The organism is Streptomyces sp. NPDC037013 (genome assembly GCF_055607265.1).
The window spans coordinates 168,870-214,524 of record NZ_JBVJRV010000011.1 but is presented as its reverse complement, the minus strand read 5'-3'; the positions used below and the strand labels follow the sequence as shown (position 1 = coordinate 214,524).

General features: G+C 68.7%; 43 protein-coding genes and 5 pseudogenes (1 of these 48 running past the window's edge). 26 read left to right on the top strand and 22 right to left on the bottom strand.

The window, feature by feature from the left end; all coding sequences use genetic code 11:
• A pseudogene (locus ACZ7DY_RS35255) lies at positions 1–271 on the top strand (hypothetical protein); the annotation flags it as partial.
• A gap of 42 nt (positions 272–313) precedes the next feature.
• Here ACZ7DY_RS35255 and ACZ7DY_RS35250 read toward each other — a convergent pair.
• Positions 314–1,183, bottom strand: coding sequence for an IS5 family transposase (locus ACZ7DY_RS35250; protein WP_471142983.1), 870 nt, complete (start codon positions 1,181–1,183; stop codon positions 314–316).
• A gap of 414 nt (positions 1,184–1,597) precedes the next feature.
• Here ACZ7DY_RS35250 and ACZ7DY_RS35245 point away from each other — a divergent pair.
• The 7 genes and pseudogenes from ACZ7DY_RS35245 (at position 1,598) to ACZ7DY_RS35215 (ending at position 11,472) form a co-directional block, all read left to right on the top strand.
• A pseudogene (locus ACZ7DY_RS35245) lies at positions 1,598–2,592 on the top strand (DUF6192 family protein).
• Between the two features lie 3 nt (positions 2,593–2,595).
• Positions 2,596–3,018 carry a RacP protein gene (locus tag ACZ7DY_RS35240; RefSeq protein WP_471142981.1) on the top strand — a complete coding sequence of 141 codons (423 nt, stop codon included), beginning with the start codon at positions 2,596–2,598 and terminating at the stop codon, positions 3,016–3,018.
• A 46-nt stretch (positions 3,019–3,064) separates the two neighbouring features.
• Entirely contained in the window at positions 3,065–3,922 is an 858-nt protein-coding gene (locus ACZ7DY_RS35235; protein ID WP_471142979.1) for an IS5 family transposase, read from the top strand.
• Between the two features lie 841 nt (positions 3,923–4,763).
• Complete coding sequence (locus tag ACZ7DY_RS35230; RefSeq protein ID WP_471142977.1) at positions 4,764–6,521, top strand: pyranose oxidase; 1,758 nt, start codon at positions 4,764–4,766, stop codon at positions 6,519–6,521.
• A gap of 49 nt (positions 6,522–6,570) precedes the next feature.
• A complete protein-coding gene (gene iolE / locus ACZ7DY_RS35225) occupies positions 6,571–7,512 on the top strand; it encodes a myo-inosose-2 dehydratase (RefSeq protein ID WP_471142976.1) in 942 nt (313 codons plus the stop codon).
• Positions 7,513–7,545: 33 nt separating this feature from the next.
• A complete protein-coding gene (locus tag ACZ7DY_RS35220) occupies positions 7,546–8,787 on the top strand; it encodes an FG-GAP repeat domain-containing protein (RefSeq protein ID WP_471142973.1) in 1,242 nt (413 codons plus the stop codon).
• 30 nt (positions 8,788–8,817) lie between these two features.
• Positions 8,818–11,472, top strand: coding sequence for an NACHT domain-containing protein (locus ACZ7DY_RS35215; RefSeq protein ID WP_471142971.1), 2,655 nt, complete (start codon positions 8,818–8,820; stop codon positions 11,470–11,472).
• A 4-nt stretch (positions 11,473–11,476) separates the two neighbouring features.
• Here ACZ7DY_RS35215 and ACZ7DY_RS35210 read toward each other — a convergent pair whose 3' ends face one another.
• Both ACZ7DY_RS35210 and ACZ7DY_RS35205 read right to left on the bottom strand, forming a co-directional pair.
• The gene (locus ACZ7DY_RS35210) at positions 11,477–11,779 is read right to left on the bottom strand and encodes a hypothetical protein (protein WP_471142968.1); all 303 of its coding nucleotides are present in this window, start codon (positions 11,777–11,779) and stop codon (positions 11,477–11,479) included.
• Positions 11,780–11,881: 102 nt separating this feature from the next.
• A complete protein-coding gene (locus tag ACZ7DY_RS35205; RefSeq protein WP_471142965.1) occupies positions 11,882–13,795 on the bottom strand; it encodes an SIR2 family protein in 1,914 nt (637 codons plus the stop codon).
• Between the two features lie 76 nt (positions 13,796–13,871).
• Between ACZ7DY_RS35205 and ACZ7DY_RS35200 the strand changes: the two genes are divergently transcribed.
• A complete protein-coding gene (locus tag ACZ7DY_RS35200; RefSeq protein ID WP_471142963.1) occupies positions 13,872–14,435 on the top strand; it encodes an SRPBCC family protein in 564 nt (187 codons plus the stop codon).
• A gap of 100 nt (positions 14,436–14,535) precedes the next feature.
• Positions 14,536–15,735, top strand: coding sequence for an MFS transporter (locus ACZ7DY_RS35195; protein WP_471142961.1), 1,200 nt, complete (start codon positions 14,536–14,538; stop codon positions 15,733–15,735).
• Between the two features lie 301 nt (positions 15,736–16,036).
• Here the strand turns inward: ACZ7DY_RS35195 and ACZ7DY_RS35190 are convergent, their stop codons facing one another.
• The 3 genes from ACZ7DY_RS35190 to ACZ7DY_RS35180 form a co-directional block, all read right to left on the bottom strand.
• A complete protein-coding gene (locus tag ACZ7DY_RS35190) occupies positions 16,037–16,537 on the bottom strand; it encodes a peptidylprolyl isomerase (RefSeq protein WP_471142960.1) in 501 nt (166 codons plus the stop codon).
• A 202-nt stretch (positions 16,538–16,739) separates the two neighbouring features.
• Positions 16,740–16,928 (bottom strand): hypothetical protein, encoded by a 189-nt coding sequence (locus tag ACZ7DY_RS35185; RefSeq protein ID WP_471142958.1) that lies wholly within the window; start codon positions 16,926–16,928, stop codon positions 16,740–16,742.
• 621 nt (positions 16,929–17,549) lie between these two features.
• Positions 17,550–18,032 carry a cupin domain-containing protein gene (locus ACZ7DY_RS35180; protein WP_471142956.1) on the bottom strand — a complete coding sequence of 161 codons (483 nt, stop codon included), beginning with the start codon at positions 18,030–18,032 and terminating at the stop codon, positions 17,550–17,552.
• 133 nt (positions 18,033–18,165) lie between these two features.
• On the opposite strand from ACZ7DY_RS35180, the gene ACZ7DY_RS35175 reads away from it, so the two are divergent.
• Positions 18,166–18,537, top strand: a complete 372-nt coding sequence (locus ACZ7DY_RS35175) for a VOC family protein (RefSeq protein ID WP_471142953.1) — start codon at positions 18,166–18,168, stop codon at positions 18,535–18,537.
• A 70-nt stretch (positions 18,538–18,607) separates the two neighbouring features.
• On the opposite strand, the gene ACZ7DY_RS35170 is transcribed toward ACZ7DY_RS35175, so the two are convergent.
• Positions 18,608–20,068 carry an AMP-binding protein gene (locus ACZ7DY_RS35170; protein ID WP_471143009.1) on the bottom strand — a complete coding sequence of 487 codons (1,461 nt, stop codon included), beginning with the start codon at positions 20,066–20,068 and terminating at the stop codon, positions 18,608–18,610.
• Between the two features lie 371 nt (positions 20,069–20,439).
• Here ACZ7DY_RS35170 and ACZ7DY_RS35165 point away from each other — a divergent pair, with 371 nt between their 5' ends.
• The gene (locus tag ACZ7DY_RS35165) at positions 20,440–20,910 is read left to right on the top strand and encodes a DIP1984 family protein (RefSeq protein WP_471142950.1); all 471 of its coding nucleotides are present in this window, start codon (positions 20,440–20,442) and stop codon (positions 20,908–20,910) included.
• 368 nt (positions 20,911–21,278) lie between these two features.
• On the opposite strand, the pseudogene ACZ7DY_RS35160 reads toward ACZ7DY_RS35165, so the two are convergent.
• Together ACZ7DY_RS35160 and ACZ7DY_RS35155 are read right to left on the bottom strand one after the other, a co-directional pair.
• Positions 21,279–21,758 (bottom strand): annotated as a pseudogene (locus ACZ7DY_RS35160) (dihydrofolate reductase family protein).
• A gap of 140 nt (positions 21,759–21,898) precedes the next feature.
• Positions 21,899–22,456 carry a MarR family winged helix-turn-helix transcriptional regulator gene (locus ACZ7DY_RS35155; protein WP_471142948.1) on the bottom strand — a complete coding sequence of 186 codons (558 nt, stop codon included), beginning with the start codon at positions 22,454–22,456 and terminating at the stop codon, positions 21,899–21,901.
• A gap of 123 nt (positions 22,457–22,579) precedes the next feature.
• On the opposite strand from ACZ7DY_RS35155, the gene ACZ7DY_RS35150 reads away from it, so the two are divergent.
• From ACZ7DY_RS35150 to ACZ7DY_RS35140, 3 genes are all read left to right on the top strand, one after another.
• Positions 22,580–23,332, top strand: a complete 753-nt coding sequence (locus tag ACZ7DY_RS35150) for an SDR family NAD(P)-dependent oxidoreductase (protein WP_471142945.1) — start codon at positions 22,580–22,582, stop codon at positions 23,330–23,332.
• 388 nt (positions 23,333–23,720) lie between these two features.
• The gene (locus tag ACZ7DY_RS35145) at positions 23,721–24,236 is read left to right on the top strand and encodes a lytic polysaccharide monooxygenase auxiliary activity family 9 protein (protein ID WP_471142944.1); all 516 of its coding nucleotides are present in this window, start codon (positions 23,721–23,723) and stop codon (positions 24,234–24,236) included.
• A gap of 252 nt (positions 24,237–24,488) precedes the next feature.
• Positions 24,489–25,334: an SAM-dependent methyltransferase gene (locus tag ACZ7DY_RS35140; RefSeq protein WP_471142941.1), complete on the top strand. Its 846-nt coding sequence runs from the start codon at positions 24,489–24,491 to the stop codon at positions 25,332–25,334.
• 171 nt (positions 25,335–25,505) lie between these two features.
• Here the strand turns inward: ACZ7DY_RS35140 and ACZ7DY_RS35135 are convergent, their stop codons facing one another.
• Together ACZ7DY_RS35135 and ACZ7DY_RS35130 are read right to left on the bottom strand one after the other, a co-directional pair.
• Positions 25,506–25,931: a pyridoxamine 5'-phosphate oxidase family protein gene (locus tag ACZ7DY_RS35135; protein ID WP_471142938.1), complete on the bottom strand. Its 426-nt coding sequence runs from the start codon at positions 25,929–25,931 to the stop codon at positions 25,506–25,508.
• Positions 25,932–26,028: 97 nt separating this feature from the next.
• A complete protein-coding gene (locus ACZ7DY_RS35130) occupies positions 26,029–27,264 on the bottom strand; it encodes an MFS transporter (RefSeq protein ID WP_471142935.1) in 1,236 nt (411 codons plus the stop codon).
• 129 nt (positions 27,265–27,393) lie between these two features.
• Between ACZ7DY_RS35130 and ACZ7DY_RS35125 the strand changes: the two genes are divergently transcribed.
• The 4 genes from ACZ7DY_RS35125 to ACZ7DY_RS35110 all read left to right on the top strand — a co-directional run bounded on the left by ACZ7DY_RS35125 (position 27,394) and on the right by ACZ7DY_RS35110 (position 30,128).
• Positions 27,394–27,720, top strand: a complete 327-nt coding sequence (locus ACZ7DY_RS35125) for an ArsR/SmtB family transcription factor (RefSeq protein ID WP_471142932.1) — start codon at positions 27,394–27,396, stop codon at positions 27,718–27,720.
• A gap of 111 nt (positions 27,721–27,831) precedes the next feature.
• The gene (locus ACZ7DY_RS35120) at positions 27,832–28,272 is read left to right on the top strand and encodes a VOC family protein (protein WP_471142928.1); all 441 of its coding nucleotides are present in this window, start codon (positions 27,832–27,834) and stop codon (positions 28,270–28,272) included.
• A 163-nt stretch (positions 28,273–28,435) separates the two neighbouring features.
• The gene (locus ACZ7DY_RS35115; RefSeq protein WP_471142923.1) at positions 28,436–29,608 is read left to right on the top strand and encodes a helix-turn-helix transcriptional regulator; all 1,173 of its coding nucleotides are present in this window, start codon (positions 28,436–28,438) and stop codon (positions 29,606–29,608) included.
• Between the two features lie 178 nt (positions 29,609–29,786).
• Complete coding sequence (locus ACZ7DY_RS35110; protein ID WP_471142920.1) at positions 29,787–30,128, top strand: hypothetical protein; 342 nt, start codon at positions 29,787–29,789, stop codon at positions 30,126–30,128.
• Positions 30,129–30,326: 198 nt separating this feature from the next.
• Here the strand turns inward: ACZ7DY_RS35110 and ACZ7DY_RS35105 are convergent, their stop codons facing one another.
• The 4 genes from ACZ7DY_RS35105 to ACZ7DY_RS35090 form a co-directional block, all read right to left on the bottom strand.
• On the bottom strand, positions 30,327–30,752 hold the full coding sequence (locus tag ACZ7DY_RS35105) for a hypothetical protein (RefSeq protein WP_471142916.1): 426 nt from the start codon (positions 30,750–30,752) through the stop codon (positions 30,327–30,329).
• A gap of 110 nt (positions 30,753–30,862) precedes the next feature.
• The gene (locus tag ACZ7DY_RS35100) at positions 30,863–31,903 is read right to left on the bottom strand and encodes an NAD(P)/FAD-dependent oxidoreductase (protein ID WP_471142912.1); all 1,041 of its coding nucleotides are present in this window, start codon (positions 31,901–31,903) and stop codon (positions 30,863–30,865) included.
• Positions 31,904–32,084: 181 nt separating this feature from the next.
• Complete coding sequence (locus tag ACZ7DY_RS35095) at positions 32,085–32,432, bottom strand: hypothetical protein (RefSeq protein WP_471143008.1); 348 nt, start codon at positions 32,430–32,432, stop codon at positions 32,085–32,087.
• A gap of 70 nt (positions 32,433–32,502) precedes the next feature.
• A complete protein-coding gene (locus ACZ7DY_RS35090; protein WP_471142910.1) occupies positions 32,503–33,036 on the bottom strand; it encodes a hypothetical protein in 534 nt (177 codons plus the stop codon).
• 784 nt (positions 33,037–33,820) lie between these two features.
• On the opposite strand from ACZ7DY_RS35090, the gene ACZ7DY_RS35085 reads away from it, so the two are divergent.
• Positions 33,821–35,743, top strand: a complete 1,923-nt coding sequence (locus ACZ7DY_RS35085) for an ATP-binding cassette domain-containing protein (protein ID WP_471142907.1) — start codon at positions 33,821–33,823, stop codon at positions 35,741–35,743.
• A gap of 251 nt (positions 35,744–35,994) precedes the next feature.
• Here ACZ7DY_RS35085 and ACZ7DY_RS35080 read toward each other — a convergent pair.
• The 3 genes and pseudogenes from ACZ7DY_RS35080 to ACZ7DY_RS35070 form a co-directional block, all read right to left on the bottom strand.
• Positions 35,995–36,294, bottom strand: a pseudogene (locus ACZ7DY_RS35080) (cation transporter); the annotation flags it as partial.
• A gap of 34 nt (positions 36,295–36,328) precedes the next feature.
• Positions 36,329–36,603: pseudogene (locus ACZ7DY_RS35075) on the bottom strand (ArsR family transcriptional regulator).
• Positions 36,604–36,706: 103 nt separating this feature from the next.
• Positions 36,707–37,600 carry a YwqG family protein gene (locus tag ACZ7DY_RS35070; RefSeq protein WP_471142903.1) on the bottom strand — a complete coding sequence of 298 codons (894 nt, stop codon included), beginning with the start codon at positions 37,598–37,600 and terminating at the stop codon, positions 36,707–36,709.
• Between the two features lie 288 nt (positions 37,601–37,888).
• Here ACZ7DY_RS35070 and ACZ7DY_RS35065 point away from each other — a divergent pair, with 288 nt between their 5' ends.
• Positions 37,889–38,518, top strand: a complete 630-nt coding sequence (locus ACZ7DY_RS35065; RefSeq protein ID WP_471142901.1) for a hypothetical protein — start codon at positions 37,889–37,891, stop codon at positions 38,516–38,518.
• Positions 38,515–38,886, top strand: coding sequence for a peptidase inhibitor family I36 protein (locus ACZ7DY_RS35060; RefSeq protein ID WP_471142900.1), 372 nt, complete (start codon positions 38,515–38,517; stop codon positions 38,884–38,886). The genes ACZ7DY_RS35065 and ACZ7DY_RS35060 overlap by 4 nt, the downstream gene beginning before the upstream one ends.
• Positions 38,887–39,040: 154 nt before the next feature.
• Here ACZ7DY_RS35060 and ACZ7DY_RS35055 read toward each other — a convergent pair whose 3' ends face one another.
• Positions 39,041–40,294: an FAD-dependent monooxygenase gene (locus ACZ7DY_RS35055; RefSeq protein ID WP_471142899.1), complete on the bottom strand. Its 1,254-nt coding sequence runs from the start codon at positions 40,292–40,294 to the stop codon at positions 39,041–39,043.
• 93 nt (positions 40,295–40,387) lie between these two features.
• On the opposite strand from ACZ7DY_RS35055, the gene ACZ7DY_RS35050 reads away from it, so the two are divergent.
• The 3 genes from ACZ7DY_RS35050 to ACZ7DY_RS35040 all read left to right on the top strand — a co-directional run bounded on the left by ACZ7DY_RS35050 (position 40,388) and on the right by ACZ7DY_RS35040 (position 43,115).
• Positions 40,388–40,963, top strand: coding sequence for a TetR/AcrR family transcriptional regulator C-terminal domain-containing protein (locus ACZ7DY_RS35050; protein ID WP_471143005.1), 576 nt, complete (start codon positions 40,388–40,390; stop codon positions 40,961–40,963).
• Between the two features lie 81 nt (positions 40,964–41,044).
• Positions 41,045–41,908 (top strand): maleylpyruvate isomerase family mycothiol-dependent enzyme, encoded by an 864-nt coding sequence (locus ACZ7DY_RS35045; RefSeq protein ID WP_471142896.1) that lies wholly within the window; start codon positions 41,045–41,047, stop codon positions 41,906–41,908.
• A gap of 100 nt (positions 41,909–42,008) precedes the next feature.
• Positions 42,009–43,115, top strand: coding sequence for a hypothetical protein (locus ACZ7DY_RS35040; RefSeq protein WP_471142894.1), 1,107 nt, complete (start codon positions 42,009–42,011; stop codon positions 43,113–43,115).
• A gap of 180 nt (positions 43,116–43,295) precedes the next feature.
• Here ACZ7DY_RS35040 and ACZ7DY_RS35035 read toward each other — a convergent pair whose 3' ends face one another.
• Positions 43,296–44,054 carry an SDR family NAD(P)-dependent oxidoreductase gene (locus tag ACZ7DY_RS35035; RefSeq protein ID WP_471142892.1) on the bottom strand — a complete coding sequence of 253 codons (759 nt, stop codon included), beginning with the start codon at positions 44,052–44,054 and terminating at the stop codon, positions 43,296–43,298.
• 117 nt (positions 44,055–44,171) lie between these two features.
• On the bottom strand, positions 44,172–44,438 hold the full coding sequence (locus ACZ7DY_RS35030; protein ID WP_471142890.1) for an Atu4866 domain-containing protein: 267 nt from the start codon (positions 44,436–44,438) through the stop codon (positions 44,172–44,174).
• A 139-nt stretch (positions 44,439–44,577) separates the two neighbouring features.
• On the opposite strand from ACZ7DY_RS35030, the gene ACZ7DY_RS35025 reads away from it, so the two are divergent.
• Positions 44,578–45,426, top strand: coding sequence for a helix-turn-helix transcriptional regulator (locus ACZ7DY_RS35025; protein ID WP_471142888.1), 849 nt, complete (start codon positions 44,578–44,580; stop codon positions 45,424–45,426).
• A 61-nt stretch (positions 45,427–45,487) separates the two neighbouring features.
• On the opposite strand, the gene ACZ7DY_RS35020 is transcribed toward ACZ7DY_RS35025, so the two are convergent.
• On the bottom strand, positions 45,488–45,655 hold the 3' end of the coding sequence (locus ACZ7DY_RS35020) for an alpha/beta fold hydrolase (protein WP_471142886.1). It continues 711 nt past the right edge of the window; only the last 168 of its 879 coding nucleotides appear in the window; its start codon lies off the right edge, out of view; it ends in the stop codon at positions 45,488–45,490.

Genomic DNA, 45,655 nt, shown 5'->3' with positions numbered 1-45,655 from the left:
GCGGGTCGCGCGCGGGCCGCACGACCTGGCCGGCTTCGTCATCGAAACACCCGACCCGGCAGCATCCGCCACGTGGTTGGGCGAGCTCCTCGGCACCCCGGTCGACCAGGCGAGGAACGTGGTGCCGTTGCCTGGCGGGGAGGTGCACTTCACGCCCGGCCCAGCCGACGCCATCACCACGCTTCTACTCACCGAGGGCGCTCCGCCCTCGACATCCGTCGCGGGCTTGGATCTCCGCCCCCTGGGCTCTGTTCCGCCGGACAAGCCCTAGTCATCATCGTCTGGCTATGAGAGGTCGTTTCATCCCGGCGTTTCATCCCTTGATGCGTTTTTCATCCGGTTGTGTCGGGTCGCGCCAGGAGATGGTGCTCTCACCGGTGAGCCGGCGGGCCATGAGGTCGGTCATGGCCAGGTGAATCATGGCTTCGGAGCGAACCGGCAGGGCCTCGTAGTCGCGGGCCAGGCGGCGGTGCAGCATCAGCCAGCCGTAAGTCCGCTCAACCGCCCACCGCTTCGGGATCGGGACGAAACCCCTGGCCCCGGGGGTGCGAGCGGTGATTTCCATGTCGATGCCGAGGGCGGCGGCGTGCTCGACGAAGTGCTTGCGGTAGCCGCCGTCGACCCAGACCTTGCGCAGGCCGGGCGGGTCGGAGGTGACCTGGCCGAGTAGGTGGGTGCCGGCCACGGAGTCCTGGACGCTGGCCGCGGTGACCAGCACCGCGAGCAGGAGGCCGAGCGTGTCGGTCACGATGCTCCGCTTGAGGCCTACGATCTTCTTGGCGTTGTCCGTGCCCTGACTCGCGGCAGGGACACTGGTGGAGGTCTTCACGCTCTGCGCGTCGATCACGCACGCCGAGGGCTTCGCGTTCCGGCCCTCCTGCTGACGCGCCAACTCCCGCAACAGGCCGTTGAGCTGGGCGAAAATGCCGTCCTTCTGCCAGTTGGCGAAGTAGCCGTAGACCGTCTGGTGGGGCGGGAAGTCGTGCGGCAGGTAGCGCCACCGCACCCCGGTGCGATCGGCGTACAGGATTGCGTTCATGATCTCACGCAGGTCGTGTTCGGGTGGTCGACCAAACCCCAGGGCCCGGCCGTGGCGCTCGTAGTGCCACGCGGACAGCACCGGTTCGATCAATTCCCAGCGGGCATCGGACAGATCACTCGGATACGCACGACGTTCCGTCATGACCTGGGCATACCGCCGCCCAAGGGCGTGCGCCCAGGCGCGTGTCCGGCCGCATCGAAGCACGGGACGAACCCGGGCGTCCTGGAATGAGACAGGCGCAAGCCGACCCCCGTCCCAGGAGGCTCACCATCTTCCCCAAAGACCGCAATCAGCCCGAGGGCATCATCCGCTCCAGACCTGTCGACGTCATAAATACGGCTAATCCACTGCACTGCTGAATAAAACGACCTCTGAGAACCCGTATCTGAACCCTGCGCGCGGGGCTGTTGGGGCTGGTTGAGGCCGTGGTGGCGGGGTGCTTTGGCCTTGGGTTGCTGTGGATCTGACAGCGGGAGAAGGCTGCTGGGCAGGAGGCCGGGGTTCGTCGCTGGCGAAGTGGTTCCGCCGCACCTTGGTCTTCTGGGGGTGGGCGCGGTGCCTGCTGAGAAGAAGGTCGGGTGTGTGACCCGGCAGCGTTACGAGGAGATCGTGGCCGAGCTGCGGGAAGTGGTCGAGCAGCAGTCCAAAGGGCAGTTCCGGATCGGTGACCTCGCTCTGGAAGTTGAGCCTGCGCGTTCCCGCGGGGGCGCGGTGGGCGATGCGCAGTTCTCGGTGCAGCGGTCCCTGACGGAGCTGGCCGAGGACATCGGGTTGAAGTTCAGCACGGTGCGCAACGCGCGTTGGACGGCGTCGCGGTGGCCGGAGGAGCACCGGCAGCCGGGGACTCCTTCACGGTGCACCGCATCCTGGGCGGGATCGAGGGCGATGAGGAACGCTTCGCCGCGATCAGGACACCGCCGAAAGGGAAGAGCCGGTGGACGCCGGATGACGCCAGTCGGCGGGTGGGCCGCCAGGTAGAGACTCCGGTCTCACCGCAGGAGAAGGTCACCGCGATCCACTCGCTCGCCCAGGACGACGAGGTCGCGGCCCAGGTGACCGGTGATCTGCTGCGGCGGCCGGAGGTGGCGACCAAATTCCCGGCGGAGGAGAAGGCCCGGGTGGTCGAGGAATTCACCCGTGACGAGGGGCTCGCCACCAAGGCGGCCACGAACCTGCTGCGCAGGCCCGACATCGCCTTCAAGGCCATGAGCGATGACCGCGCCCGGCAGCAGGTCAATCACGCTCAGGCCGAGCGGGGCCGCCAGGCCCACGAGGAGTTCGAGCGAACTCACGAACTGGCGCCCGTGGTCAAGCACTTCGAGCGCACGGCCGAGTTCCTGGACCTGATCACCGCCTGCCACGCGTTCGTCGCCAAGGCCGGCCGCACTGTCCCCGGTCTGCGCGACCGCCAGCTCGGCGAGGACGAGCGTGACCTGGTCCATGAGCGGATAGCGAAGGTGCGCGCCACCTGCGACTGGATCGAACATGCCATCGATACTGGCGAGGTGGACATGGACGCCGAGCTGGCCCGCCTGCTCAAAGAGGAGTAGGCCATGGCACGGCGCCCCGGCGGCGGGCGGCGTAAGGGAGACGCCGCCCGCCGGCATGCCGAATGCATCTACCGGATCCTGATGGAGGCCCGGCCCGCAGGGCTGCACACCCCGCAACTGCTGGCCGCCTGCGAACTCTCCCGGCGCCAGGCCCAGGACGGGCTGGCGATGCTGCGCGACATCATCACCGAGATGAACTGGCCGCCCCTGATCTGGACCCCGGTCGACGGCTACCAGTTCACCGTCGACGGCGACGAGCTGGAGCGCTACGAGGTGGCGTGGCTGCGGGTGAAGGTCACCGATGTGCGCCGGTTCATCACCGCCACCCTCGCCCCGAACGCCCAGCTGGCCCCGGACGACAAGCGGGTCCGCGTCCTGGTCACCCACCTCACCTCGATCGAGGCCACCCTTGACCTGATCGCCTGACTCCTTTGCCCGGCCCCCAGGCGGGGCCGGGAGAAAGGCACGCGTCATGCGCCCTCGCCGCTGCCCGTCCGACACCACGGACGCCGAATGGGCCCTGGTCGAGGGCCTGCTGCCGCCACCCGCGGCCCAGACCCGGGCCGGGGGACGGCCCGAGGCCCACTCGCGCCGGGACGTCTTCGACGCCATCCGCTACGTGGTCTCCGAGGGCGTCCGTTGGAGGGCCCTGCCCGCGGACTTTCCGCCTTACCCGACTGTGTATGGCTTCTTCGTGCGATGGAGCCGGGCCGGAGTCCTCGAACAGGTCCGTGACCAGTTGCACCGCCAGGTGCGGCGCCGCATGGGCACCTCCCCGCACGGTGTCGCCACGGTCATCGACAGCCAGTCCATCAAGGCCGCCGAGACGGTCGGTCGCGACACCTCCGGCTATGACCCCGGAAAAAGGATCACGGGCCGGAAAAGGCACGTCGTCGTCGACCTGACCGGCCTTCCCCTCCTCGTCGGCGTTACCCCGGCCGACGGCCACGACAGCCAGGCCGCCCGCACCATGCTGACCCGGCTGCGCCGCGCGTACCCGGAGATCACGATCGTGTGGGCCGACCGCGCCTACGCCGGAACCCTCGTCAGCTGGGCCAGCGCCACGCTGAGCCTGACGGCCAAGACCGTCTCCCGTCCGAAGGGCTCGCAGGGCTTCGTCCTGTTGCCCCGCCGCTGGATCGTGGAGCGGAGTCTGGCGTGGTTGCAGCACGCAAGACGCCTGGTCAGAGACTACGAACGCAGACCAGCCCACGCTGAAGCGATGGTGAATCTCGCGGTCATCACGCTCATGACCCGCCGCCTCGCCCGGCCCGACTGCCACCCCACCGCAGCACCACCACGTCCCGCGGCGGCGTTGCAAGCAGCGTGAACACGCACTTCAGAACCCGTCGAGCCCCTCCTCATGCGCGCACCCTTCGGCCCGCAACGCTGGACGAACGAATCTCACCGGCGAGCTTCACGGAGGCGCCTGGTGACACGGGTGAAGATCTTTTCCGAGAAGACGCGCTTCACCCCGGCCTCGGCGAGCGAATCGAGCTGTGCGTCGAGGGACTGCCGGGCGGCCGAGGCGCGGGCGTAGCCAAGACGGACTGGCCGACCACCTATAGAAACGCCCTGCACTCGATCCGCCAGCCGCCTGCCTCCGGTTGCTGCATCGCCCGGCCCACCCACGCCAACATCCTGGCTCGGCCAACGGAGGGCGCCACAACCGCTATGCGGACCGCGCCCGTTCCAAGTTCGCCCGCACCAGCGCGATCCAGGGATGGCTCGGGCTCAGTACTCGCTCGCAGTCTGCCAGGGTCTGTTCGTACAGGGGGATCGCCCGGCCTACGCCGTGATCGAGCGCGCCCTCCAGCCAGTCCACCGCGGCACGGCACCAGCCGGCGCCCGCACCGCCCGATACGGCTGGCTCGCCCCCATCCGCCCCCAGCCCCCAGCCCCCAGCCCCCAGCCCCCCAACAGTTTCCTCACAGTTCCTCAGCCCCCGCCGGGAATTTTCATGCCGCAGACATATGACAAATCGCGCTTGCCCCCACTCTGTGCCACGCTGATTGAGGCTCCAGCGGACGGGTTGTTCCGGGTAGTCGCCCCACCCCTTTCCGTGCCGTTCCAGCATGGTCGGCTTCCGGCCTCGTCAAGCGTCCGCTGAGGTTCAGCCGTACGACGGACATCACCTGCGCCGCTGTCGGCACCAGGTCGAAAGGACGTCCATGAACGGGACCGATGCGCCCATCGCCCACGAGGCCGACGTACTGATCATCGGCAGCGGGCCGGTCGGGTGCACCTTCGCCCGGAAGCTGGTGGAGGCCGGCCGGAGCGTCCTGATGATCGACGCCGGAGCCCAGCTCTCCCGTCGCTACGGCGAACACCTCAAGAACAGCTACCTGTTCCAGAAGAACATCGACCTGTTCGTCTCCGTCATCAAGGGCAACCTGCTCCCCCTGTCGACCGCCACCAACAGGGAGCCGGTGCTCACGCTCGATCCCGCGGCGTTCTCGTACGATCCGGACAAGTACGCCGGTTTCTCGCTGCGCAATCAGAACCCCGAGCAGCGCAAGCACCTGAACCTGCCCGCGGCGGCGGCGACGTACGCGGTGGGTGGCATGGCCACCCACTGGACCTGCGCAGTGCCCCGCTTCCACCCCGAGGTGGAACGGCGGTACGCCGGCCAGGACTACCCCATCGACGAGAAAGAGATGGACAAGCTCTACGCCGAAGCGGAGTCCCTGCTGGCCAGGAACACCTCCGTCTTCGCCTCCTCCGCCCGGCACCTGCTGGTCAAGCGCGTGCTGCAGCGGGCAGGCGAAGGGCTCGACGACGTGACCGAACTGCCGCTCGCGGTCAGCGACCGCGCCGATTCCGCGTACACGTCGGCGGTGACGTGGTCGGCCGCCGACACCGTCCTCGGTGAGCTGGCCGACCCAGGCCACACGCCGCCGCAGGGCTCGTTCACACTGCTGCCGGAGCACCAGTGCGTACGCCTTGAGATCTCCGGTTCGGGCAAGCACCAGAAGGTCCGGCACGCCGTGGTGCGCAACCTGCGCGACGTACGCGAAGAGGTGCGGTTGCGGGCCGAGACGTACGTGGTGGCGTGCGGCGTCATCCCGACGCCGCAGCTCCTGTTCAACTCCGGCGTCACACTTCCCGCGCTCGGCCGCTACCTGACGGAACAGCCCATGTCCTTCTGCCAAGTGGTGCTGCAGCAGGAGCACATGGACCGCATCGAGGAGATCCTGCGAGCCGAATCCGGCGCCACGACCGACACCACCCCCGACACCACCCCCGGCACCACAACCGGCGGCGACGATCCGGCCTCGACGGCCGCCGACCGCGTCGCCCGCTACCGCGCCGCCCAGTTGAAACGCCTGCACTCAGGCGACAAATGCGCCGACCCGGTGCCCTTCCCACCCGACGAGCGCGACCCGAACCTGGCGTTGCTGGTGACCGAACAGCGCCCCTGGCACTGCCAGATCCACCGGGACGCCTTCACCTACGGCGCCGTACCGCCCAACGTCGACCCCCGACTCATCGTCGACCTGCGCTGGTTCGGCATCTCCAGGCCCCGGCCGGAGAACAAGGTCACCTTCTCCCGCTCCCTGCGCGACACCTTCGACATGCCGCAGCCCACCTTCCACTTCTGCCTCGACGAAGCCGAACGGAAGGAGACGGACCGGATGAACGAGCACATGCTGCGCACCGCTTCCGCGCTGGGCGGTTTCATGCCCGGCTCCGAGCCCGTCTTCCTCACCCCGGGCCTGCCGCTGCACATCGCGGGCGCCACCCGCATGGGAACGAATCCGCTGAACAGCGTCGTCGACGAGTTCTCCAAGGTGTGGAACATCGACAACCTCTACCTCGGCGGCAACGGCCTGCACCCCTTCGGCAACGCCTCCAACCCCACGCTCACCAGCGTCGCCACGGCCGTGCACGCGGCCGACACCATCGTCAAGGGCCACCCCGGGCACTGACCCCGGCCACCGGTCCCCGACCATCCCCGACCCACCCCTGGACCCCACCATGCCGGCACGCTTCCCCCCGCCCCCGGACGGCATCCACCTGGGCATCACCCCCACCTGCTGGACCAACGACGACTTCCCGCTCATCGGCAACGACATCCCGATGGAGCAGTGCCTCAGCGAGATCGCGCTCGCCGGGTTCGAGGGGTGCAGCATCGGCCACACCTTCACCACCGACGTCCACGCGCTGACCGCCGCGATGCACCTGCGCGGCCTGAGCGTGAGCGAACCGTGGGTGAGCACGTACTTCACCGTGCCCGACGGCGCTGAGCGCAGCGCCCGCGAACTGCTGAAGGTCCTGGAGTTCCTCAAGTCGTTCAACGCGGGTGACCCGCCGGTGCGGACCCGCACCATCGGCGTCGCCGAGTTCGGCAGGTCCGTGCATCTGCAGGCGCTCAGCCTGCGCAGCAACAAGCCGGAGTTCACCGACGAGCAGTGGGCCGACCTGTGCGACGGACTGAACAAGCTCGGCGAGATCACCGCGAGCCAGGGCTTCACGCTGGCGTACCACCCCCACATGGGCACCGGCGTGCAGACCGAGCAGGACCTCGACCGGCTCATGCGGCACACCGACCCGCGCCACGTCGGCCTCCTCCTGGACACCGGCCACCTCACCTGGGCGGGGGCCGATCCGACGGAGATCATCGAACGGCACCGCGACCGCGTCGCCCACATCCACCTGAAGAACGTCCGCGGCACCGTCCACGCGGACCGCACCCTGGCCGACGGCAGTTTCCGTGAGTACGTGGAAGGGGGCATCTTCACGGTGCCCGGTGACACCGATGGCGACGTCGACTTCGACGCCGTCCTCAAGGCCCTGCGCCCGGGCGACTCCTACCGCGGCTGGCTGGTGGTGGAGGCCGAGCAGGACCCGCAGGGGGGATATCCGCCGCTCCATTACGCCCAGACCGCCCGCGCCTACCTGGCCGAGGCTCTGGGCTGACGATCCGACCACCCTCTTTCGGAAGGCACCCTCATGGGCGTCGCAAGCTCTCCCCTGAACATCCGCGTCCCCCGGTTCACCCGGGAGGTACTCCAGGACAACCTCATCGAGGGCTACTGGCTCGAGGCCCCCGACATCGACGGCGACACCCGCCCCGACCTGGTCGGCCACGGCCTCTACCTCGGCGAGATCTACTGGTACCGAAACCCCGGCTGGCAACGGCAACTGGTGGCCGACGGCTTCCACATGCCGATCGGCGCCCACTTCGGGGACATCACCGGAAACGGCTACCCGGATCTCGTGGTCTGTTACGAGCTGTACGGCGAGCGTGGGCGGATCGACGACCCCGACCCCGACGGCGGGAAGATCGACTGGATCGAGAACACCGGGAAGTTCGACTCCCAGACACGCTGGAAGCGGCATTACATCGGTCGTGAGACGGCCATGCACCGGCTGCGCCTCGGCCATTTCACCCAGACCCGCAAGCTCGAGCTGATGGCCCTGCCGACCGTGGGGGGCCGGCATGTCCACGCCCTCGTCCCTGTCGTGCTGTTCAGCCCCAACAACGACATACGCCAGCCCTGGGACAAGCGCGTCATCGACGACAGCCACTTCCGCATGATCCATGGAGTGGAGATCCAGCGGAATCCGCTGCCCGGCAGCGAGCACCTCGACTCGATCCTGCTCGCCTCAGAGGAGGGCGTGACCTGGCTCCATTACGACGTACGAGAGCACCGGTTCACCACCACGCGCATCGGCACCGGCGAACAGGAACGGTTCGAGCAGACCGGGTTCAAGGGCAGCGGTGACGTGGGCGCCGGACGGATCGGCGACGACCCGCACGCCTACGTCGTGGCCACGGAGCCCTTCCACGGCAACACCGTGGCGGCGTACATCAAGGAACGCCCGGGCACCCCCGTGGCCGAGGCGAGCTGGCGCCGTATCGTGCTCGACGTCTTCGGCGACCCCAACGAACTCGGCGAGGGACCGAGCCACCAGATCATCTGCGCGGACTTCGACAACGACGGCGACGACGAGTTCCTGGTGGCCCTGCGCGGGCCGCACCCCTGGCAGGGCGTCTTCTACTACAAGGCGCTGGACATCGCCGCCGGCGTGTTCACCAAGTGGCGGGTGTCCTCGGACAGCGCCGCGCGGATCGCCATCGGCGATTTCAACGGAGACGGCCGGCTCGATTTCGCCACCATCGCCTACAAGGTCGACAAATACTTCCTCGCCGAGGACGCCAAACTCTGCCTGTTCCACAACGACACGTGAGTACATCGTCATGAGGAATGACCGAAAGTGATGAGACATGACCGGTCGTGGTGGCCCTGGCTGATCGGAGCGGTCGGCTTCGCGGCGCTCGCCACCGTGGTCGGGCTCGTGATCGGCTCGGGCGCGCAGGCGGCCGCGACCTCGCTGAGCGTCCTGATCTCGGCCACCGCCGGCCTGCTCAGCTGGTCATGGCACCGGACGCGCCCCGCCGCGCCCGCCACCAAGGCGGAGCTGGAACAGGCCGCTGAGGCGCTCGCCGCCATGGTGCGCCGCCAGTGGACGGAGGAAGCCGCCGCCCAGGGCCTGCTGGACCCCCACCCGCTGGCCGTGCGCTGGCACAGCGGCCAGGCGGAAGCCGGCGACCACGCGCGGATGGTCGGCCGCACCCTCGCCGGTCGCAGCGACAACATCCACGCCTTCGCCGAGGCCTTCCGTGCCCTGCCGCGCCGGCGTCTCGTCATCCTCGGAGACCCTGGCACCGGCAAGACGGCCCTCGCGATCCTGCTTGTACGAGAACTCCTGCGCGCCCCCGAACCCGGCGAGCCCGTCCCCGTCCTGCTGGACCTGGCCCCGTGGAACCCCCGCAAGGAGCCCCTCCTCGACTGGATGGCGCGCCGCATCCACGAGGACTATCCGGCGCTGCGCAACCACGAGACGTATGGTCGCGACGCGGCGCGCAAACTGGTCGCCGAGCGACGCGTCCTGCCCGTCCTGGACGGCCTCGACGAGCTGCCCGCCCAGTCGCGCCCCCAGGCGCTGGCCGCCCTCAACCACGCCATCGCCGTGCACGGCCCGATGATCCTCACCTCGCGCCAGGCCGAATACCGTCAGGTGGTTGCGGAGAGCGATGTGATCACCGCCGCCGCCGTCGTCATCGCGAAGCCGGTGGAGGCGGGGGACGTGGCCGACTACCTGCGCTGCGCCGTCCCGCCCCGGCGCAGCACCGCGTGGCAACCGCTGATCGACGAACTCACACGCCACCCCGAAGGCGCCGTCGCCCAGGCACTGTCGGTGCCGCTGAACATCTGGCTCGCCCGCACCGTCTACACCTCACCGGCCAGCGACCCCGCCGAACTGACCCGCTGCACCGACGCCAAGAGCCTCCAGCACCATCTGCTCGATGCGCTGGTCCCCGCGGTCTTCTCCGCGGAGCCGACCGCCGCGGACCCGTCGGTCCCCGACGTACGCCGCACCGCCGCCGCCCGCTGGCAGCCCGACGACGCCCGCACGGCACTCGCCTTCCTCGCCGCACACATCAAACGGCAGGGCACGGACGACATCGCCTGGTGGGAACTGCACCGCACGCTGAGACCGGACCCGGCGGGTCCGCTGTCCGGCCCGGTGGCCGGTGCGGTCCTGGGCCTCGGGGCGGGATGCATGGCGGGCGAGTACTTCCACTGGGCGCTCTCGCCGTTGGCGCGCCTTGTCTGCTTCCTGACCATCACGCTCACCACCGGCGTCGCGGCGGCAGTGGTCATCCGGCTCACCCGGGCGCCCGGCGCGGGGGTCGTGCGCCGCCTGGGCATCGGATGTGCCGTCGTCCTTCCGCTCTCCGCAGGGGTGGGAGCCGTGATCGAGCACTGGGCCAGCGCGGTCGCCCGCATGGGCGCGGACATCCAAGTCGGTGTGGCGCCGTACACGGGGCTCAGAGCGAGCGTCGCCTGGATTTTCTTCATGGCGCTGCTGGCCCTCGGCGCGCTGTGTCTCTCACTGCTCTGCCGACGGGTCAGGTGGCGGCCGGGCGCCGCGGGACACCGCGCCGAACGGGTGCGCAGAATCCTGGGGTTCGTCCTGCTCTTCTGGCTGGGCGCCGAATTCGCCGGTCTCCTTTCGTACCTGTCGGTGCGTCAGGTGACCGGGCGGCCGCTCACGGACCTCTCGTTCATCGACCCGTCCGAGGCGGTGACCTTCGTCAGTCAGCGTGCGGCCTTCCGTGCCTGCGTCTTCCTGCTGATCGTCGTCATCATGGCCGGCCTCCAGCTGACCGACAGCTCGTCCCGCCCCACTCGTCTCGACTTCCGCGCCCCGAAGCGCCTGTTGTGGGCCATGCTCCCCGCAAGTCTGGGCCAAGGGGTGCTGCTGGGCATCAGCCTGGGGGTCGCGCTCGCCTTTGTGGCGCCGTGGACGTCCGATCTGCCCTGGTGGGTGCGGTGCACCGCGACAGGCGTCCTCGGCGTATTCTTCGGCGCCCTCTTCGGGGCGGGCCTGGGAATTCTGCGCTGGGCCCGGGTCCCCGCCGACCTCGAACAGGAGACCCCGCAGTCCACCGTGCGCGGCGACCGCACAGTGGCCGTCGCACTCATGGTGTTCGCGGTGGTGCCGCCGCTGGTCAAGTGGGTCATCACGGTCTGGTGGGACCTGGAGAACAGTGACATCCCCGGCGTGGAGGTCGTCGGCGAGTGGCTGCTGACCCTGGAGGCGAATCTGGCGCTCGGGCTCGCCGCCGGACTCGTGGCCGTTTCGAGCACCGCCTACTTCGCCTACCGGGAGGCCGGCCTACGCCTCGCGGCGGCCCGACGGCTGCCGCGCCACCTGTTGTCCTTCATGGAGGACGCCCGGGTGCTCAGCGTCCTCAGACGCGTCGGTCCCGTGTACCAGTTCTGTCATGCGGAGTTCAGGGACCGCATCGTCACTGGTGCCACTGCGACGGGAGATACGGCCGGGGCGGACGCCGCCCGTGCATGACCCCTCACGTCCCGCTCTCGGCCCACATGCGGCCCTCGGCGATCCGCCGTTCGACCTCCGCCGGAGCGACCAACGTGACCTGCATGGCGTCCCCTTTGGGAACTTCGACCAGTGTTCCCTCGGGCACGATCAGACAGCTGCCCCCACAGCTTCTGAGGCACTTCTTCCTCGTGTGCCACGCGGAGTGCTCAGGGGCCCAGGCGAGTATGTCCCGCAAGGTCCATTCGCCGTCGTCCCTGTGCGGCAGGTCCACCTGGACGTCGCACACGCTGATCGTGAAACGGTTGTCGGCGGCATCGTCCGTCATGCGTCTGCCTTCCTCACGGCTTCATTCCGGCTTCCTCCGGGCGGATCTTTGGCCAACGCTAAGGCTGCCTTCAACACCCCGCCACCAGAGGCGAACAGGCGGTCACCGGAACGGCTGACGCCCCCCAGCCTCCATGTAGCGCTCGGCGCAGAGGACGTCGACGACGGCCGCGGCCGTGTGCGCCCGCTGAAGCTCCCCGCCGAACGCCCCGCTGCGGAGCATGGGCCAGGCGTCGGAGAAGCGGGCCTGCACCCGCGCCGCGACCCGGAGCCGTCCCTCGCCGTCCCAGCGGTCCGGAAGAGTGAAATCCCCCAGTGTTGCGGGGATTCCCGACAGGTCGCCCTGAAGGAGCGCGGAGAGGTACTCGTAGCGGTCAAAGGCGTCGGAGATCGTACGGTCGCTGTCGGCGCCGGGTTCGGCGAGCACGTCCCGCAGCTGTTCGCGCAGCCACGTGCTGTGCGACGCCTGGACGAGTGACGGCGGATGCGGCACGGCAACCAGGGCGTTGAGGAGTCCGGCGTCGCCGAGGACGTCCGCCGTGCGCAGGGCGAGCACGGCGGGCTCGGGCTCGGTGACGGCCCGCCCGGACCCCGAGCGGGGCGCGGAGGGATGCGGTCCGGCGGGGTGCGCCAGGACCGGTTCGAGCAGCAGCCGCCCGAGCAGATCGTCGCGGTCGGCCAGTACGGCGGCGCTGCCGGCGGCGGACAGGGCGAGCAGAGCCGGGTAGAGATGCAGCCCGGACCCCGCCCCCTCTTCCTCACCGCCCTCCCCGGGTACGTTCAGCAGCCGCTGCAGCACACGAACCCACACCCGTGCGTGCGCCCCGCCCTCGTCGTGGAACACGCCCACGGCCAGCAGGTGCAGCAGCGTCTCGCAGTCGTTCCGGTACCGCTCGAGCCGCTCCCGGTACGCGGCCGGGTCCGTGGCACGTTCGCCGGGCGGGTACCGGCCGCCGTCAGAGAGGCGTTCCACCACCCGTGTGACCTCGGCGTCCACCAGCTCGTGGAGATCGATACGGCGTACGGGGTCGGGCAGCGCGCGCTTGAGGCGGGCCACGGACAGCTCGCGGGTCGGCGCGGGTTCTGTCAGGTGGTCCAGGGCCTCGACCCGGGCCAGCAGACCGGGGAAGAGCACCTCCGCGGTGACGCCCTGGACCACCACGGCCCCATGCCGGGCGACGAGTTCGGCGGCCTTGCCCTGCGGGCTGTGCGGTGCGGCCCAGAACACGGGGTACCGGCGGGTGGCGCGGCGGTCGAAGCAGGCGGCCAGCGCGTGGTCCCACTGGGCGGACCACCCGCAGACGATCAGTCCGTACTCGTCGAGCACCTGATCCACGAGACCGGCCCAGGCCGCCGGGTACTCGCCCAGTTCCCGCTCGGTGTTGCGGGCCTCCAGGTCGGTCACGTCGCCGTGCAGTTTGACCACCGTGGCCCGGGCGTGCGCCAGCGGCGTCATCCCGCGCAGGCTGTCGGGACTGTGGATGACCTGCGGCTGCACGCCCACGGCTGCCAGCGCCTGCTCGGTGAGCCGGTCGAAGTTGGTGGTCAGGACCACACGCACCGAGCCGCGCGCCACCAGCCGGGCCGCCGCGTGATGAGCCGCCCCGGGCCGCTTGCGCCCGTCCGCCGGCTCCTCGTTCTCCCGCCCTTCGTTCTCTCGCCCATCGGCACCCGGCTCGAAGTAGCCGCGCAGCAATTTGTGCCGGGCGGCGGGGGTGTCGCCCAGCGCCTCCAGCAGCGCGGAATAGCCGAGTGGTCCCCCGTCCCCATGGCGGGTCCACCAGGCCTCCGGATCGGCGACGGCGAGCTCCTCGTCAGCGCCCCGCGCGACGGCGGTCCGGTGCACCAGGTCCGTGACGATCTCCCACCCCGTGGGCACACCGGCGGCCCGCGACATGCCCGCACCCAGCAACAGCGCGTACACACCGGGCCCGGCGTGCACGCACATGGCGAGCGAGACCATCGGATCGAGACCACGCACCGCCGCTGCCACCGTTGGCCTGCCGTCGTCCTGCATGCCCTCCACTGTGCGCCGCGGGCCACCGGAACGCCTCTTGGATACGGCGCTCGCGGGCGCGGGTATGGGTGACCCCATGACCACACAAAAAACTCAAACAGCGGAAGCAACACAAAACGCCATCAACTGGCCCGAGAGATATCTGCCCGGCACCGGCGACAACTTCGTCTCCAACGAGGTGATCGTCCAAGGCCTCACCGCCGCCCAGATCTGGCGGTATCTGACAGACACCTCCACGTGGGAGTCGTACTACGACAACATCACCGCCATTACCTTTCCGGCGGGCGGCGGCCCCGCGCTGAAGGACGACGTCACGTTCACCTTCGACCCCGTCGGCTTCGAGACCGTGCGCACCCAGAACGCCCGCGTCGTCGAGTACCAGGCCCCGGCGGAAGGCGTCCCCGGCCGGCTGTCCTGGACCGCCGACCAGGACGGCACGCCCGAGGAACGGCTCGACGTACTGCACGCCTGGCTGGTCGAGGACCTGCCCGGCGGCCGGGTACGGATCCTCACCCAGGAGACACAGATCGGCCGGCCCGCCGCCGAACTCGCCCGGCAGCTCCCCAACCCGATGCTCAACGGCCACCAGGCCTGGCTGACCGGCCTGATCAAGGCGGCTTCCGGCAGACCGGACGCCTGACGGGCGGCCGTGGTCCCCCCGGCCCGCGCGCTCCACCGCGCTGCCCACGGACGGCGGCGCCAGGCCGCGAGCGGCGGAGGACGGGGCTACCGTCGACGGTATGGACGGTGATCTTCGCAGCTGGCGCCGGTGCCTGCTCAGCGGGGCGGTCTTCGCCGTATGCATGGCCGGCACGACCCTCCCGACCCCCCTCTACGGCCTCTACCAGCAGAAGTTCGACTTCTCCGAACTCACGGTCACCGTCGTGTACGCCGTCTACGCGGTCGGTGTCATCGGAGTACTGCTGTTCGCGGGCAATGCCTCGGACGCCGTGGGCAGACGGCCGGTGCTGCTGTGGGGCCTGGGGGCCGCGACGGCGAGTGCCGTCTGCTTCCTGTGCGCGACCACGCTCGGCTGGCTGTACGCGGGGCGACTGCTGTCCGGGTTGTCCGCCGGCCTGTTCACCGGAGCCGCCACGGCGTACGTGCTGGAGCTGGCACCGCACGGTCGCACCTCGCGGGCCACGTTCCTCGCGACCGCCGCCAACATGGGTGGCCTCGGCTGTGGCCCACTGCTCGCCGGGGTGCTGTCGCAGTACGCCGACAAGCCGCTGTACCTGCCGTTCGCCGTCCACCTCGCCCTGGTGGCCTGCTCGGCCGTCATCCTGCTGCGGCTTCCGGAGACCGTACGGGAGCGGCGCCCGCTGAGAACCGTCCGGCCGCAGCGGCCCGGTCTCCCCCCACGGGTGCGAGCAGTCTTCGGTCCCGCGGCGACCGCCACCTTCGTGGGGTTCGCCCTGTTCGGTGTCTTCACATCGGTCAGCCCGTCCTTCCTCGCTCAGTCCCTGAACGTGCACAACCATGCCGTGAGCGGGTCGGTCGTCGCACTGGCCTTCTTCGCCTCGACCGCGGGCCAACTGGCTGTCGGCCGAATCGGCCTGCGCCGATCACTCCCGCTGGGCTGCGCCGCACTCCTCGCCGGCCTCGCACTGCTGGCGGGCGCGTTGTGGTGGGAACTGCTGCCATTGGTAGTGCTGAGCGCGATCGTCGGCGGAATCGGCCACGGCCTGGCGTTCCGCGGTTCACTGACCGCGGTGGCCGAGGCCTCCGACGCGAACCAGCGGGCAGCGGTGATCTCGGCCTTGTTCGTAGTGGCCTACACGGGCATCTCGGTACCGGTCATCGGCGTAGGACTACTGGCAGGCCCCATCGGCCTGGAGGGCGCAGGACTGGTGTTCATCGCCTGCATGACTGTGCTGGTGGCGGCTGCGGGGGTCTATCTTCTGCGACGCCCGGTACGTATGAAGGAAAGCACCCCGTGACCGCGTTACAGCCGGTCAGGGGTCAGGGGGTCATCATGCAGAGCCCAGGGGGCGAAGCCGAAATCGCCGCCTTCGAGCCCGCTCCCGACGATGAACAGCTTGTTTTCATCGGAGCGCCAACGCCCGTACGTATGCCAGCCGTTGAGAGGTCTTTTCACGGATCTTCGCGGGGGCGATGGGGGCAGATGGGCAGGCCGGGCCAAGTCTGGATGGCGCGACTGTGCAGGCCCTCACCAGTCCCTCCCAAGACGAAGCCGCCCCCTGTCCAAGGGTGGCAGGGGGCGGTTGGTGATATGTCCGGTCAGTCGATGCGCTTCGCGGACTTGATGTAGACCGGCTGGGCAGGGACGTCCCGCATGCCCTTCTTGGTGGTGGTGGGACTGTTGACGATCTGGTCAGCCACCTCCATACCCTTGGTGACCTTCCCGAAGACGGCGTAGCCGCGGTCGCTACCGGGGTTGAGGAAGTCGTTGTCGGCGATGTTGATGAAGAACTGGGAGGTCGCCGAGTCCGGGTCGGAGGTGCGGGCCATGGCCAGGGTGCCGCGGGTGTTCAGCAGTCCATTGTCGGCCTCGTTGCGGATCGGGTCGCGGGTGGTCTTCTGGACCAATTGGTCGGTGAGGCCGCCGCCCTGGACCATGAAGCCCGGGATCACGCGGTGGAAGATGGTGTTGTTGTAGAACCCTGAGTCGACGTAGCCGAGGAAGTTCTTCACCGAGATCGGGGCCTTCTCGGCGTTCAGCTCGATCTCGATCTGCCCGAAGCTGGTGTCCAGCAGGACATGCGGCGTCTGGTCGCTCATAGTGTCTCCGCTCAGGTGTGACGATCAGTTCGATCATCGTAAGGAGCTCTGGGGGACGCGGTCGTCGCGTTGAGGAGATCGGCTTCGAGGGCGGCGATGCGTTTCTCGGCGAAGCGCAGGTTGGAGCGCGCGCCTTCGAGTCGTTCCTGAAGTGAGCGATGCTCGTGCGTGATCTGGACCAGTCGGCGCTTGAGGGAGGTGTTCAGGGTGTGTCCTCGGTGCGAAGGGCCGGGACGGAGTCCGCGGGAGCTGTCTGCTGGACGTCGCGCAGCTGGTCCATCAGTTCGCCGATCCACTTGCGCTGGGTGAAGACGGTTTCCTGGGTGCGGGCGAGGGCCTCCCTCCTCGGCGTTGAGTGCGCGCTCGCGTCAGGAGGCTTCGTTGCGGTCACGCTCTTGCTGGGCCCCTTGATCACGACGTTTCCGGGCGTCGGCAACGGCTGCTTGGACCAGGGTTCGCTCGTCCGCGTTTTCGTAGCAGAAGGTGGCGGACACTTCGGCTCGCTCGGCGATGGCACGGACCCGAGGAGCTCGTGGAAGTAGTACGACGGTCGCGCTGTCCGGGACGCCTGGACGGACCGTGGCATCCCCGATCCACTAACGACCTTCGACAGAGATCCGATACGCGAGCTCGACATCCCGGCTGGTGACCGCCGCCCGGTCCAACGACTGCAAAATATAGACAGCACGATCGGACGGACATCAATCCGGAGATGGCGATCCGCATCATCACCACATACCGCGACAGCCTCCGCCGCCAAGCTGACCGCTTGAGCCGCCGTCTCGACGGGAACCGATGTTTGCAACGAGCCCAGCAAATAGCGCCCCCCGTATTCCTGGACCGCCTCCGAAGCTTCCAGCCGACTCAATACCTACTCCTTGACCGCATCCTTGCAGCCTCACGACCAGTACCCGCCCCGGCCCAGCTCGCTGCGCTCGCGGTTGCGGTCCCTGCCCCCCTCATCGGTCAGGCTGAGCGGGCAGCACTCTGCTGCCCGCTCAGACATCTCACCTCACTCCCCTGCTACCCCCCTACTACTGGACCCCGGCGCCTCCGCCCCTTCCGGCTCCTTCAATTGGTACAACTCAGGCACCGACACCTTGATCGGCTCCTGCGTGGTCCGTGCGATGACGACCACCGCCGGCTCCTCTGGGTCGGGGTTCTCCTCCCGGTGTGGCACGAACGGCGGCACCAGGAAGAAGTCGCCGGGGCCCGCGGCGACCCGTACCTCCTGAGTGCCGTCGTGGTAGACGAACACCGGGTGTCCGCTGACCACGTAGATCCCCGCTTCCGACTCACCGTGATGGTGGTTGTCCGTAGCGCTCAACGGCGGGTTCTCCACCAGGCCCATCCAGAGCTTCTTCGAACCGACCGTGCCTCCGCTGATGGCGGCGTAGCCATCCAGCTCCCCGGCACGAACATGGTGGACACGATTGCCCAGCGATTCCTTGCCGCCCGTGCCCGACGCTGCCCTGCCGTTTGCCTCGCTGCTCATCGCGTAACTCCTCCCCCGGTCACGTCCCTTGACGTTGCCTCAGGTCTGCGTCAACTGAGTCCCAGCGTGCAACGAGCACCTCCACTACGGCAAACAAACTTGCTGAAGCGGCAATGCCTGTTGATCCAAGGCGTTGCCGATCGATGCCACGAACGCCTATCAACTAGCCCTCTTCTGGAGCGAGGTGACAGGACACCCCTTGCATCCGGAGGATCGAAAAGGCGACCACGAGACGCAGGTCATGCTGCCCACGGGGCCTCTCCTCCACTTCAATCAGGCTCTCGAGCCAAAGGCGACGAAGAACAGAGTTCATCTGTGTCTAAGTCCGCAGACCACACGTGAGGCCGAGGTCGAACGACTGCTGGCTCTGGGCGCGACCATGGTCATCGACCGCCGGCAAACCGATGGCTCGGGATGGGTAATCCTCGCGGTCCCCGAAGGCAATGACTCCTGTGTGCTGCGCAGCGAATCCGACCGCGCAACCGCCCCCCCCCCCCCCGCCTGATCACGTGGCGTTCGCTGGAGGGAGGCTGCCGTCAAGAGCTAGCCAAGAGCCTGCACCTCCGTCCCGACCGTCACGTACGAGGAGACGGATCCTCGTGGTGGATGTGCCACGGTACGTCCTCGAACCGGCCCGTCATCACCAAGTTGCCGTCCTGGCCACGCAATGCGACCACTCCGCTGCGGAAATAGCCCTCAGGCGTGAAGGAACGTGCGTTCTGGGCAGGTGCGCGGTAATAGCCCCGCGGGGTGCCCGGACCGCGGGTGAGGAGCGTGCCTGGCTTTCCGTCGGGCAAGTCCTTACCCGCGCCGTCGACAATGCGGATTTCGTCGTCGAGCGACAACGGACTTCCGTGCGTGCCAACTTCGGCTGTTGGCCCGTCCGAGTCGGTAGGCCTGGTGAGAGTCAGGAGCCCCTCCGACGTACCGAACACCCGCTGCAGACAACAACCGAGCTCGGAGCCAAGCCGTTCGACCACCGTCGGCGACAAGGACGGCGAAGACGGCGGGAGCGATGTGGAAGAAGTGCCCGTGATCGGCAGCGTGAGTGGGCCTTCGACGACCTGCACCAGGCGCAGGCTGCTTACCCTCGCATCCGTCGGCAGAGTGGGGAGCGCGTCGCCCCACAGTGACGCGGCCGCAGGTGTCAGCGAAGTGATGGTCACCCGCTCCCGCCCGATGAGCGGAAGGCACTCCGCGGGGTCCGTGCTCTCGGCCAGTACGACAGTGCCGCCGACCGAGAAGGTGCCGATTATGCCGGGGCAGCCGAACGCGAAGTTGGACTCGGCCGGAAGAGCCGCGAGGTATACGTCGTCCGCAGTGAGCGACACCGCCTCGCCGGCCGCCCGCGCCTGGTAGGCGTAATCGTTGTGGGTACGCGGGGTGAGCGGGGCGAGTGTGGATGCACCTGTCGCGCCCTCACCCAGCAGCAGGAACGCCACCTCGTCGCCGCTCCGTGTCCGCGCCCGCTCGGGTGGGGCGTCGATGGAGCCCAAGGGGAAGTAGTGACAGCTCGACGTGTCGATCGTGAGTCCGCCGTACGGGGATGACGTACCCGGCGGCTCGAACGTGAACACCCGCCGCAAGAACGGCCCTTGTGCCGCGATGTCCGCGGCCATCGCCGTGTGGTCGAACCCCTCGTGGGTGGCGGGGCCGACGTACCCGCTCGCCTCAGTCACCCGTACGAGCCGGGACACATCAGGAGCACGGTGCGAAAGAGAGCAGAACACGGGGATCGCGCCGGCGCGCATCAACGCGAACACAGTGGTGACGAACTCGGGCACGTTGGGCAGTTGGACGACGACCCGCTGCCCGGGTCGGAGGCCGCGCAACCGGAATCCGGCGGCCATGCGGTCCACGCGCCGGTTCAGGTTCGCGTACGTGAGGCGAGTGCCGCCATGCACGAGCGCCGTCCGTGTTCCGTACTGCAGGGCCCAGCCGCGCAGCAAGTTGTCCAGCGTGTTGCCGCGCCAATGCCCTGCGGCCCAGTAGCGGTCGACGAATTCCTCGGGCCAGGGCGTGCAACCGTCGAGCATGGATGTCACTCGCTTCCTTCTGTCGTCACCGGATCGCAGGTCCGCAGCAGCGAGCAGCGCAGAGTCCCGTCCGTCGGCTCGCGGTACGAACCGCCCCGCCTCCTGATCTCATCGGCCATCCAAATCGTCCGGGTCCGGCAAGGACAATGCGCATTCCCCACCACGACAGCCGGGCTTCCTCAGCTGAAGATCCAACAAGTACATCCGACCAGCGGGTATGAAGGATCCTCCAACACCCGCGCCCGGCCGTCTGGCCCTCAGGCCACGCGGCCACCCGCCCCCTCCCGCCGAGTCGAAACGGGAAATCCCGGTGCGTATGAGCTGCTATACGTCCGTATACTCATGCGAACCAAGCGAACGGGGGGAAGACAGTGAAACTTGCTGAAGCACTCGCGGAGCGTGCAGAGGCGACGCGTCGCGTAGAGCAGCTGCGGGCACGCGTCGTCGGCAGTGTGCGGTACCAGGAGGGCGAGACACCTCCCGAGGACGCGGCCCAGCTGCTGGCCGACGCCGACGACGTGCTGGACACCCTCGAGTCGCTGATCCGGCGGATCAACCGCACCAACGCCGCGGTCGACCTCGGAGAACACGGAACGCTCACCGACGCTCTCGCCCGCCGGGACGTCCTGCGGTTGCGCCACTCGGTGATCACCATGGCCGCGGACGCGGCGGCGGGCTCGGGCGACCGGGGATACGGCCGCCAGTTGCGGTCGGAACTGATGATGCTGTCCGCCCTCCCGGTCGCCGAACTGCGCAGTCAGGCGGACGCGCTCGCACGGGACATCCGTGAGATCGACGTACGGATCCAGCGCGCGAACTGGGAGGCGGATCTGCTGGACTGACCGGCCAGTCGGTCAGCCATGGTGCCCTCTGTAAGCGGGCGACGCGGCGGACGGGCGGGTAGGCGGAAGGCGATGGGGAGCAGGTAGCTGTTCCGGAGGCGTGCACAACCGAGGGTCGGCGGTTCCGGCCCACGCCTGGCGCGTGGAGAGCAACGCAGGGGTTCGATTCCCCATCAACAGTGCAGCTCAGCACCGCGTACAGGTGATAGTGCACATCGCACAGCACATCACCACGTGCAGATCCGGACAGTGAGGGTGGGTACGGGGTTTCCTTCATCGCAGATCCATCGCAGATCCACGGAAGCAGCAGCGCCACCGCCGCCACGGCCCACCGCCGCGCTCGCCGCGATGGGTGCCCCGCTCCCTCGCTAGCGACGCACCCGGTAGAGCAGGTGCAGCACCCGGTTACCGGCAATGATCGTGTCCGGGTCCTCGAGTAGATGTTGCGTCTCGACCGACCCGAAGTACCTTTTGCCCGACCCGAAGACCACGGGCACCACATCCATCGCCACCTCGTCGACCAGGCCGAGCCCGAACGCCTGCCCGCCCACCTCGCCGGCCGCCGCGGCGACGATGCGCTCCCCCGCGAGTTCCTTGGCCTTGGCGACGGCCTGGGCCACGTCGTCCACGAAGTGGTACGACCCCTCGGGATGCCAGTCCTCCGGCTTGGGCCGGTGCGAGACGACGACCACGTGCTCACCCGTCGGGGGGCACGCCTTCCCAGCCGTTGGTGAGGTCGAACAGACGGCGCCCGATCACCATCGCGCCGACGTCGGGCCCATCTGGTCATGCGTGTCGGCGATGAAGCCGTCGACGGAAACGACGTTGCGCATGACCACCTTGCTCATTCGCATCTCCTCGACAGCATGAGCGCTGCACACAACGGCGTCACAACACCCGGCAACGGGCCCGGCAATCCGGTCCGGAACACACTACCGACCCCCTACTCTCCCTGCTTCACTCCTGCCTGTCGTCGTCTCTCCTGCCGTCACTCCTCACCGACCTGAGTGATCCGCTCGTCCCCCAGCCGCCGTTGGACATCCGCAAGAAGGGTGCCGAGCAGTTCGGTGAGCTGGGCCTGCTGCTCAGAGGTGAGGCTGGAGATCAAGTCGGCTTCCCTACCGAGCACTTGGTCCACGGTCGCCTCGACCAGGGCATGTCCGGCCTCGGTGAGGGAGACCTCGACGGTACGGGGTCGGCCGGTGCCGGGGCGGCGGGAGACCAGGCCCTCGCGTTCGGCGCGGGCCACGCGTTGCGAGACGGCGCCCGCGGTGACCATGGAACGGCGGCCCAGTTCGCGGGTGGTCAGCGTGTAGGGCGTACCGCTGCGACGCAACACGCTGAGCAGGTCGAGGGTCGCGGTGTCCACACCGGCACGGGCGAGAACCCGTCGACGGTCGTCACCGAAGAGCTTGGCCAGCTGCCAGATCGGCGTAACGATGCCGATCGATGTGGCCGGAGTGCCGGGTCGCTCACGCTCCCAGGCGGCGGCGATGTCGTGCGCGGTGAACGGGACGGTGGCGTCGCTCGCCGCGCCTTTCCCCATCTCTCCCTCCGCTCCTGCCCCTCCCTCTCCTCCCGCACCTTCCTCTACGTCTCCCATGGCCTCTCCTATCGATGGTACGTTTAGATCTAAATTTAGGCCTCAATGAATGTTGGAGCTCAGCTTATGGCACGCACCATCCTGATCACCGGTGGCGGCACGGGCATCGGCCGTGCCTCCGCCCAGCACTTCGCCGAGCGCGGAGAGACCGTCTTCGTCACGGGCCGACGACGCGAACCGCTCGACCGGCTGGCGGCGGAGACCGGCGTACGCGGCCTCGTGTGCGACCACACCAGGCCCGAGGCGGTCGCCGCGCTGCTCACCGAACTGCCGGAACAAGTCGACGTCCTGGTCAACAACGCCGGTGGGAACACCGACTTCGACGCCGACCCGCAGCCGGGCATCGAGTTCGGCACCGAGGCCGATCTGGTCGCGTACGCGCAAACCTTCCGCGCCAACCTGGACGCGAACCTCGTCAGCGCCGCCCTGACCACCAGGGCTCTGGACAACCGACTCGCGGCCGGCGGAGCGGTCATCCACATCGGGTCCATCGCCGCGAACCGCGGCTCCGGCTCTTATGGGGCGTACGGCGCTTCGAAGGCCGGTCTCTCCACCTGGAACCTGGACCTGGCGCGCACGCTCGGGCCTCGCGGCATCACCGCCAATGTGGTCGCGCCCGGCTTCATCGAAGACACCGAGTTCTTCAGGGACCATCTCCAGGACGAGAGGCGTGAGCAGCTCGTGGCCGCGACCGCGACGGGCCGTGCAGGCAGGCCCTCGGACATCGCGGAGACCATCGCGTTCCTCGCGTCCCCCGGTGCGCGTCACATCACCGGACAGGTGCTGCATGTCAACGGGGGTGCGTACACGACTCGTTGACCGATTGACCTGATGACCCCTCGGCTGGCCGCGGTGTTCGCAGACGTACGGGCCGCGCCGTCACATGCGATCTCGTAGGTGATCTCGTATGCGCCCTCGCACTCCCGACGCGTGGCGCGAATCCGACCTTGACCGCGGCCCGCCGAAGTCTATGGTCCGGACTAATCGGCAGTCGCGAAACTTCTGACCCCACCCCTCTCTGCCCCCACCCCTCGGGGCCGCCACCCGCATCGCTACGTCCTCACGCTCACCCCGCATCCCGCATCCCGCATCCCGACGCCCCCTCCCCCACGACCACGCCCGCCCCCCTCAACTCACAACTCTTACCCCCACGAGAGCACTTCGCGCTGCACCCCCATGAAGCAATGCAGTGAAGGAGTACGTACGCATGGACAAGAAGCGGAAGATAGCCGCCGTGATCGGCGCCGGGCTTGCGCCGGTCCTGGCCCTCACCCTGCCGACCGGTTCGGCGAGCGCGCACGGTTACGTCAACGCACCGGCGAGCCGTCAGGCGCAGTGTGCGGCCAGAACGGTGTCGTGCGGCGAGATCAAGTACGAGCCTCAGAGCGTCGAGGGCCCGAAGGGGCTGCGCAGTTGCAGTGGCGGCAATGCCCGGTTCGCGGAGCTCGACAACGACAACAAGGGCTGGCAGGTCAGTAACGTCAGCAGGACGCAGACCTTCACCTGGACGTTCACCGCCCGCCATCGCACCGCGAACTACGAGTACTTCGTCGACGGCACGAAGGTCGCGACCATCGACGGCGGCAACCAGCAGCCGCCCGCCACGGTCACTCACCAGGTCAATCTCGGCAGTGCCACCGGCCGACACAAGGTCCTCGCGGTGTGGAACATAGGCGACACCGCCAACGCGTTCTACGCCTGCATCGACGTCAACATCCGCTGAGAGGCGGGCTGTCTCCGCACTCCCTCGCCCCCACCGGGCCGCCGCCCGGTGGGGGCATCGTCCGTACGTATACGTACATACGCATACGGGGCCCTAAGCCCTGAGCCGCCCGCAGCCCGCAGCTCGCAGGCCGCAGCCCGCTCCAAATTCGTACGTCCTGATGACATGAACTGGTGTGCTTCACACGATTGTTGCCAAGTAGGTTGTGCACGGAACAGTTCACGCCACGGTTGAAAGACGGACGGTATACCCATGACCGACTCTGCCACGCCGCCACCGACGACGACACCGATGACCACGCCCGACTCGGCGGCAGCACACCAGAAGATCGACACGTCGGTGCCGCACTCGGCCCGGATCTGGAACTACTGGCTGGGAGGGAAGGACAACTACCCCGTCGACGAGGCCGCGGGCGACGCGTACAGCGCCGTGTTTCCCGGCATCGTCACCGTGGCCCGCAGCAGCCGCGCGTTCCTCCAGCGCAACATCACGCACCTGGTCGGCGAGGCGGGCATCCGGCAGTTCCTCGACATCGGGACGGGCCTGCCGACGGTGAACAACACCCACGAGGTGGCCCAGCGCCTCGCCCCGGAGGCCAGGATCGTCTACGTCGATCACGACCCGATGGTCCTCACCCACGCCCGCGCGCTTCTCACCTCGACGCCGGAGGGGGCGACCGCGTACGTCGACGCCGACCTCTCCGACCCCGACCGCATCCTCGCGGCCGCCGCCGAGACCCTGGACTTCAGCCGCCCCACCGCGCTGATCCTCAGCAACATCCTGGGGCACATAGCCGACTACGACGACGCGCGTGCCATCGTCGCCCGGCTCATGGACGGGCTCCCGTCCGGCAGCTACCTCTCCATCAACGACGGCTCACGCGGCATCGACGCCACGTACGAACAGGCTCAGGACGCCTATAACGAGACAGGGGCCGTCCCGTACTTCCTGCGCCCCGTCGACAAGATCACGGCGTTCTTCGACGGCCTCGAACTCCTGGACCCGGGGGTCGTCTCCGTTCCCTTCTGGCGGCCGGACCCCGGCTCCCCCACCCCGGAACTCATCGGCGAGCACGGCGGTCTCGCCCGTAAGCCGTAACGTTCCGGCCGACTGGCTGACGGCCGGCCGGTCGATCGGTCAATCGCCCGGTCGTCCCGGCCACCCTCCTCACCGGAACCCCCGTCGGGAGGATGGCCGGGGCGGCGGCCAGGCATTCGGGTCGCGGCGGTCAGACCTGCCCGCTCAGACCTGCCCGCTCAGACCGTTCCGCTAGACCGTTCCGAGGTCCGTCGAGTACCAGCGTTCGGGGCGCAGGTAGAACACGACCTGCTCGCCGTGTTCCTTGGACGCGAACTCGACGTACGGCTCCACCTTTTCGGCCGGGAGATAGCGGGCCGACATCTCCCTCAGCTGCTCGATGGTCGCCTCCTCCGTGCGTACGACCGGGCCCTCCACGGAGACGTAACGGATGGTCGGCTCCAGACGGTCGACCATCAGCGAGAAGCGCCCCGCGGCCTCGATCAGCTTGCCCTTCTTGGAGTCGCGGCCGGTCATCACCCACAGCTCGCCACCGGGCGTGTACTGGTACCAGATCGGCAGTGTGAGCGGCGCCCGCCCCTCGCCCGCCTCCACTGCGAGCGCGCCGATGTGCGGCTCGGCGAGGAACTGTTCGCGTTCTTCGACACTGAGAGGCATTGCGGATCTCCTTTGATCGTGGGGCGGGGGTGGTCCGGTCATGATCTCCAACTCGCCCTCCGCAGGGGGTATTCCGCAACGCCGTGTCCTCGGCGCGTCACGCCTCCGTCCTCTCGGGGCTGACCGTGGCCGGATCCGGCGTGACGGCGGGGGTCGCCGTGGCGGGGGTCGCCGTGGCGGGGGTGGTCACGGCAGGGCGGCGTGTGCGTGTGGTCGCCAGGTGCCAGAGCAGGGCCAGGGCGGTGATGCCCGCCGCCGCCGGGCCGAGTCCAGACGCGGTGAGCCCGATCCACTCCTGCGCAAGGCCGCCGAGTCCACCGCCGAGGGCGATCCCGACGTAGAGCGCAGAGGAGTTGAGGCCGAGCAGGACCGGGGCGGCGGCGGGGCTGTGGGAGATGAGGCGGTGCTGCTGGGGGACGACGACGACTCCGACGGTCACGCCCCAGGCCACGGCCCAGACGAGGGCGGAGGCAAGGGAGCGGATCGCGAGTGGGGTGAGTGCGAGGGCGAGAGCCGCGAGAGTGAGGGCGCCGGTGAGGACGCGCGCCGGGTCGTAGCGGTCGACCAGCCGGCCGGCGGCGATGTTTCCGACCAGGACTCCGACGCCCCAGGCGAGCAGGATCAGGGTCAGCAGGGATTCGCTGCCTCCGGTGGTGTCCCGCAGGGCGGGGCCGATGTACGTGTAGAGGGTGTAGGTGCCGAGGAAGGCGAGTGAGGTGACCGCCAGCAGCGCCAGTACGTGGCCCTGCTTGAGGGGGCGCAGGCGGTCGGGCAGTGAGGCGGCGGGAAGAGTCACCTTGGGGAGGCCGACGGCGATGCCGACTGCCGCCAGCAGGCCTATACCGGCAACCGTCCACAGCGTGATGTGCCAGTCGGTGCGGCCGATCAGTGTGCCGAGCGGCAGGCCCAGCGCGGTGGCCAACGTGAGGCCGCCCAGGACGAAGGCGAGTGCCCGGCCGCGGCGTTCCGGTGGCACGAGGGCCGCCGCGGTGCTGGAGGCGGCGGAGTTGATGATTCCTGCTCCCACGGCGGTGACGACGCGGGCGGCCATCACCACTTCGTAGCTGGCTCCCAGCGCGGTGACGACGTTTCCGATCACGAAGACGGCCAAGGCGATCAGCAGGGCGGAACGCCGGTCCAGGGCGCTGGTGAGGGTTCCCATGACCGGCGCGGACACCGCCATGGTGAGGGCGAAGACCGTCACCAGCTGACCGGCGGCCGGGGTGGAAACCCCCAGGTCGGCGGCGATGGCGGGGAGCAGACCGGCAATGACGTAACTGTCGGTGCCGACCGCGAAGGTCGCCGCCGCCAGAGGGAGAAGTCGTCTGAGCATGGATCGTGCCGTCCTTCCGGAGTGGAGCGGAGCGGTGGTGGGTGATCGGCACTGTAAGCAATACATGGATGCTTGTCCATGCATCAATGTGTGGCTAGTCTGTACCTCTGTCACGGACGGAGGGAAGCGATGCGCGAGGTGTCTCAGCCGGCGACCGAGGCGATCCGGATGGTGGAGGTGCTGCGCGCACTGGCCGATCCGGTACGACTGGAGATCATCCAGAGGCTCGCAGTGACCGGCGAGGAGAGCTGCAACGCCATCGGCGGCGACATGGACGTCCACCAGACGACGCTGTCCCACCACTACCGGGTGCTGCGCGAAGCGGGCATCACCTGGACCACCGTCCAGGGGCGGACCCGTTTGATACGACTGCGGCGCGACGACCTGGACGCCCTGTTCCCCGGCCTGCTCGACTCCGTACTGAACGGGGCTCGCCACCAGCAATCCACCACCTGAGCTCGAGGCTGAGGTGACGGCGGCCCGGGGATGTCGAGAACGTACGACCGGCTCCGTCCCAGAGACATCAGCGGCCACCACCGGCCGTACGGAGAAGAGGGAGCAGCCATCATGGCGATTCAGCGGATGGACAACGTCGGCATCGTCGTCGAGGACCTGGACGCCGCCATCGCGTTCTTCGTGGAACTCGGTCTGGAGCTGGAGGGCAGGGCGGAGGTCCAGGGACCCTTCGCCGACCAGTGCACCGGACTCGAGGGCGTCCACTGCGACATCGCGATGGTCCGGACGCCGGACGGTCACAGCCGGCTCGAACTGGCGAGGTACCGCAGCCCTGCCGCGATCCGCGAAGAACCGCGCAACCGGCCGCACAACATCCTCGGCACACACCGCGTCATGTTCGCCGTCGACGACATCAAGGACACCGTTGCCCGCCTGCGACCCCACGGTGCCGAACTCCTCGGCGAGATCGCCCGGTTCGAGGACAGCTACCTGCTCTGCTACGTCCGCGGGCCGGAGGGCATCATCGTCGGCCTGGCCGAGCAACTGGGCTGACGGGGAGGACGGCTCGCCCTGGGCGTAGCGTGCCGCCCAGGTGACCATCCAGGGAGCGGGAGAATCTGTTACCTATAGGCCACAGATTTAGGGCTGGTCGGTCGGCGCGTTCACTCTTTGGGGTGGCTGCGTGAGCGCCTGACCGGTCCTAGACTTTTGGGCCGTGGGATATGACACGGAACAAGTCACGCGTCGTCTCACGGCCGCTTTGCATCTGCCCTTGCCCCGTGACGCCGTGGGGGAATTACTCTCCCGCGAGGTCGCCTCGCGGGTGCCACACGAGGCGATGAACCTGGTGGGGCTCAACCCCTGCACCGGAACAGTTTCCTTCGGTTTCTGGCACCGCTATCCGCGCGACCTGGCCCGCGCGATCATGCTCAACTGCTACTGGGGCGATGATCTGATGCGCCCGGTCGACCTTGCTCGCCAACGCGTACCCATCGCCATGGCATGCGCCGCCGGAGACCACGTACCAGATGGCCCCGCAGTCACACCGAGCGGAACGGCGCGCTCCCGGCAGATCCTCCGCGAGCACGGGGCCGGTTGCGAGCTGCGTCTACTGCTGCGCGACCGCCGCTACACGTGGGGCGTGTTGTGTCTTCTCCGTGAGAACGGCAGACGTCCGTTCACAGCGCAGGACGCGGACCGGCTCAGAACTCTCGCACCGGCGCTCGTCGCCGGCCTCCGCTCCTACGTACAGGCAGGTCGGTCGCTGCCGACCAGACCGCCCCCACCACCGGGCGTCATCCTTGTCGACGCCGACCACGCGGTGCAGGGCGTCACCGCCCAAGCACAGGACTGGTCGCGGGAGTTACGGACGGCAGGCGTGTCCGAATGGCTGTCCTCCCCGCAGTGGTCCGCGGCCGCCCTGGCAGCCGAGGTGCGGTCGGCCGTGAGTGCCCGGCCCAGTGAACGGCCGGTGGTCTGCGTGCCCGCGACGCATGCCGGCCGCTGGGTCGCGTTACATGCACAGCCCCTCAACCCGCACTCCGCCGAATCGCCTCAGGAGGCGGCGGAACCCCGCTCCCCGCGAGCGGGTCAGGTTCCGGAACACGTACCGGAACAAGCCGCAGGAAGTAGTGGTGGTGGAACGGCTGTTGTCGTCCAGGCCGCCACGGGAGACCTCCTGTTGCCCGCGTTCTCCGCCTGGTACGGACTCACTCCCCGCGAGCGCCAGATCGTCGAAGCCTCCACAGGGGCGCGCACTTGCCGACAGGTGGCCAATGCGCTGGATATCTCCCCCTTCACCGTCAACGACCACTTGAAGGCCGTCTTCCGAAAGACGCGTGCCCGTGGGCGGGACGAACTCATGGCCCTGCTCGGTTACTCAATGTGAATTTCAGGGTCCTGCTTCTCCTGCTGGATCTGCTGTACATCCCTGATTTCAGGGATACTCCCCCGCCTCCGCATGAGACACGCTCATATCCACAAGGCGCATGCCCGGCACATGGCCTACACGTCATCACGTCACACGCTGAAGGCAGTTGCGCTCTGGAACAGGGAGGAAGACAAAGATGGCGACGAAGAATTCGGAACCGGTGGACGAGACCGGCGGAGTCACCGCGGTCAAGGCGGGGCACGCTCCTGAGGCCGCGGAGGCGGCCGCCTCAGGAGCGTGGTGGGCCTTCTTCAGCGCACACCGCATCTTCAACCAGCGGATCAACATCCCCGTCGTACCCGGGAGCCTGCTGTGGGTGTCCCTGACAGAGTGCGCGCCGGGCAGCAACACCCCGTTCCTCGGGAACGCGACCATGCACACCTACAACGTCGTTCCCTTCGACGGCTACATGCTGCTGCGCGGGGAGATCGACTGGGACGAAAACCTCCTCGTCCGCGCCAGCATCTACATCGGCTGACGAGGCAGGCCGACAGCGGTACTTACGCTCCGGCGCCGTCATGGCGCCCACACCTGCCCCGGCTGCGGCGGTCGATCCGCGACGCGCCGCAGCCGGCGCAGGCCGTGGCGCTGAACGCGTACATCCACTCCATCGTCGCGTTCCGGCTCGCGCCGGTGGTGGAGAGGCCGGGGCGGCCTCCTTACAGGTTGGCAGTCGTCACCAGTACTGGACCATCACCTTGATGAGGATGATGACTCCCACCCCGAGGATGCCGACCCCCAGGGCCGTTACGAACATGTCCTTGCCGGGCTGGGGTTCGGAGGCGGTGGCCTTGTCGGGCTCGTCGTCCGCGTAATACACGAGCGTCTCGTGCCCCGGCTCCCGGCTCGGCGGTCCGCCGGCCTCCTTGAAGCGGATGACCGAACTGTCGGCCGTGGTGAAGTCGTACTCGTGCCATTGAATGCGCCGGGCAACGTTGTTGACCATCTGGACGGTGACCCAAGCGCGTACCACCCGCGCCCGGGCGGTGAGTCCGCTCTCCCACGCCGAGCGCCGCTCCCGTGACCGGCGCACCAGCGCATAGGCGGCCCAGACCGACACCACGATCAAGAGCGGGAAGAGCATGTGGAAGACGGCATCCATGCGGTACGTACCCCCGTACGTGAGGAAGGGAACCCTGCGCGCGCCAGCGACCGATCACGGCGCACGCGGACCCTACCCGACGACCAACTGGGCAGTTGATCGACATGGCCTCAGTGGAGACGTGGGCGGCAGCGCTGTAGTTCCGTGGAGGGAATGCCGGTCACGAGTTCGTCCGCGATCAGCCGTCCGACGGTGGGCGCCAGGGTGATGGCGGAGTGCATGACCGCGACGTAGACGGACCGTCCGTGCGTCGCGTATCCAACGACAGGTCCGTTGCTGGGCATGGGGCGCATCCCGGTGGCGTAGCCCAACAGGCGGCACTGGTCGCTTTCTTGGAAGGCCGCTTTCAGATGCTGCAGCGCAACATGAACGGCCCGCTCCAGCTCTGCGGCTGTTCCTTCGACGTGCGGCACGACCAACAGGAGGTTGCCGCCCTGTACCTCGCGGACTTCGAAGTCAGGGCAGGCCACGATGCTCTTGACCATGCCCGGTGGCGCTGAGACCCGCGCGAGGGTGGCCGGGGAGGCGGTGATGGCCAAGTCGATTGGCAGAGGTCCGCAGAGCTTGGGGACGCGTATTCCGGCAGCGAGCAGGACGGTGGTGGCAGGGAGGAACCCGGTCGTTGTCAGTACTCCCTCGACGCGTCCATCGGTCATCTGCAAGGAGGACACAGCGGTGTCGTAGAGCACGGTTGCCCCATGGGCGATGGCGGCTGCAACGAGTGCGTGGGTTAAGGCAGTTGGGTCGACGCCTGCGTCGCTCGGGGTGTGGATTGCCCGGTCCGGCGGGTTTCGGAGGTTGGGCTCCAGTGCTGCGGTGTCGCTTCGTCCGATACGGGACTGTCCTGGCCCCGGCGGTGAGCTCCCGGAAGGGGTATCGGCCCAGGACAGCGAGCCGGTCCAACGCATGGTGACCCCGGGAACTTCGGCCTCCAGGCGCCGGTAGTCCGCCAGGACGTACTCGCGGAGATCTTGCGCGCCTCCGGGCCAGTGGCCGCCCGCGCTGCGGATCCAGGCGAAGGAGTCTCTGGTCACTCCAGTGGCCGGTCCAGGCCCTTGCTCGAACAGGGTGACCGAAACATCCCGACGGGCAAGGTGGTAGGCCACGGAGGCGCCGACAATCCCCGCCCCTACAACAACAACGGCTGACATGAGGCCCCTTCGCCAGGAGATGACTCTTCAGGCTGTAGCTGCAGCCGTAAAGACACAGTCAGGCCGGGGCTGCGACCGCGCAACGGGAATTTGCTGCACGTTCCGGGGCCTCTTTCTCTCGTTCGGGGAATGTTGGAGTCAGCGGGGGCGCAACAGCCGGGGCCGTTGCGCCCCCGCAGGGTCAGTCACCGGTGAGATGTTTGATCTTTTCGAACGGGTAGGCCGCCACGATCACCACGGCCGTGCCGTAAAGCGCGAAAGCCACCAGCCCCCATGTGGAGACTGACTTTCCGCCGCCGCTCAGGATCACCGCGCCGATCGGCACAAGTGGTGCCAGGCTGAGCAGCGCCGCGCCAGTGCACCAGAACGCCAGCAGCTGATTGGCACGCTTGTTGAGCGCGGGATCGGCCTTCACTTTCGCTGGGACGTCGTACCCGATCGCCCTATTACAGGCCTCTCCCCGGTATCCGACGCGGGCGGCCAGGAAAGTGGTCACCGCCAGTAGGCAGAAGCAGCCGAAGAGGAGCATGTAGGCCACGGGTACCTCTGTCTCTCGTGTCGATCGTGTTTCTCGTGTCGCTCGTTTCTCTCGTCGGGCGCTAGCGGATGTACTTGATGATGAAGGCGATGACCATGTTGACGGCCTTGTTCTTCACCCAGTTCGGCAGGACCTTCCAGGCCCAGCCGCCGATCTCGCCACCGAGGCATCCGATGATTGCGTTGCGTACGTAGGTCTTCTTGCTGGACGCTTTGCCGGCCGCGATATCGCTGAGTACCGACGTGGGGATGCTCGCCACAGCGCCCTTCGCGCACCATGCCGCAGCGCCGATGGCGACCGCCGCTATGGGAAACGCGCGGGCTTGCGGGCCGTTCCCGCCGGCGGGCTGCCGGCTCATGGCGTTGGAGATCTCAGCGAGAGCCTCCGGGCCCATCCCGTCCTCGATGAACTTCCATTGCTCCGCAGTCAGAGCAGGCGACGCCGATTCGCCCGCGGCGGCGGCACTACGTCCGATGACCGGAATGCCGGCGCTGTCGGCGGCCATGGCAGCGGGTGCCACGGTGGCGAGGAGTGCTCCGCTGGTGACGGCGGCGATGCAGGCCAGAGATAAACGTCGCGTTGCGGTGGTGCGCATTACTTCTCCTGTAGTGGGAGGAAAATGGGTGCCAGGTATGGAGCTGGCTGGGAGCGGCCGCGGCAGGTACCGAAGCGCAGCGAGGAGCCGACGCAGACACGAGGAACCCAACGGTCCCCCTTGCCCTCTAGGTTACGTATGAACAGCAGCTCGCCAGGTCCGCCTGACAGGCAGTCAAGAACTTATGAAGGTCTGACGCCACGGAGCTCCGCCGAAAGTCCTGACCTTTCGGGACCTCTGGCCTGTATTTGCGTAGCTGAGAGCCCGGGCGGCATTTGAGGGGCCCGGAGCAGCTGCGCCGCCATCGCGGCCGCTCATGCGCGTGACGCCCGCGGTTCACCCGGTCGCGAACCAGATCGAGCCACTTTCGCACGCGCCAAATCTCGGGGCACAGAGGCGAGTTCGAGAATCCTTTCTCCTTGCATCGCACCAGTTGAACGCTGTGCTTTGCACAGTCCCCGTCCTGCCGCCGCCCCGAGCAGACATGACCGGATCGCGGTGCCGGCCACCGCCGGTTGTCAGTGGCGTGGGCGAGGGTCCCTCCGCAGAGCACGGCTCCGCGTGGCCACGCCATGCCCCACCAGGGCGTGCCCCACCACGGGTGCTCTGCCCGATCCACCAACCGAGGAGAATCCGTGAATCCCGTCCGCCTGCTTGCCGCCCTTCACCCTGTGTTCGACAACCCTCCTGCTGCGGCCGTCGAGGCCCTCGCGTTCCGGCGGCCCGTCGACGTACGCCGCGTTCTGTTCGCCGCCGCATCACGACCGTCATCGGGGTGGGGGGCATGACCGACGAGACGAACGTCGGTTGCGGGACCGACTGCGCGCCGGTGTCCCTCCCGGCGGCGCGGGCCGGTGCCCCGCGGCCATCGGCGCCGCCCGAGCTCGACTACAACGGGCGCAAGCATCGGCGGGCGATGGACGAGGCGAGCCTCTGGGACATGGCCCGTCGCATCCCCGCGGCCCTGATGCAGACGGCCCGACTGGCATGGAGCGTCGACCGGCGCATGGCGCTGACGATCGTCGTCTGCCAGCTGCTGTCAGGGCTCGGCACGGCCGTGATGCTCGGCGCGGTCGCCGAGTCCCTGCCGCGGCTCATGGTCTCCGATCCCCGAAAGGGCCTGGCCCACGCGTGGCCGGCGCTGACCGTCGCCGTCGTCGCGATGGCCACCGGCGCGGCCATGTGGATCCTCGCGGACTGGGCTACCCGGCGCCTGAACCCCAAGATCGCCTCCGCCGCGGACCTGCAGCTCGTCGATCTCCATATGCGGGCCGAGCTCGCCGCGTACGACGCACCGGGGTTCGGGGACCGCAGTCAGGCGGCGGAGATCGGCGCGATGCGTGCGGTCGACCTCGCCGACGACGCCAAGACCCTCACGAACGGGTTGGTGCAGCTGCTGTCCGCGGCGACGGTGCTGACCTCTCTGCACCCGCTGCTGCTCGGGGTGTTGTTGCTGTCCGTCCTCCCACGGGGCATGGGCGGGGTGATCGCCGCGCGGGTCGACTATCGGGTCCACGACCAGACGGTCTCCGCCCGCAACGTCCGCGGAATGATGCGGTGGTGGCTGACCACGTCCGATCTCGCCGACGAACTCCGCGCCAACACCATGCGCCCGTATCTGCACTTCTGGTACCGGAGCATGTGCGACCGGGTTGAATCGAGAGAAGTGGCCGGGGCCCGCCCGTATCTGCGGATCACGCTCCTGGCGGCCTGCCTCGGCGGCCTGTTCACCCTCGGCATGTGGGCCTCGCTTGCCGCGCTGGTGCTCACCGGCGCGATGACGACCGCCCTTGCGGGCACCGCCGTGGTCGCCTCCCAGACCGCAGGACGGGCGCTCAATTCGATCATCCGGTACAGCACGGTCATGTTCCATCACGGCCTCTACCTCTCCGACTACTACACCTTCATCGACGAGGTCCGCGCCATGACCACCGCGCGCGGCACCGTACGCGTCATGCCTCCACGGCAGGTCCGGCTGGAAGGCGCCTCCTACACCTACCCGAGCAAGGAGACTCCGTCCGTACAGCCGATCACCCTCACCTTGAACCGCGGCGAAGTCGTCGCCCTGGTCGGGGAGAACGGCGCCGGCAAGTCCACGCTGATCCGCATGCTCACCGGCCTCATCGTGCCCACCGACGGCAAAGTGCTCTGGGACGACACCGACTTGGCCGCCGCCGACGTGGACACCGTGTGGCAACACGTCGGCCTGGTCCCCCAGAAAAATGGTCATTGGCCGCTCGCTGCCCGGGAGAACATCACCTTGGGCCAGCCGCGCGAGCACGGTGACCATCGGATCTGGGACGCGGCCGAGCGGGTGGGCATGACCAAAGCGCTGCGTGACCTCCCGGATGAACTGGAGACGTTGCTCGCGCGTTCGGTGTGGGGCGGCCACGAACTGTCCGGCGGGCAGTGGCAGAGGTTGGCCTGCGCGCGGGCGATGTACAGGGAGCCGGCCGTACTCGTCCTGGACGAGCCGACCAGCGAAATGGACGCCCGAGGAGAGCACCAGATCTTCCGGGAACTACGGGCCATGGCCCCGGACCGGATCACCGTGGTCGTGACGCACCGGCTCGACAACGTACGTATGGCCGACCGGATCATCGTTCTGGACCAGGGTGCCGTACGCGAGGAGGGGTCCTTCGACGCGCTCGTCGCCACGGAGGGGAGTTTGCTCGGAGAGCTGTACGCCCTCTCGCAGGACCGCTGACCAGAGGTCACCACGGGTCGGCCACCGCGGGGTCGCGCAGCCGGCGCGGCCCCGCCAGCGCTGACGTACGGCAGCGTGGGGCAGCGCGGGGAGGATGCGCCGGACGTCGCGGACAGCTGTGGTCACGCGCTCGGCAGGCCCGGGGACCGGGCGGCGTCGTTCAGCGGGTCGAGGCCGGTGGCGCTGAAGTCGGTCGCCTGAACGGTGAGTCCCTGGCGCGGGCGAAGTACCGGGGCGTCGCGGCCGTGGCCGGCCTCGCCGGTGTCGAACAGCGCGCATACGGAGTCGACGGCGATGTAGGGCGCGAGGGCGAAGAAAGAAACGGCGATGATACGTAGCGTCCTCTGCTCCCGGGCCTCTCGGACGACGCGGTCGCGGGCGGAGAACTGCCAGGCGACCGCCGTGGCCGAGGAGACCTCCACGACGGAGTCGAGTCCGAAGCCGATCAGGGCGGTGGAGGTGGCGAGGGTGCCCACGGTGATCGCGGCGATGGCCTCGATCACGTTGTAGGTGATCGTGGCGGCGACCAGCAGGCGTATCCGGCGGGCCAGGGCATCGCGGCCGGCCGTGCGATGTCGCGGCCACTCAGCAGCAACCCTTCTCGTCGGCCTCCAGGCAGGTGCGGTCGGTCTCGACGACGACGACCGCGGTGCGCAGGTCGTCGACTGACGACCAGGCCGCAGTCGTAGGCAGGCAAGGTGGTTGGACAGACGCGTGCGGGAGATCTCGAGCGCGTCAGCGAGGTCGGCGGGGTAGGCCGGCGCCTCGCGCAGGGCGAGCAGGATGTGGTAGCGAATGGGGTCGGCGAGGGCACGCCCGAAGCGCGCCAGCATCTCGATGTCGGTGGCGGTGGTCAGCACCCTCTGGCAGTACAGCACACCCTGAATTTCGCGGAGCGCCAGCCAGTATTCGACGGCCACCCGCATGCACCGGTAGAGCCTTGGACTGGAGCCGCGCGCGATCTCACGAACAGTCTGAGCGGTAGGCGAAGGGCCTGTCGGGGCAGGTCGTGCATTCGAACAGGTAGATGCCGCCCATGTCACCGAGCATGAGGCCATGAGGGCGCTGGATTTCGGTGCGTCGTTCGTAGGGAAGGTCCCAGATCGTTCCCGTGGCCGGGGTGTCCTCGACGGGCAGCCACGTGCGCCAGCTCTCGCCGTCGAACTCGGCGCTGTTGACCGTCAGCAGATGTTCCATGCGCACCCTGCATGTGGCGCACGTCGGCCAGTTGGGCTCTTGCGTCCACGTCGGGTACCCGCCGACCTTGACGCCGTCCGACACCGAGAGGTGGGACCAGTAGGACCAGCCGGTTTCCTCCTCCAGCTCTTCGAACCTGGCTTCGAGCGCGTCGGCCACCTCGTCCGGGAGGTCCCAGTTCGGGTAGTCGGTGACGCGCTCGGGGTGCAAGACGCAGGGGTGAGGCAGGTAGTCATCGTGAGGGCCTGTCGGGCGGGGCGGATCGGCCGGGCGCAGGTCGCTCAGGGAGCTGTCCCGCCAGTACACCTCGGGGCGGGGAACATAGCCGTCCTCGTGGTCGAAGGGGCACCAGAGCACCTGCAGCAGATCGGCGCCGCTGGGGAGGGCCAGGTCAGGTACGTCGGTGGCAAATATCTGGAGGACCGGGACGAGCGGGATCGGCCCCTGTTCGGGGGGAGAGAACGCCGTGCGCGGGTGGTCGTCCACGCAGTGGGGCCACGGCTCCAGGAGCGGCCAGAGCACGGGTCCGCCGAGCGAGCTTTGCCGCGCGCTCGGATCGCCGGGGCGCGGATGCAGGCGTACGGCCGTCTTCCGGTGGTCGGCCACCTCGGGGAAGAGCGTCTCGACGTCGAGCGGACGCGGCGGGGTGGTACGAGCCATCGAGCGTGCTCCTCACAGACCAAACGTTGTTCACGACCACGACCACGATCGAGGCCGCGGTGGGCTGAGATTAACCGCCCGGTCTGTCGGATCCACCAGCAGGCCCCGTTCCCGCCCAGGGCCCGGGCCACGGCCACAGCCACAGGGCACCTCGCGCGGTCAGCCTTGCCAAGCCCCACCCCCCAGGTGTGCCGCAACGTTTCTTCGGGTGAAACCGGCGCCCAGCCGGGTGAGGGAGAGCCCCCTGTGCTGTCGCGCCGGGTGCCGCAGAAGCTAGATACGTTGCCTGTGATCAAGAGGCAGCCCGGGGCCCGCGCGCCCCTCCGCCCGTGGAGGCCCGAACACCTGCCGGTCCAGCCTGCTGCGGGCCGTGCGGCTCTCGCGGCCCGCACCTTTCTGGCGTACTGCACGCTCCTGGCGGGCTGCGCCCTCCTGTCGGGGTGTGCCGTCGGACCCGGCCCCCGGACACCCGTTCTCGCACCGGACGATCTGATCAAGGCGGCCACTCAGCGCCTCACCGACGCCTGTCTGACGCGCCGGGGGCTCACCCCGCCTCGCGGTGGGCACAGCCGGCCGACGGGCGCGGACGACCGGCGGGTCAGCGCGGCGCTCTTCGGGACCGGGCCGGCCGAATTGTCCCAGGCCCTGCCCACCGGCTACGTCGTACGCGCCCACACCGACGGCTGTCTCGCCGCTGCCCAGCGGCGGCTCTACGGGGATCAGCCCGGCTGGTTCCACGCCTCGGTCGTCGTCAACAACCTCCGGCCCGAAGCCGCACAGAGCCACCGAAACCTCGCCGAGATCCGGGCCCGCCACCGCGCCGAGATCGCGGCCTGGAAACGGTTGCGTGCCCACGCCCGTACCGAAGCCACCAGCGTGCTCAAAACCCCACCACCGAAGGGAAACTCGTCCCCATGAAGCGCCTCGCCGCCCTCCTCGCGACTGCCGCCGTCTCGACCGCCGCGATCCTGGTCACCTCGGCGGCAGCCGTAGCCGCCGACTGCCGCAGCGGATACTTCTGCGTCTGGACCAACGCCAACTTCGACGGCATGAAGATCGAGCACAGCGGCGACGACCACTGGTGGGAGGGCGACATGTTCAAGCACGACTCCTCCTGGGCCAACCACGGGGTCTCAGGCCCGGGCGTCCCCGACCACGTGAAGGTGTATCAGGGCCGCAAACTGCTCGGCCGGGTCACCCTGTGCCTGGCGCCCGGCCAGGAGGTCGGCTACAACGCCGGCGCCAATGACCAGGGAGGTTCCCACACTTGGACCAGGGGCTGCTGAGGCCGTCCCGCAGCCGTCGCCGCGCCACCGGGTCGGCTCGCTTTTGCTGCCGAATCGGGTCCCTACCAACTGCGGGACGAGTACGGACCCGACAGCCCCCTCCCCCCCCCGCCCCGGACGCCGAGGCGTCCCTCGATCACGTCCCGGTCCGTCCCTACGCGGCGACCGGGACGGCGGCGTACGCCGGGAGTTGCCAGGCCCCGCCGCGATCCTCCTTCGCGAAACGCGCCACCAGCTCAGGGAGGCGGAAGAAGCAGGCCAGGGCGGTGGCGTTCTGGAAGGCGCTGATCGCGTGCCTGCTCATGGGCATGCCCACACGCAGCAGGCGGGGGTTCACCTCGGCCTGGATCTCGTCGACGAACGGCCGCAGGACGCGGTCGTATTCGGACAGTGCGGTGGGCAGGTCGTCGGCGTGCCGGTTGATCTCACCGGCCAGGACGTAGGCGCCGATCAGGCCGCCGGAGATGCCCATGCCACTGTAGGGAGAGGCGCAGTGCGCGGCGTCGCCCGCCAGGACCACGCGGCCGTTGGACCAGGTATTGGTGCGCACTTGCGCGATCTCCTGGGAGTAGAAGAACGGGCTCGTCTTCATGCCGTCCACGAAGCGCTGGGTCTGCCAGCCTGCGTCGCGAAAACGGTCGACCCAGAACTCTCGCTGCCGATCGACGGGTGCGCGGTGGATCGCGGAGGCTTCCGCCGACTCCTCGCGCAGCACGAAGTACACCTGGGTCTCGGTCGCGTTGTGGCTGCGGCGCATGATCTGGCGGCCGCCCGGGACCATGTAGGTGTCGCGGATATTGCTGTCGGAGGCGATGCGCGGGACGAACCAGTAGGCCATGTGGATGCCGACGCGCCAGTACGGGTCGGCCCCCGGCGGAAGCAGCGCCTGCCGGATGCGTGAGCCCTGTCCGTCCGCGCCGATCAGCAGGTCGTACTCGCCCGAAGTCCCGTCCGAGAAATGGGCGGTGACGTGGTGCTCGTCCTGGTCGAAGCCGTCGACGCTGGTGCCGAAGACGTACTCGGTGTCGTCCCTGGTCGCGTCGTGGAGGATGCGGACGAGGTCGCCGCGCATGATCTCGTACTCCGAGGTGAGGGCCTGGCGGCCCCTGCCGGAGGTGTTCGCCATGATCGTGGCCTTCGGCTTTCCGCGGGCATCGACGAACGCCACGCCCGCCTCGTCCACCAGCTGACCGCGCACGGTGTCCAGCAGACCCATGCGTTTGACCGCCTCGATGCCCTGTCCGCGCAGATCGACCTGCGCGCCCGTCGCGCGCAGCGCGGGGAAGCGTTCGGCGACCGTCACCTGGTGACCATCGCGGGTGAGCCAGAAGGCCAGCGCCTGTCCGGCGATGCCGCCGCCTGCGACGAGGATCCGCAGAACCCGCTTCGGGGTCTCTTTGTCCGGCATACCGGCTCACCTTCCGAAATCCATCGATGGAATCTATCGGTGATTGTTTTTCTCAGACTCTTCTATCACCGATAGATTGTCAACGTGACCAAGATGAACCGTGCGACCGTCGTCACCGAGGCGCTGGATCTGCTCGACGAAGTAGGGCTGGACACCATCAGCACCAGGCGGCTGGCCAAGCGTCTGGGCGTCGAACAGCCGTCGCTCTACTACCACTTCCGGACCAAGAAGGACCTCTTGGCGGCCATGGCGGAAGCCGCCATGGCCCCACACGCCCGCGCGCCGCTCCCCTCCCCCACCGACGACTGGCACGCATGGTTCCTGGAGAACTCGCGCAGTTTCCGGCGCACTCTGCTGCAGCGCCGCGACGGCGCACGCCTCCACGCCGGCAGCACCCCGACCGGCGACCTCGACCGGATCCGACACAAGATTGCTTTCCTCGTCGATTCCGGCGTTCCCGAGAAGGCGGCACAGATGGCGATGCTGGCCGCCGGCCGGTACACGGTCGGCTGCGTGCTGGAGGAGCAGGCGGATACGGGTCCGAAGGAGGACCTGCCGGCCGACGTCCCGGTCCTCGACCATGAGGCGGCGTTCGAGGCCGGCCTCGCCCTCATCCTGGGCGGACTCGTCCAGCACACCGCCGCGTACAAGAACTCCACGGGCAGCTAGCCGAGCTTCTCGACCACGAGGCGCGGGGGCCACGGTGAAATTGGGTTGGCCGACTCGACTCCCGTTGTCAGGATCTTGGGCATGGTGTCCCCACTCGGCGATTCCGCCGGTCTGTCCTGGCTCGGTCCTCCCATCGACGCGCGCGGTCTCTTCGCTGCCGAGCAGGCTGCGCTGATGGAGACTCTGCGAGGGCTGAAGCCTGCCGACTGGCGGGCCGAGGCCGTGCCCGGGTGGACCGTCCGCGACCTCGCCGCCCACCTCCTCGGCGACTTCTACGGCCGCCTCAGCCGCGATCGCGACGGCCACCAGGAGGGGCCCGCTCCCGCGTCAGATGAGCGGTTGGAGGCATTCATCCACCGCATCAACCAGGAATGGGTCGAGGCTCACCGCCGGGTGAGCCCCGCCCTCCTCGTCGACGCACTCGACCTGGCCGGCGCCCAACTGGCCCTGCACTTCTCCGGTGTCGACCTCGACGCGCCCTCCCTGGGCGTGTCCTGGGCGGGCGTGGACCCCGCCCCGATGTGGCTGGACTGCGCGCGCGACCTCACCGAGTTCTGGACCCACCGCCAGCAGATCCGTCACGCCGCCGGCCGTCCGACGGACACAAGGCCCCGCCCGTTCGGAGTGGTGCTGGACACCTTCATGCGAGCCCTGCCCCACACCCTGCGGAACGTCGACGCCTCGCCCGGTACGCAGATCCGCGTCGACGTGGACGGCGCGACCCATGGCACCTGGACCGTCACCGCAGGCGACAACGCCTGGCCCCTCGCCCCGCCCACGCCCGAGATGGCGCGTCCCGCTGCCCGGGTCGTACTCGATGCGGAGTCCGCGTGGCGTTTGTGCACCAGGAAGATCACTCCGGAGACCGCCGTCGCCACGGCCCGTATCGAAGGCAACCGACGCCTGGCCGAAGCCGCTTGCCAGATCGTGTCCATCGTCCGTTGAGGCTGCTGACTCGCTGACTCCCCCCACGGTCGTCCGCTCGGTTCATCGCCTGCCGACGTGATGCGACGATATGACTCTTTCCGATACGGGCGGAGGGCCCTTGTTCGTTTTTGTCTGTGTGGGGTGTGGTGGCGAGTTGACCGCCCCGTTGTCCGAGGTCGCCCTGCCGGTCCATGCACGTCAGAATTACGGGAACGGGATCCAGCTTCCCGTACTGATGGAGTCGGGGACGTTCGCGGTGGACCCGGAACCCTGGGGGCCTCCGTGGCGGCGGTGGGACGAGGCAGATCCGGCCGAGGCCGAGGCGCGCGGCATCTACGCGCCGGTCCATGCCCTGCCCGACGGCCCTCCAGGCTCGATCGTGATCGCCCCCGGCGACCTCCGCGGCACCCGACTGCTCCCCGAGGAACGAGGCGGCGCCTGCTGTGGCGTCGACGGCAGGGACGGTCCCAACCTCGCCTGTCAGGCGTGTGACCTGCGTGTGGCCATCAGGATCGACGACTGCTCGCTCTGGCAGGCGGTGTGGTTGGCCCCACATGCCGTGCGGCGCCTGCCTGTTGAGGGCGCCGATGTCGCTCCGCCCTCCTGGGACGAGTTGTTGCGGGAGGACAAGCGGACGCCCCCGCTCGAACCCATCGCCACCTGGGGAGGTGTCGGCGGATCGAGTCACTACTGGTCCTGGAGTCCGCAATGGGAGGCGGCAGCGGGCCAAGCCCTCGCCCACCTGCTGGCAGCCTCCGACCGGCGGCCGGTGAAGGTCCCCGACGGTCTCACCGCCGACGTGTTCCGGCGTGCCCTCGATGCCCTGCTGCCCGCCGGCTCGCCGCAGCGGCACGCCGTACTGGCCGGACCCGGACGGCCGGTCCCCGAGGATGACGCCGACATCCTGCTCGTACCCGTACATCCGCGGACGGGCGAGACCTGGAGCCCCGACGGACCCGCCGCGTCGGCCCCTTCGGTGCCGCTGCCGATGGGGATCTGGATGTGGCTGGCCTTTCCCCGGCCGGCCGTGTCCCTGCCCACGACGGGACGGGTGCCCGACGACGTCCTCCGTGACGACCCACCGCCGCCGCGCCCCAACTCCCTGTTCCGGGCCGACCGCCGGACGTTCCAGCGCTCGTTGGTCCGACTGCCCGTCGCGCGCCAGGCGTGGGTACGGGCGATCCTGGAGAACCTCACCCAGTACGCGTCCGGCGGCCTCTTCTAGCGTCCGCGCCCGTCCGGCCTACGTGTCACGCGCAACCCACGTGTGGGATGCCACAGGTGCGTGTGGGCGCCGGTGCGGGGTGCCTGGAGTGCTGTGCAGAGGTGTGGTGCTCCGGCCGGGTGCACCTCGCCATCGACGCGTTCACGGCAGGCCCATGTCGACGTCGTACGACCGAAGTGTTCAGTGGGCGGTGAGCCCGCCGTCGACCACCAGTTCCGCGCCGGTGACGAAGGAGGAGTCGTCGCAGGCCAGGAAGAGGATCGCGGGTGCGATCTCGTCGGCGCGGCCGGCTCGGCGCATGGGGGTGCGCTGGATGTCCGGCTGCTGGTCGCCCTGGTCGTCCAGGAGTTCCTGGATCATCGGAGTGGCGATCACCCCGGGATGCACGGAGTTGATCCGTACTCCCTGCCGGGCGTACTCGACCGCGGCCGTCTTGCTCAACAGGCGCACGGCTCCCTTGGACGCCTGGTAGGCCGCGGCCGCCCCGCTTCCCACCAGGCCGAGCACTGATGACGTATTGATCACCGACGCGTTGCCGCTCGCACGCAGGAGCGGCATCGCCGCCTTCATGCCGAGCCAAGTACCTTTCTGGTTCACATCGATGACGCGGTCCCAAGCCTCTTCCCGCGTGGCCTCGATGCCCGGCCAGTCCAGGATGCCGGCGAGGTTCACGAGCACGTCCAGCGTTCCGAACCGGTCGCGTACGACGGTGATCACTTCGTCCCACTCCCGCGCGGAGGAGACATCGAGGCGAGCGGCGACGACCTCCGCGCCGCGTGCCCCGATCCGGTGGGACAGGTCCCGCAGGGGGCCTTCGGCGATATCGGTGATCACCAGCCTGGCGCCTTCGCGGGCGAAGAGTTCGGCGGTCGCCGTGCCGAGGCCGCCGGTCGCGCCCGTGATCAACGCGACCTTGCCGTCGAGTCGTTGTCCTGTCATGGAGGGGGTTCTGATTCTCGTTGCTGTCAATTGACTGAGTGTCCGACTGGGGACTTGGCTGTCTCACTGATTGGCCCGCCTTTCCCGGCACCCAGCGCAGCCGTGGCCCCGCCCCCTCTACGCCGACTTCCGCTCCCGGTAGAGCACGAGGTGTTCGTGATAGAGCACCCCGCCCCGGATGTCGCCCGTGGCGGTGAACCCGGTGTCGTCGACGTAGTCCAGGTGGCTGCCGGTCACCGTGTACCGGCCGGTGTACGCGCTGCGCCGCTCGCCGCGGGCTTCGTCGTAACGGCCGTCCGACAGCAGCTCCTGTCGGATGTGACCATCCGCGGTCACCCACATCCCGACCACGTCGACGTGGTCGCCCTCAACTGTCCCGGCCATGGCGGACTCCTCTCCTCGCATGGTGTGGTCCTTGTCGCTCCACCGAGTCTGGGCAGGTCAGCGACGGCCAACCAGGACGCGTACTGCCTGGGTGTGGCACACCCAGGCAGCGCACCGGGCCGCCGCCTAGCCTGAACACATGGACGACAACCACCTGGGAGCCTTCCTGCGCACGCGCCGCGACGGCCTGCGGCCGGAAGACGTCGGCATGGCGAGCCACCGGGCCCGCAGAGTCGCCGGACTGCGCCGCGAGGAGGTCGCCGTCCTGGCCGGAGTCAACGCCGACTACTACTCCCGCCTGGAACAAGGCCGCGAGCGCAGCCCCTCGCCCCAAGTGGTCGACGCGCTCAGCCGCGCGCTGCGCCTCGACTCCGACGAACGCGCGCACCTGTACCGGCTGGCCGGGGCCGCGCCGAGCGACCGGCCCTCCGTCCACGCCACCGAGCGGGTCAGCCCTTCGCTGCGACAGCTCATGGACGGCTACCCGAACACTCCGGCGTTCGTCATGAGCCGGACCCTGGACCTCCTCGCCGTCAACGCCCTGGCCGCTGCCCTCTACGCCCCGTTCGAGCCGGCGGACAATCTGGTCCGCATGACCTTCCTCGATCCCGCGGGCCGCACCTTCTACACGGACTGGGACCGGGCGGCACAGGCCACCGTCGCCAACCTTCGCGAGGCGACCGGATTCGACCCGGACAGCGCACGGCTACGCGAACTCGTGCGCGACCTCACCGAGCACAGCGCGGAGTTCACCCGCCTCTGGAACGCCCACACCGTGCGCGGCAAGACCCGGGGCGCCAAACACCTCCTCCATCCGGAGGTCGGCCCCCTCACTCTCGACTACCAGGCTTTCGACGTACGAGAAGCGCCCGGCCAGCAGCTCGTCATCTACCACGCCGAACCGGGCAGCCCCAGTGCCCACTCCCTCGATCTGCTCGGTTCCCTCCACGCCACCCGGAGCCGGCCCGACTCCTGGCTCCACCGCTGAGCCGCCGAGCCGCCGAGCCGCCGAGCCGCCGACGGAACATCGGCGGCCGGAGGGTCGGCGGCTACCGGTGCGCGGCCAGGAACGGCAGGACGACGGCGGCCATCTCGTCAGGCACTTCCTCCGCGAGGTCGTGGCCCGCGTCGAAGACGTGCCCGGTCACGTCGTGGGCCACGAACCGTGCCTGCTCCGCGTTGCGCTCGCCGATGAAGGCGGAGCCGCCGAGCGCCAG

What these genes read in the sequence shown, in the direction of transcription:
- ACZ7DY_RS35250 (WP_471142983.1), bottom strand. Translation starts at nt 1,183, where the DNA reads ATGACGGAACGTCGTGCGTATCCGAGTGATCTGTCCGATGCCCGCTGG.
- ACZ7DY_RS35240 (WP_471142981.1), top strand. Translation starts at nt 2,596, where the DNA reads ATGGCACGGCGCCCCGGCGGCGGGCGGCGTAAGGGAGACGCCGCCCGC.
- ACZ7DY_RS35235 (WP_471142979.1), top strand. Translation starts at nt 3,065, where the DNA reads ATGCGCCCTCGCCGCTGCCCGTCCGACACCACGGACGCCGAATGGGCC.
- ACZ7DY_RS35230 (WP_471142977.1), top strand. Translation starts at nt 4,764, where the DNA reads ATGAACGGGACCGATGCGCCCATCGCCCACGAGGCCGACGTACTGATC.
- iolE (WP_471142976.1), top strand. Translation starts at nt 6,571, where the DNA reads ATGCCGGCACGCTTCCCCCCGCCCCCGGACGGCATCCACCTGGGCATC.
- ACZ7DY_RS35220 (WP_471142973.1), top strand. Translation starts at nt 7,546, where the DNA reads ATGGGCGTCGCAAGCTCTCCCCTGAACATCCGCGTCCCCCGGTTCACC.
- ACZ7DY_RS35215 (WP_471142971.1), top strand. Translation starts at nt 8,818, where the DNA reads ATGAGACATGACCGGTCGTGGTGGCCCTGGCTGATCGGAGCGGTCGGC.
- ACZ7DY_RS35210 (WP_471142968.1), bottom strand. Translation starts at nt 11,779, where the DNA reads ATGACGGACGATGCCGCCGACAACCGTTTCACGATCAGCGTGTGCGAC.
- ACZ7DY_RS35205 (WP_471142965.1), bottom strand. Translation starts at nt 13,795, where the DNA reads ATGCAGGACGACGGCAGGCCAACGGTGGCAGCGGCGGTGCGTGGTCTC.
- ACZ7DY_RS35200 (WP_471142963.1), top strand. Translation starts at nt 13,872, where the DNA reads ATGACCACACAAAAAACTCAAACAGCGGAAGCAACACAAAACGCCATC.
- ACZ7DY_RS35195 (WP_471142961.1), top strand. Translation starts at nt 14,536, where the DNA reads ATGGACGGTGATCTTCGCAGCTGGCGCCGGTGCCTGCTCAGCGGGGCG.
- ACZ7DY_RS35190 (WP_471142960.1), bottom strand. Translation starts at nt 16,537, where the DNA reads ATGAGCGACCAGACGCCGCATGTCCTGCTGGACACCAGCTTCGGGCAG.
- ACZ7DY_RS35180 (WP_471142956.1), bottom strand. Translation starts at nt 18,032, where the DNA reads ATGAGCAGCGAGGCAAACGGCAGGGCAGCGTCGGGCACGGGCGGCAAG.
- ACZ7DY_RS35170 (WP_471143009.1), bottom strand. Translation starts at nt 20,068, where the DNA reads ATGCTCGACGGTTGCACGCCCTGGCCCGAGGAATTCGTCGACCGCTAC.
- ACZ7DY_RS35155 (WP_471142948.1), bottom strand. Translation starts at nt 22,456, where the DNA reads ATGGGGAAAGGCGCGGCGAGCGACGCCACCGTCCCGTTCACCGCGCAC.
- ACZ7DY_RS35150 (WP_471142945.1), top strand. Translation starts at nt 22,580, where the DNA reads ATGGCACGCACCATCCTGATCACCGGTGGCGGCACGGGCATCGGCCGT.
- ACZ7DY_RS35145 (WP_471142944.1), top strand. Translation starts at nt 23,721, where the DNA reads ATGGACAAGAAGCGGAAGATAGCCGCCGTGATCGGCGCCGGGCTTGCG.
- ACZ7DY_RS35140 (WP_471142941.1), top strand. Translation starts at nt 24,489, where the DNA reads ATGACCGACTCTGCCACGCCGCCACCGACGACGACACCGATGACCACG.
- ACZ7DY_RS35135 (WP_471142938.1), bottom strand. Translation starts at nt 25,931, where the DNA reads ATGCCTCTCAGTGTCGAAGAACGCGAACAGTTCCTCGCCGAGCCGCAC.
- ACZ7DY_RS35130 (WP_471142935.1), bottom strand. Translation starts at nt 27,264, where the DNA reads ATGCTCAGACGACTTCTCCCTCTGGCGGCGGCGACCTTCGCGGTCGGC.
- ACZ7DY_RS35125 (WP_471142932.1), top strand. Translation starts at nt 27,394, where the DNA reads ATGCGCGAGGTGTCTCAGCCGGCGACCGAGGCGATCCGGATGGTGGAG.
- ACZ7DY_RS35120 (WP_471142928.1), top strand. Translation starts at nt 27,832, where the DNA reads ATGGCGATTCAGCGGATGGACAACGTCGGCATCGTCGTCGAGGACCTG.
- ACZ7DY_RS35110 (WP_471142920.1), top strand. Translation starts at nt 29,787, where the DNA reads ATGGCGACGAAGAATTCGGAACCGGTGGACGAGACCGGCGGAGTCACC.
- ACZ7DY_RS35105 (WP_471142916.1), bottom strand. Translation starts at nt 30,752, where the DNA reads ATGGATGCCGTCTTCCACATGCTCTTCCCGCTCTTGATCGTGGTGTCG.
- ACZ7DY_RS35100 (WP_471142912.1), bottom strand. Translation starts at nt 31,903, where the DNA reads ATGTCAGCCGTTGTTGTTGTAGGGGCGGGGATTGTCGGCGCCTCCGTG.
- ACZ7DY_RS35095 (WP_471143008.1), bottom strand. Translation starts at nt 32,432, where the DNA reads ATGCTCCTCTTCGGCTGCTTCTGCCTACTGGCGGTGACCACTTTCCTG.
- ACZ7DY_RS35090 (WP_471142910.1), bottom strand. Translation starts at nt 33,036, where the DNA reads ATGCGCACCACCGCAACGCGACGTTTATCTCTGGCCTGCATCGCCGCC.
- ACZ7DY_RS35085 (WP_471142907.1), top strand. Translation starts at nt 33,821, where the DNA reads ATGACCGACGAGACGAACGTCGGTTGCGGGACCGACTGCGCGCCGGTG.
- ACZ7DY_RS35070 (WP_471142903.1), bottom strand. Translation starts at nt 37,600, where the DNA reads ATGGCTCGTACCACCCCGCCGCGTCCGCTCGACGTCGAGACGCTCTTC.
- ACZ7DY_RS35060 (WP_471142900.1), top strand. Translation starts at nt 38,515, where the DNA reads ATGAAGCGCCTCGCCGCCCTCCTCGCGACTGCCGCCGTCTCGACCGCC.
- ACZ7DY_RS35055 (WP_471142899.1), bottom strand. Translation starts at nt 40,294, where the DNA reads ATGCCGGACAAAGAGACCCCGAAGCGGGTTCTGCGGATCCTCGTCGCA.
- ACZ7DY_RS35050 (WP_471143005.1), top strand. Translation starts at nt 40,388, where the DNA reads ATGAACCGTGCGACCGTCGTCACCGAGGCGCTGGATCTGCTCGACGAA.
- ACZ7DY_RS35045 (WP_471142896.1), top strand. Translation starts at nt 41,045, where the DNA reads ATGGTGTCCCCACTCGGCGATTCCGCCGGTCTGTCCTGGCTCGGTCCT.
- ACZ7DY_RS35035 (WP_471142892.1), bottom strand. Translation starts at nt 44,054, where the DNA reads ATGACAGGACAACGACTCGACGGCAAGGTCGCGTTGATCACGGGCGCG.
- ACZ7DY_RS35030 (WP_471142890.1), bottom strand. Translation starts at nt 44,438, where the DNA reads ATGGCCGGGACAGTTGAGGGCGACCACGTCGACGTGGTCGGGATGTGG.
- ACZ7DY_RS35025 (WP_471142888.1), top strand. Translation starts at nt 44,578, where the DNA reads ATGGACGACAACCACCTGGGAGCCTTCCTGCGCACGCGCCGCGACGGC.